The 55,645-nt window shown below is 57.7% G+C and carries 60 protein-coding genes (2 of these 60 running past the window's edge); 23 read left to right on the top strand and 37 right to left on the bottom strand.

The window, feature by feature from the left end:
- The 8 genes from KPHS_46870 to KPHS_46800 form a co-directional block, all read right to left on the bottom strand.
- Positions 1-1,040, bottom strand: the 5' portion of a protein-coding gene (locus KPHS_46870) for a PTS system galactitol-specific transporter subunit IIC (RefSeq protein ID YP_005228987.1). 343 nt of this gene lie to the left of the window's left edge; 1,040 of the gene's 1,383 nt are visible here — the first part of the coding sequence; its start codon is at positions 1,038-1,040; the stop codon falls past the left edge of the window.
- Positions 1,041-1,045: 5 nt separating this feature from the next.
- Entirely contained in the window at positions 1,046-1,330 is a 285-nt protein-coding gene (locus KPHS_46860) for a galactitol-specific PTS system component IIB (protein YP_005228986.1), read from the bottom strand.
- Between the two features lie 26 nt (positions 1,331-1,356).
- A complete protein-coding gene (locus KPHS_46850) occupies positions 1,357-1,824 on the bottom strand; it encodes a galactitol-specific PTS system component IIA (protein YP_005228985.1) in 468 nt (155 codons plus the stop codon).
- A 14-nt stretch (positions 1,825-1,838) separates the two neighbouring features.
- Positions 1,839-3,110 carry a putative tagatose 6-phosphate kinase 1 gene (locus KPHS_46840; protein ID YP_005228984.1) on the bottom strand — a complete coding sequence of 424 codons (1,272 nt, stop codon included), beginning with the start codon at positions 3,108-3,110 and terminating at the stop codon, positions 1,839-1,841.
- Between the two features lie 176 nt (positions 3,111-3,286).
- On the bottom strand, positions 3,287-4,102 hold the full coding sequence (locus KPHS_46830) for a PTS family enzyme IIA/FPr (protein ID YP_005228983.1): 816 nt from the start codon (positions 4,100-4,102) through the stop codon (positions 3,287-3,289).
- Positions 4,103-4,112: 10 nt separating this feature from the next.
- Positions 4,113-5,525, bottom strand: a complete 1,413-nt coding sequence (locus KPHS_46820; protein ID YP_005228982.1) for a PTS family enzyme IIB'BC, fructose-specific — start codon at positions 5,523-5,525, stop codon at positions 4,113-4,115.
- Between the two features lie 10 nt (positions 5,526-5,535).
- A complete protein-coding gene (locus KPHS_46810) occupies positions 5,536-6,450 on the bottom strand; it encodes a 6-phosphofructokinase (RefSeq protein ID YP_005228981.1) in 915 nt (304 codons plus the stop codon).
- A gap of 24 nt (positions 6,451-6,474) precedes the next feature.
- Positions 6,475-7,329, bottom strand: coding sequence for a tagatose-bisphosphate aldolase (locus KPHS_46800; protein YP_005228980.1), 855 nt, complete (start codon positions 7,327-7,329; stop codon positions 6,475-6,477).
- 177 nt (positions 7,330-7,506) lie between these two features.
- On the opposite strand from KPHS_46800, the gene KPHS_46790 reads away from it, so the two are divergent.
- Genes KPHS_46790 through KPHS_46770 form a run of 3 tightly spaced genes read left to right on the top strand, consistent with a single transcriptional unit; the run spans position 7,507 to position 9,432 of the window.
- Positions 7,507-7,629 (top strand): hypothetical protein, encoded by a 123-nt coding sequence (locus KPHS_46790; RefSeq protein YP_005228979.1) that lies wholly within the window; start codon positions 7,507-7,509, stop codon positions 7,627-7,629.
- A gap of 49 nt (positions 7,630-7,678) precedes the next feature.
- Entirely contained in the window at positions 7,679-8,482 is an 804-nt protein-coding gene (locus KPHS_46780) for a putative DEOR-type transcriptional regulator (RefSeq protein YP_005228978.1), read from the top strand.
- Entirely contained in the window at positions 8,482-9,432 is a 951-nt protein-coding gene (locus KPHS_46770; RefSeq protein ID YP_005228977.1) for a putative kinase, read from the top strand. Before KPHS_46780 ends, KPHS_46770 begins: the two co-directional genes overlap by 1 nt.
- Before the next feature lie 54 nt (positions 9,433-9,486).
- Here KPHS_46770 and KPHS_46760 read toward each other — a convergent pair whose 3' ends face one another.
- Positions 9,487-11,058, bottom strand: coding sequence for a (D)-galactarate dehydrogenase (locus tag KPHS_46760; protein ID YP_005228976.1), 1,572 nt, complete (start codon positions 11,056-11,058; stop codon positions 9,487-9,489).
- 206 nt (positions 11,059-11,264) lie between these two features.
- On the opposite strand from KPHS_46760, the gene KPHS_46750 reads away from it, so the two are divergent.
- From KPHS_46750 to KPHS_46710, 5 genes are all read left to right on the top strand, one after another.
- The gene (locus KPHS_46750) at positions 11,265-11,390 is read left to right on the top strand and encodes a hypothetical protein (RefSeq protein ID YP_005228975.1); all 126 of its coding nucleotides are present in this window, start codon (positions 11,265-11,267) and stop codon (positions 11,388-11,390) included.
- Positions 11,391-11,450: 60 nt separating this feature from the next.
- Complete coding sequence (locus tag KPHS_46740; protein YP_005228974.1) at positions 11,451-12,782, top strand: putative transport protein; 1,332 nt, start codon at positions 11,451-11,453, stop codon at positions 12,780-12,782.
- Positions 12,783-12,808: 26 nt separating this feature from the next.
- Positions 12,809-13,699, top strand: coding sequence for an alpha-dehydro-beta-deoxy-D-glucarate aldolase (locus KPHS_46730; RefSeq protein ID YP_005228973.1), 891 nt, complete (start codon positions 12,809-12,811; stop codon positions 13,697-13,699).
- The gene (locus KPHS_46720) at positions 13,665-14,495 is read left to right on the top strand and encodes a tartronate semialdehyde reductase (protein YP_005228972.1); all 831 of its coding nucleotides are present in this window, start codon (positions 13,665-13,667) and stop codon (positions 14,493-14,495) included. The genes KPHS_46730 and KPHS_46720 overlap by 35 nt, the downstream gene beginning before the upstream one ends.
- Before the next feature lie 64 nt (positions 14,496-14,559).
- Entirely contained in the window at positions 14,560-15,705 is a 1,146-nt protein-coding gene (locus KPHS_46710; protein YP_005228971.1) for a glycerate kinase, read from the top strand.
- 529 nt (positions 15,706-16,234) lie between these two features.
- Here KPHS_46710 and KPHS_46700 read toward each other — a convergent pair.
- Both KPHS_46700 and KPHS_46690 read right to left on the bottom strand, forming a co-directional pair.
- Complete coding sequence (locus KPHS_46700) at positions 16,235-16,699, bottom strand: OB-fold putative lipoprotein (RefSeq protein YP_005228970.1); 465 nt, start codon at positions 16,697-16,699, stop codon at positions 16,235-16,237.
- A gap of 20 nt (positions 16,700-16,719) precedes the next feature.
- Complete coding sequence (locus tag KPHS_46690) at positions 16,720-16,863, bottom strand: hypothetical protein (RefSeq protein ID YP_005228969.1); 144 nt, start codon at positions 16,861-16,863, stop codon at positions 16,720-16,722.
- A gap of 141 nt (positions 16,864-17,004) precedes the next feature.
- Between KPHS_46690 and KPHS_46680 the strand changes: the two genes are divergently transcribed.
- The gene (locus KPHS_46680) at positions 17,005-17,415 is read left to right on the top strand and encodes a Spy/CpxP family protein refolding chaperone (protein ID YP_005228968.1); all 411 of its coding nucleotides are present in this window, start codon (positions 17,005-17,007) and stop codon (positions 17,413-17,415) included.
- Between the two features lie 73 nt (positions 17,416-17,488).
- Here KPHS_46680 and KPHS_46670 read toward each other — a convergent pair whose 3' ends face one another.
- Positions 17,489-17,656 (bottom strand): hypothetical protein, encoded by a 168-nt coding sequence (locus tag KPHS_46670; protein ID YP_005228967.1) that lies wholly within the window; start codon positions 17,654-17,656, stop codon positions 17,489-17,491.
- Between the two features lie 24 nt (positions 17,657-17,680).
- Positions 17,681-18,382, bottom strand: a complete 702-nt coding sequence (locus tag KPHS_46660; protein ID YP_005228966.1) for a pirin family protein — start codon at positions 18,380-18,382, stop codon at positions 17,681-17,683.
- A 104-nt stretch (positions 18,383-18,486) separates the two neighbouring features.
- Here KPHS_46660 and KPHS_46650 point away from each other — a divergent pair, with 104 nt between their 5' ends.
- The gene (locus tag KPHS_46650; protein ID YP_005228965.1) at positions 18,487-19,383 is read left to right on the top strand and encodes a LysR family transcriptional regulator; all 897 of its coding nucleotides are present in this window, start codon (positions 18,487-18,489) and stop codon (positions 19,381-19,383) included.
- Positions 19,384-19,424: 41 nt separating this feature from the next.
- Here KPHS_46650 and KPHS_46640 read toward each other — a convergent pair whose 3' ends face one another.
- The 11 genes from KPHS_46640 to KPHS_46540 form a co-directional block, all read right to left on the bottom strand.
- Complete coding sequence (locus KPHS_46640) at positions 19,425-19,793, bottom strand: putative cytochrome (RefSeq protein YP_005228964.1); 369 nt, start codon at positions 19,791-19,793, stop codon at positions 19,425-19,427.
- A gap of 126 nt (positions 19,794-19,919) precedes the next feature.
- Complete coding sequence (locus tag KPHS_46630; RefSeq protein ID YP_005228963.1) at positions 19,920-20,906, bottom strand: S-transferase domain-containing protein; 987 nt, start codon at positions 20,904-20,906, stop codon at positions 19,920-19,922.
- 80 nt (positions 20,907-20,986) lie between these two features.
- Entirely contained in the window at positions 20,987-21,379 is a 393-nt protein-coding gene (locus tag KPHS_46620; protein ID YP_005228962.1) for a DoxX family protein, read from the bottom strand.
- Between the two features lie 344 nt (positions 21,380-21,723).
- Positions 21,724-22,020: a YqjK-like family protein gene (locus KPHS_46610; protein YP_005228961.1), complete on the bottom strand. Its 297-nt coding sequence runs from the start codon at positions 22,018-22,020 to the stop codon at positions 21,724-21,726.
- On the bottom strand, positions 22,017-22,415 hold the full coding sequence (locus KPHS_46600) for a phage holin family protein (RefSeq protein ID YP_005228960.1): 399 nt from the start codon (positions 22,413-22,415) through the stop codon (positions 22,017-22,019). The genes KPHS_46610 and KPHS_46600 overlap by 4 nt, the downstream gene beginning before the upstream one ends.
- Before the next feature lie 2 nt (positions 22,416-22,417).
- Entirely contained in the window at positions 22,418-22,723 is a 306-nt protein-coding gene (locus KPHS_46590; protein ID YP_005228959.1) for a DUF883 domain-containing protein, read from the bottom strand.
- 45 nt (positions 22,724-22,768) lie between these two features.
- Positions 22,769-23,137 carry a DUF1090 domain-containing protein gene (locus KPHS_46580; RefSeq protein ID YP_005228958.1) on the bottom strand — a complete coding sequence of 123 codons (369 nt, stop codon included), beginning with the start codon at positions 23,135-23,137 and terminating at the stop codon, positions 22,769-22,771.
- Between the two features lie 149 nt (positions 23,138-23,286).
- Positions 23,287-23,664, bottom strand: coding sequence for an EnvZ/OmpR regulon moderator MzrA (locus KPHS_46570; RefSeq protein YP_005228957.1), 378 nt, complete (start codon positions 23,662-23,664; stop codon positions 23,287-23,289).
- An 8-nt stretch (positions 23,665-23,672) separates the two neighbouring features.
- Entirely contained in the window at positions 23,673-24,335 is a 663-nt protein-coding gene (locus tag KPHS_46560) for a DedA family protein (protein YP_005228956.1), read from the bottom strand.
- Positions 24,336-24,676: 341 nt separating this feature from the next.
- Complete coding sequence (locus KPHS_46550) at positions 24,677-25,453, bottom strand: DNA-binding transcriptional repressor ExuR (RefSeq protein YP_005228955.1); 777 nt, start codon at positions 25,451-25,453, stop codon at positions 24,677-24,679.
- 127 nt (positions 25,454-25,580) lie between these two features.
- The gene (locus KPHS_46540; RefSeq protein ID YP_005228954.1) at positions 25,581-26,882 is read right to left on the bottom strand and encodes a major facilitator superfamily hexuronate transport protein; all 1,302 of its coding nucleotides are present in this window, start codon (positions 26,880-26,882) and stop codon (positions 25,581-25,583) included.
- A gap of 480 nt (positions 26,883-27,362) precedes the next feature.
- On the opposite strand from KPHS_46540, the gene KPHS_46530 reads away from it, so the two are divergent.
- The 3 genes from KPHS_46530 to KPHS_46510 all read left to right on the top strand — a co-directional run bounded on the left by KPHS_46530 (position 27,363) and on the right by KPHS_46510 (position 30,965).
- Positions 27,363-28,775 carry a uronate isomerase gene (locus KPHS_46530; protein ID YP_005228953.1) on the top strand — a complete coding sequence of 471 codons (1,413 nt, stop codon included), beginning with the start codon at positions 27,363-27,365 and terminating at the stop codon, positions 28,773-28,775.
- Positions 28,776-28,793: 18 nt separating this feature from the next.
- A complete protein-coding gene (locus tag KPHS_46520) occupies positions 28,794-30,281 on the top strand; it encodes an altronate hydrolase (protein ID YP_005228952.1) in 1,488 nt (495 codons plus the stop codon).
- A 129-nt stretch (positions 30,282-30,410) separates the two neighbouring features.
- Complete coding sequence (locus KPHS_46510; RefSeq protein ID YP_005228951.1) at positions 30,411-30,965, top strand: YgjV family protein; 555 nt, start codon at positions 30,411-30,413, stop codon at positions 30,963-30,965.
- 15 nt (positions 30,966-30,980) lie between these two features.
- Here KPHS_46510 and KPHS_46500 read toward each other — a convergent pair whose 3' ends face one another.
- The 5 genes from KPHS_46500 to KPHS_46460 form a co-directional block, all read right to left on the bottom strand.
- Positions 30,981-32,228 (bottom strand): serine/threonine transporter SstT, encoded by a 1,248-nt coding sequence (locus KPHS_46500; RefSeq protein YP_005228950.1) that lies wholly within the window; start codon positions 32,226-32,228, stop codon positions 30,981-30,983.
- 266 nt (positions 32,229-32,494) lie between these two features.
- Complete coding sequence (locus KPHS_46490; protein ID YP_005228949.1) at positions 32,495-33,466, bottom strand: putative transmembrane protein; 972 nt, start codon at positions 33,464-33,466, stop codon at positions 32,495-32,497.
- Positions 33,467-33,737: 271 nt separating this feature from the next.
- Positions 33,738-34,727 (bottom strand): putative NAD(P)-binding dehydrogenase, encoded by a 990-nt coding sequence (locus tag KPHS_46480; protein YP_005228948.1) that lies wholly within the window; start codon positions 34,725-34,727, stop codon positions 33,738-33,740.
- 73 nt (positions 34,728-34,800) lie between these two features.
- Positions 34,801-35,301, bottom strand: coding sequence for a M48 family metallopeptidase (locus tag KPHS_46470; protein ID YP_005228947.1), 501 nt, complete (start codon positions 35,299-35,301; stop codon positions 34,801-34,803).
- 19 nt (positions 35,302-35,320) lie between these two features.
- Positions 35,321-35,923 (bottom strand): helix-turn-helix motif-containing protein, encoded by a 603-nt coding sequence (locus KPHS_46460; protein ID YP_005228946.1) that lies wholly within the window; start codon positions 35,921-35,923, stop codon positions 35,321-35,323.
- Between the two features lie 43 nt (positions 35,924-35,966).
- Here KPHS_46460 and KPHS_46450 point away from each other — a divergent pair, with 43 nt between their 5' ends.
- Positions 35,967-36,674, top strand: a complete 708-nt coding sequence (locus KPHS_46450; protein YP_005228945.1) for a B3/4 domain-containing protein — start codon at positions 35,967-35,969, stop codon at positions 36,672-36,674.
- Positions 36,675-36,759: 85 nt separating this feature from the next.
- Complete coding sequence (locus tag KPHS_46440) at positions 36,760-37,890, top strand: 23S rRNA (guanine(1835)-N(2))-methyltransferase RlmG (protein ID YP_005228944.1); 1,131 nt, start codon at positions 36,760-36,762, stop codon at positions 37,888-37,890.
- Between the two features lie 108 nt (positions 37,891-37,998).
- Here the strand turns inward: KPHS_46440 and KPHS_46430 are convergent, their stop codons facing one another.
- The 3 genes from KPHS_46430 to KPHS_46410 all read right to left on the bottom strand — a co-directional run bounded on the left by KPHS_46430 (position 37,999) and on the right by KPHS_46410 (position 42,811).
- The gene (locus tag KPHS_46430; RefSeq protein ID YP_005228943.1) at positions 37,999-40,020 is read right to left on the bottom strand and encodes a 2,4-dienoyl-CoA reductase; all 2,022 of its coding nucleotides are present in this window, start codon (positions 40,018-40,020) and stop codon (positions 37,999-38,001) included.
- A 183-nt stretch (positions 40,021-40,203) separates the two neighbouring features.
- The gene (locus tag KPHS_46420) at positions 40,204-41,802 is read right to left on the bottom strand and encodes a putative kinase (RefSeq protein YP_005228942.1); all 1,599 of its coding nucleotides are present in this window, start codon (positions 41,800-41,802) and stop codon (positions 40,204-40,206) included.
- A gap of 37 nt (positions 41,803-41,839) precedes the next feature.
- On the bottom strand, positions 41,840-42,811 hold the full coding sequence (locus KPHS_46410) for a putative SorC-family transcriptional regulator (protein ID YP_005228941.1): 972 nt from the start codon (positions 42,809-42,811) through the stop codon (positions 41,840-41,842).
- Positions 42,812-43,029: 218 nt separating this feature from the next.
- Between KPHS_46410 and KPHS_46400 the strand changes: the two genes are divergently transcribed.
- From KPHS_46400 to KPHS_46350, 6 genes are read left to right on the top strand one after another with little or no spacing between them, the layout of a single operon-like run.
- Positions 43,030-44,517 carry an ATPase gene (locus KPHS_46400; protein ID YP_005228940.1) on the top strand — a complete coding sequence of 496 codons (1,488 nt, stop codon included), beginning with the start codon at positions 43,030-43,032 and terminating at the stop codon, positions 44,515-44,517.
- On the top strand, positions 44,514-45,548 hold the full coding sequence (locus tag KPHS_46390; protein ID YP_005228939.1) for a putative ABC transporter permease: 1,035 nt from the start codon (positions 44,514-44,516) through the stop codon (positions 45,546-45,548). Before KPHS_46400 ends, KPHS_46390 begins: the two co-directional genes overlap by 4 nt.
- Positions 45,549-46,547 carry a putative transport system permease component gene (locus tag KPHS_46380; RefSeq protein YP_005228938.1) on the top strand — a complete coding sequence of 333 codons (999 nt, stop codon included), beginning with the start codon at positions 45,549-45,551 and terminating at the stop codon, positions 46,545-46,547.
- A gap of 1 nt (position 46,548) precedes the next feature.
- Positions 46,549-47,550 carry an autoinducer-2 ABC superfamily ATP binding cassette transporter, binding protein gene (locus tag KPHS_46370; protein YP_005228937.1) on the top strand — a complete coding sequence of 334 codons (1,002 nt, stop codon included), beginning with the start codon at positions 46,549-46,551 and terminating at the stop codon, positions 47,548-47,550.
- An 11-nt stretch (positions 47,551-47,561) separates the two neighbouring features.
- Positions 47,562-48,449 (top strand): aldolase, encoded by an 888-nt coding sequence (locus KPHS_46360; protein YP_005228936.1) that lies wholly within the window; start codon positions 47,562-47,564, stop codon positions 48,447-48,449.
- Complete coding sequence (locus KPHS_46350) at positions 48,446-48,742, top strand: lsrG protein (RefSeq protein YP_005228935.1); 297 nt, start codon at positions 48,446-48,448, stop codon at positions 48,740-48,742. Before KPHS_46360 ends, KPHS_46350 begins: the two co-directional genes overlap by 4 nt.
- Positions 48,743-48,788: 46 nt before the next feature.
- Here the strand turns inward: KPHS_46350 and KPHS_46340 are convergent, their stop codons facing one another.
- Positions 48,789-50,168: a putrescine aminotransferase gene (locus KPHS_46340; protein YP_005228934.1), complete on the bottom strand. Its 1,380-nt coding sequence runs from the start codon at positions 50,166-50,168 to the stop codon at positions 48,789-48,791.
- Positions 50,169-50,425: 257 nt separating this feature from the next.
- Entirely contained in the window at positions 50,426-50,980 is a 555-nt protein-coding gene (locus KPHS_46330; RefSeq protein YP_005228933.1) for a PadR family transcriptional regulator, read from the bottom strand.
- Between KPHS_46330 and KPHS_46320 the strand changes: the two genes are divergently transcribed.
- Complete coding sequence (locus KPHS_46320; RefSeq protein ID YP_005228932.1) at positions 50,947-51,063, top strand: hypothetical protein; 117 nt, start codon at positions 50,947-50,949, stop codon at positions 51,061-51,063. The genes KPHS_46330 and KPHS_46320 overlap by 34 nt on opposite strands.
- A 154-nt stretch (positions 51,064-51,217) precedes the next feature.
- Positions 51,218-51,994 (top strand): putative enzyme, ferredoxin reductase-like, FAD-linked, NADP-linked, encoded by a 777-nt coding sequence (locus KPHS_46310; protein ID YP_005228931.1) that lies wholly within the window; start codon positions 51,218-51,220, stop codon positions 51,992-51,994.
- A gap of 155 nt (positions 51,995-52,149) precedes the next feature.
- Here KPHS_46310 and KPHS_46300 read toward each other — a convergent pair whose 3' ends face one another.
- The 3 genes from KPHS_46300 to KPHS_46280 form a co-directional block, all read right to left on the bottom strand.
- Positions 52,150-53,799 carry a putative dihydroxyacetone kinase gene (locus tag KPHS_46300; protein ID YP_005228930.1) on the bottom strand — a complete coding sequence of 550 codons (1,650 nt, stop codon included), beginning with the start codon at positions 53,797-53,799 and terminating at the stop codon, positions 52,150-52,152.
- Positions 53,800-53,874: 75 nt separating this feature from the next.
- Positions 53,875-55,296 carry a dihydroxyacetone kinase subunit DhaM gene (locus KPHS_46290; protein ID YP_005228929.1) on the bottom strand — a complete coding sequence of 474 codons (1,422 nt, stop codon included), beginning with the start codon at positions 55,294-55,296 and terminating at the stop codon, positions 53,875-53,877.
- A 10-nt stretch (positions 55,297-55,306) separates the two neighbouring features.
- Positions 55,307-55,645 carry the 3' portion of a dihydroxyacetone kinase ADP-binding subunit gene (locus tag KPHS_46280; RefSeq protein ID YP_005228928.1) on the bottom strand. Its footprint extends 294 nt past the window's final position, so 339 of the gene's 633 nt are visible here — the last part of the coding sequence; its start codon lies beyond the right edge, outside the window — the gene reads right to left on this strand; it ends in the stop codon at positions 55,307-55,309.

The raw sequence follows: 55,645 nt of genomic DNA, 5'->3' as shown, positions 1-55,645 counted from the left end.
GCCACTGCCATCGCTACGAAGAAGCCGATGGTGGCCAGGTCACCAAATGGCAGAACCTGGTTGCCAGGGACCACGACGGCGATAAGAATGGTCAGCGGGATGAAAATCAGGCTGGCCGAGACTACCGAGGTATGACCGAGCAGCAGCGCCGGATCGAGACCAATCAGGAATTCCTGGCCGCCGAATTTAGCCTGCAGACGTTTACGCGCCTGTTTGGCTATCGGGGTGAGGCCATCCATAATCGGTTTGATCACCCGGGGCATCAGCAGCATCACCGCTGCGGTTTTCACCGCCAGCTGAAGAATGCCCTTCAGGTCGTAACCCGCCAGCGCGCCAATCACCAGCCCCATGACGAAGCCAACGGTAACCGGTTCACCGAAGGGGCCGAAGCGTTTCTGAATGTCATCGGCGCTAAAGTGAATACGGTTAAGACCGGGGATCTTGTCGATGATGGTATCCACGAGGACGGCAACCGGCCCTAAATACGCCGAACTGCCGTGCGGGATCGCAATACCCTCGAGGCCGAAGAAATCGCGGGTATCTTTGGCAAACCAATCGCCCAGCTTATACACAAAAGCAGCATGCACCACCACGCCGAGAATACCTATCCAGTACGACCCGGTCGCGATATGCAGCATTGCGCCGGTAAAGGTCATATGCCAGATGTTCCAGATATCAACATTCACCACGCGGGTCATACGGGTAACCAGCATCACGATATTGACCGCGATGGCCACCGGGATCGCCACCAGGGCGATTTGCGACGCCCAGGTCATCGGTGATGAACCCGGCCAACCAATGTCTATCACGTGAAGATTAATCTGGAAATGCTCCGCCATCGCCTTTGCCGCCGGGCCGATGGAGTCGAGCATCAGGCCAATGACCAGCCCGATGCCGACAAACCCGATCCCGATATGTAGACCTGATTTAAAACAATCCCCGAGCTTCATCCCCAGTAATTTGGAGAAGATAATGATCACGATCGGCAGCATCACCGTCGGACCGAGATCGAGGATATAACGCATGATTTCGCTAAACATGGCATTTACTCCGCGAGGATGCCGAGGATTTTCTGTTGTAAGGCTTCAATGCCGACGCCCGAGACGAATGGCATGCCGTGCACCACCGGAATGTCGCCGAAGGTCCGCTCCACGCGCGCGGTGGTGCAGATCAGGTCCGCCCCGTCCATGTAGGTTTCGATTTCATTGACCCGGCACTGCACCAAATCCAGTTCAATATTGTGGTCTGCACACAGCTCTTTAATCTCTTCTGCCGCCATCGTGGAGGTGGCGACGGCACCGCCGCAGGCGACGATAACTTTACGTTTCATAGGGTACCCCTTTTATTATCAGTATCTTATGAAGCCACGGCGCTAAGCTCGGGCTCAAGGATTAATTGCTGGAACCGCACCGGCAGCCGATCGTCGGAAGCGGCGAGCAGTGCCTCCAGCGTGTGCGGATTTTGTAGCTCACTAAATAACCGGCGCAGCAGCTTCAGCTGTGCCGCCGGGTTTTCAACAATCAGCGCGATGATGAGCGAAACGTCGATTTCGCCGTCGTCGTCAGCGCGCTGAAAAGAGACCGGCATGTCCGGACGTATCAGGTAAATGGCCGGTGATTTCGCGTGGATCGCTTCGCAGTGCGGGATAGCGACAGCATGCTTCTCCAGGGCGATGCCGGTGGGAAAAGTCGCTTCGCGTTCGAGCAGGGCGGCGGGATAGCTGTCATGTACGACGCCTCGCGCCAGCATCTCTGCGCCAATGTGTTCCAGTGCCTGCTGACTGGAACTGAAATGAATGCCGGTACGAACAAACAGTTGACTCATATATCCTCTTAACTTCACGCGGTTTCAGAAGAACAGCCGTAGCGATAGGCACGCAGGACATCCTGGATTTTGTCGAGGATCAGCGCGTGCGGCTCGGCGTTCAGTTCATTCAGCGACAGTCGTTCAAACTGCACCGGCATATACTGGCTGATAAGCCCCAGCGGTAGCTTAGCGTCGGTCAGATTAGCGATAAGTTTCTCAACGCTTTGGCGAATACGCGGATGCGGCCAGTAATAACGGATACGGTCGGAAAGGCTGAAGTGGATATCGACCATCGCCTGGCTCCAGGTGGGGCGATAGTATTTTTTCCAGTAGCCGGGTTCGTTAAGCATCACTTCGTCGATCACCTCCATCACGCGACTGCGAGACTCCGGGGCGATCAGCTCATTTTCCATTTGGGCGAGGGCAAAGATGGCTTCACGCAGGGCAAAGGTGAGCGCCGGGCCGACTTTCAGAATGGCGAAGTGGTCGCGGACCAGCGCACGATAAGCCTGGCGGGTTTGGTAGTCGGTAGAGTGCGCTTCGTAGACCATCGGGGTGCTTTCGATCCAGGCGGAGAGCGCTTTCGCTTCCTGCGGCTGGTAATGAATGATTTGCGTATGGTCGAACTCCACGCCGGGCTGCACGACGATGGCGATAACTCGCTCCAGCGCGGCGTCGAGCCCCAGCTTACGGAAGGCGGCTTCATGGGTTTCGAGCGTCGCGGCGGCATCCTGCGCCCGGGTGACATGTACGCTGCCGATGGTGCTGGCCTCGCCGCCGGGAACCGGAACTTCGGTCCCGATGACGTAGGTCAGGTGGCGCTTTTGCTCATCGCTGGCGGTCTCCTCGGCAGCCTGACACAGGCGAGCGGCGCGCTCAGCAACCACACCAGGATCCAGCGGCACCGGATCGTCAGCACAGGACATTGATGCATCGAGATGGATTTTACTAAAGCCGGCGGCGACGTAGGCTTTGATCAGGTCGATTGATTTTTCCATCGCCACGGCGGCCGGTTCGTCTTGCCAGCAGTTCGGTCCAAGATGGTCGCCGCCAAGAATAATGCGCTCCGCCGGAAAACCGACGGTACGCGCGATGTTGTAGACGAAGTCGCGGAAATCGGCCGGCTGCATGCCGGTGTAGCCACCAAACTGATTCACCTGGTTGGACGTCGCTTCGATCAGCACCTTATTGTTGGTCGACAGGTCGAAACGTAACGCCGCTTCGATAACCAGCGGATGCGCCGAACATACTGAACAGATGCCGATATGTTCGCCTGACTTATGGCGAGTGATAATGTCTTTCATTTACAACCTCCGTTTTCTTTCGAATATATTCGTTATGTTTTGTTTTGGTCGCAAATGGCTTTGTTTTGATTTGTGATCTGCATCGATAAATAGTGTTGTAACGCAGTGAAAGGTATCGTCTTTCGAGACAAAAACGCCCTGACCAGGAAGACAGGGCGTTTTTAATTGATTGAAAATTAACTAAATATTCGGGATAGCCAGCTGCGTTTCGTTTTGACGGCTTCCTGGGAGACCTGCTGCGGCTGGGCGGCAATTTCGCCGAGACCGGCGTTAAAAGCGTCACCAATGGCTTTTAACGCCTGCTGCGCATCGTTGCCGCTGGCCATAAAGTGCAGACGATGACCCTGTTTGGCGCCCAGCGATACGACGCGCATCAGATTCTTGGCATCAACAATGGCGGAGCGCGTATCAAGGTTTTCGACCCGGATTTGCGATCGCCACTGCTTGACGGCTTTCACCAGCACCGCGCTGGGACGGGCATGTAGCCCGTGCGGATTACGCAGGGTAAAGGTGGCCTCTTCGTCAAATTGCGGCGCGGGTTGTGGTTCTTCGCCTGCTGGCAGAGGAATGTCGCCGGCGAGAATTTCCAGCACCGCCTGGGGGGTATCAGCGCGCGTCAGCGCCTCAGGTACTCGATCATCGCCCAGAGCATGGGTGAGCTGGCGCAAAATATCGAGATGCTCATTGTCCTGAGCCGCGATACCGACAATCAGATAGGCGGTTTGCTCCTCACCCCAGTCAACCCCCTGCGGACAAGCCAGCACCTTAACGCCCGTTTTAAGCACTGCGTCGCGACTGTGCGGCGTACCGTGGGGAATGGCAATGCCGTTGCCCAGATAGGTGCTGATTTGCCCCTCGCGCTCGCGCATGCCTTGTAGATAGTCTGCCCGCGTATGTCCGGCATGGGTCAGGGCTGCAACGACACGCTGTAGCGCCTCGTCTTTCGTTTTGACCTGACGATCGAAACAAATATCGGCAGAAGTTAGTTGCATAGCTTGCTCCTTATTTCATGGCGCCAGCAAGAGCTGTCGCTTTGTCAGTGCGTTTTTGCCACAGCCGCCAGCATCCCAGCATAAGTGCCCCGCAGGCGGAACCGGCGAGAATGCACAGCACCCACATCAACGGTTTACTGACCAGCGGCAGGATTAAGAAGCCGCCGTGCGGTGCCGGAACCTGAATATGCAGGCTGTAGCTGAGTACCGCAGAAATTGAGGAGGCGATCATCATCATCGGGATCACCCGCAGCGGATCCTTGGCGGCAAAGGGAATCGCACCTTCGGTAATGTGCGTACAGCCGAGGATATAGTTGACCATCCCGGCGGCGCGTTCCTCCTCGCTAAAGCCTTTCGGAAAGAACGTGGTCGCCAGAGCGATGACCAGCGGCGGCGTGATGCAGGCGGCAGATACACCGGCCATAAAAAAGTAGTTACCTTGACCCAGCAGCAACGTACCGGTGACATAGGCCGCTTTGTTGACCGGCCCGCCGAAGTCGAAGGAGCACATTGCGCCTACCACGATCCCCAGCAGGATCGGGTTGGCTTCCTGTAAAGAGCTGAGCCAGTTCATCATGCCATTGTTGATCGCTGCCACCGGCTGGCCGAGCAGGACCATCATCACGCCGATCACCAGGACGCCTATCAGCGGCATAATAAAGATCGACTTCAGCCCTTCGTACTGGCGCGGCAGACCGTCGAGCAGATGACGGATCAGCAGCATAAAATACCCGGCGGCAAAACCGGCGATGATCCCACCGAGGAATCCGGCGCCGGTGGCGTTCGCCAGCAGACCGCCGACAAAACCGGCAACCATGCCAGGGCGGCCAGATATCGACCAGGCAATGTAGGCGGTAAACACCGGCACCATGATCGAGAACGCCTGCTGACCGACTTTCATCAGCGTGGCGGCAATCACGTTATACTGCGGTGAATTCGGGTCGGCGGAGTAGATGCCCCATAAGAAAGAAACAGCGATTAAGATCCCGCCGGCGACAACGAACGGTAGCATGTTGGAAACGCCGCTCATCAGATGTTTGTAAATCTGTCGGCCGAACGATTCTCGCTCATATTTCTCGTCTGGATCCGTTGCCGCGGAGAATCCCTGACGACGCGGCGCCTGACCGTTAACGACTTTATTAATTAATTCCGCCGGATGGTGAATGGCTTCTTTAACCGGCACCTCAATAACCGGTAAACCATTAAAACGTTCGGCATTAACATCTTTATCGGCAGCAATAATCACGCCATAAATATCCTTCAGGTCTTCCGGCGTAATGGCGTTTTCTACGCCGGAAGCGCCATTGGTTTCGACTTTTATTTCAACGTTTAATTTTTTCGCTGCGGTTTTTAAGGCCTCTTCAGCCATAAATGTATGAGCAATACCTGTAGGGCAGCCGGTCACGGCAATAATCTTTTTCATAATCGGACCTTTATAATTGGACGATCTGAAGTTGTTGTAATAATTCTTGCGTACGGTTTAATTTACCCAGCCCGGCGGAGGCGGCCACATCAGCGCCGGTGGCGCTGGCCAGCGCCAGGGCCTGGGGAATATCGTCTGTGTTAAGCCAATGGCTGAGGAATGCACCCAGCGCGGCATCGCCGGCGCAGGCCGAGCTGACCAGTTCGATTTTCGGTGCCGAGCAGAACCACAGTTGCGCGCCGTTCGAAAAATAGAGCCCTTGCGCGCCAAGGGTCAGCAGAACATTGCGAGCCCCGAGCTGGTGGAGCGTTTGCATTGCTTCGCGTACCCGCCGGGGGCTGCTGACATCCAGACCAAAGATCTCTTTCAGCTCGTCGTCATTGGGTTTAATCAATAGTGGACGCCACTCTAACAGCTGGCGCAGCACCGGGTGGCTGATATCTAAGATGACTTCACACCCTTTCTGCTGGCACAGCACCAGAATCTCGCTATAGAACCGGCTCTCTATTCCCGGTGGCAGACTGCCGCTGATAACTAAATAATCACCGGGCGCGACGCACTGTAAATGGTGAAGAATTTGTTCTTTTCCTTCATCGTCAATCCGCGCGCCGGGATTTACCAGTTTGTATTCATCGCTGCCGTCGTTAATAAATATATTTATACGGGTCGGTTCAGCGACCCATGCCGGTGTGACATTAATATGCTGTTTGCGTAGTTCCTCAACGATATAGCGGCCGGTAAAACCGCCGAATATGCCCATGACATGGGTTGGCTGCTGGTAATGATGTAATACCAGCGAGACGTTAACCCCTTTACCATTCGGGCAATATTCCGTTTGCCGGGTGCGGTTGACTGCCGCCGGCTGGAGCGGATCGCAAAAGATATTCATATCGATCGCGGTATTCAGTGTCAGGGTGTGGATCACAACAAGGCTCCTTCGATCCGCTGATTACAGTTGTCCTTCGCAGCCACAAACGTGAATGACTTTGCGAACGACCTCTTTCATTGCCGCTTTCGCCGGTTTCATATAGTGACGAGGATCGTTGGCGCCCGGATTTTCCAGGAAGTAGGCTTTCAGCGCATCCGAGAAAGCGATTTTTAGTTCGGTGGCGACGTTGACTTTGCATACGCCCAGAGAAATGGCGCGACGAATATCACTATCCGGCAGGCCGGAAGCACCATGCAGAACCAGCGGAACGTCAACGCAGTCGCGAATAGCCGCCAGGCGCTCAAAATCAAGCTTCGGTTCGGCGGTGTAAAGGCCGTGCGCGGTACCGATGGCGACGGCCAGCGAATCAATACCGGTACGAGCGACAAATTCGCGGGCCTGTTCGGGGTTGGTATAGAGCGCATCTTTAGCATCGACCACCAGATCGTCTTCAACTCCGCCCAGACGGCCTAGCTCGGCTTCAACGCTGGCATCATAGCGGTGGCTCAACTCCACCACGCTTTTTACCAGTGCCACATTCTCCTCGAACGGTGAGTGAGAGCCATCGATCATGACCGAGCGGATCCCTGCCTGCACTTTGCGCGTGATATCAGCCAGATCCTCGTGATGATCGAGGTGCAGGGCGAGCGGGAGATCCCACTTTTTTGCCAGATCGCGGGCGATCGCCACTACGTTGCCGGTGCCGGCATAGCTGTAGGTACCGGGGGTGCCGGCAAGGATCAAGGGGGAGCGCAACTCAGCCGCCGTTTCAACAACGACCTGCATGGTTTCGAGGTTATGGATATTGAAAGCCGGCACGGCATAACTCTGTCGCTGAGCTTTTAATAGCATGTTTTTACTGGAAATGATGTACATTTTAGTCCTCTGTTTTCATCTTGTAAGTTATTTCTGTTTAATAACCTTCAGTTTGAAAGTAATGTAACGATCGTCTCGCCTTTAGGTGTGATCCACCGCACACAATGATGAATTGCTTTTTAAAATGAAAGTTAATAGTATTTCTAAGGTTTCTTTTTTAAAGTTTAAGTTGGTAAGGTGCCAATTTGTAACTACATGATTAATATCGATTTGCTGATTGATGGCGGGATAGGGCTACAGCCGCGGTTTGACATTGCAAGAGGGAAATTTAAAAATGAAAGTTATTCCAGGAGAAAATAATAAGGCATAAACCGTGGCAAAACCGTCAACCAGCTTGCTGAAAAGGCGCTTGGACATCGCAGAGATCGTTCGTAAGAACGGCGAGATCAAAGTCGACGATCTGGCAGAAATGCTGGCTGTTTCCGGGGTGACAATCCGTAACGATCTCAACTACCTCGAGCAGCAGGGCTACTTGAAACGCTCTTTTGGCGGGGCGATTTATACCGCCCAGGCTGGCGCGCCGGTTGCGATGACCCGAGAAGCGCCTGCCGTCAGAGATAAAGCGCTGGAGACGGAAATGGCTCGCCAGGTGGCGGCGCAGATAGAAAATGGCGAAACGCTGTTTCTAGGCCAGGGTTCCATTTTGCGTAAAGTGATCCCCTTTCTGGCCAACAGAGAAGAGCTTTGCCTGCTATTAAATGATCTGGGCCACGTCGCGCTGGCGCAGGAGTTTTTAAATGGGGAAACCGTTCTGCTTGGCGGGGTGTTGTCCGGTCAGGGGCGGATTGTGGAGGGCGAACTGGCGCTGAAGGCGTTGGGTCATTACCGCCCTTCACGTGCGCTGATAGCGGTGGATCACATTGCTGAAGACGGCACGCTAAGCGTGCGTAACGAGGTTACGGCACATTTGTTAAGCGAAGCGGTGGCCCAGAGTAAACGAGTCATTGCGATTGTCGCTTCCCGGCCGGTATATGGCGAGAAACGTTATGCTGTGGGTGAATTACAGCAGATCAGCAGCGTCGTGACCCCTCAGGTCGTCGCGGCAGAGTACCATGCCTGCTTCCTCGCCGCGGGTTTGACCAACAGCTATACCAACAATGAATGCCTGACATGGCTCAACACGGCTTTGCATAAGACAAACCAGGAGCGGTGATGAACGTAACCATTTGCACCATCGGCGAGCTGCTGGTGGAGTTTCTCGCCAAGGAAGAGAATCAGGGGTTTTCCCGTCCCGGTGAATTTTGGGGGCCCTATCCCAGCGGGGCGCCGGCAATATTTGCCGATCAGGTGGCAAAGCTGGGTTTCGGCTCCGTGTTGTTTAGCTGTGTGGGCAACGACGCATTTGGCGAGATGAATATTGCGCGGCTGGAGAAAGACGGCGTCAACGTCAACGGCATCGCTATGCTGCAGAAAGCGACTACCGGTAGCGCCTTCGTCAGCTATCGTAGCCAGGCGCAGCGCGATTTTATTTTTAATATGCCTAACAGCGCCTGCGGTCTGCTGACTGCCGACCACATTGACGAAGCGTTGCTAAATCAGTGTCAGCATTTTCATATTATGGGGTCATCGCTATTCTCGTTCCGTATTATCGATGCGATGCGTAAAGCGATTGAAAACATTAAAGGCCGCAGCGGCACAGTATCGTTCGACCCAAATATTCGCAAAGAGATGCTGAACATCCCGGAGATGTCGCAGGCCTTTGAATATATTCTCGACTACACCGATATCTTCCTGCCGAGCGATGGCGAGCTGGATTACTTTGGTCTCAATCCGGAACGCAATGAGCAGGTCCTGGTTGATAAGCTACTGAAACGCGGCGTGAAGCATGTGGTGATTAAACGCGGGCCGCGTGGCGCAAGCTACTTTAGCGCCAACGAGACGCACCATGTCGCCGGCTTCAGCGTGCCGGTGGTGGATCCGACTGGTGCCGGGGATTGCTTTGGCGCCACCTTTGTTAGTCTGTTCCTCAATGGCGCCACGCCCCGGGAGGCGCTGAGATGGGCAAACGCCAGCGGCTCGCTGGCGATTAGCCAACGCGGCCCCATGGAAGGCACCTCGACGCAGGCGGAGATCAGCGCTTTTCTTGCCGCCCAGCATCCCTAACCAACAAGCCCGGATAGATCCGGGCTAAAAGTGGTTAAATCCTTACGCTCTCGATCAGGTTACCGGCGCCGGGTTAAATACCGCCAGCTGGTTGTGCAGGCCCCATTGATCGGAGAAGGTTTTTTTGCGTCCGCTGGCGACGTCGAGAATAAATTCGAACAGCTTCCGCCCGACATCCTCAATCGTCTCTTCGCCAGTGGCGATGGTCCCGGCGTTAATGTCCATTAAGTCATACCAGCGGTTGGCCAGCTCGGTACGGGTCGCCATTTTTATCACCGGTACCGCCATCAGTCCGTACGGCGTACCGCGACCGGTGGTGAATACCTGCACCGTGATGCCAGAGGCTACCTGCTGGGTGCCGCAGACAAAATCGCTGGCGGGGGTTGCGGCGTAAATGAGGCCGCGTTTGGTCGGACGCTGCCCCGGAGAGAGCACCTCAACGATGGCGCTTTTCCCTGATTTGGCAATCGACCCCAGCGCTTTTTCCACCACGTTGGCCAGACCGCCTTTCTTGTTGCCGGGGGAGGGGTTAGCGCTGCGGTCGGTTTTGCCCATATCAAGATAGTTATCGTACCAGGCCATCTCTTCCAGCAGACGTTTACCGACCTCTTCGTTAATCGCCCGCGGGGTCAACAGATGAATGGCGTCGCGTACTTCGGTCACTTCCGAGAACATCACCGTCGCCCCGCAGCGCACCAGCAGGTCGGACGCGTAACCTACCGCCGGGTTGGCGGTCACGCCTGAAAAGGCGTCGCTGCCGCCGCACTGCATCCCGACCACCAGCTCAGAGGCCGGGCAGGTTTCCCGCTGGCGCTGGTTCAGTTTCGCCAGGTGGCGCTCGGCGACCTGCAGAATGTCATCGACCATCGATTTAAAACCAACATGCTTTTCATCCTGCAGGCTGACGATGCTGGCGCTGTCCACCGGGATACTTTTGACGTCTTCCGTGCCCTGCAGCAGGCGTTCCGGCTGCAGCTTCTCACAGCCGAGGCCAATGACCATCACCTCGCCGCCGAAGTTTGGGTTGAGGGCGATATTATGAATGGTGCGAATCGGCACTACCGCCGCCGGCGCATTAATTGCCACGCCGCAGCCGTAGAGATGATTCAGGCCCACCACGCCATCGACGTTGGGATAGTTTGGCAGCAGGTCGCGTTCAATGATTTTCACCACGTAATCGACCACGCCAGCGACGCAGTGCACGCTGGTGGTAATACCCAGCAGATTCTTGGTACCCACGCTGCCGTCAGCATTGCGGTAGCCTTCGAAGGTGTAACCTTCCAGCGGCGGTAGCGGTTCAGGCACTTTAGTGGCCAGCGGCAGGGTATTCAGCGGCGGGGCGGTGGGCAGCTCCACCAGCGACTCGTCAATCCAGCTTCCCTGCGGGATATCGCGTACGGCATAGCCAATGACTTCGCCGTAGCGGATGATTTCACCATGGGCGGGGATATCCACCAGGGCAACTTTGTGACCCTGCGGGATATGCTCGACGAGCGTCAGGCCGTCCGGGAAACGCGTTCCGGCGGTTAAGCCGCGATCGTTGACAATAATCGCCACATTATCTGTCGGGTCAACTTTAATATAAAACGCGGTCGGCGATTGTTGTCGAATTGCAATGTCAGCCATTGTCCAGTCATCTCCAAACAGGTGCTAATAATAAAATAAAACGCTAATTCATTTGCTACGTATCAGTATGATGGAATAAAGGATGTCAGCTGAGTTGATTTTAAAATGTGATCGGCATCACTCCTTTTTATGACGCTAACCTCTGCAGGGCAGGCAATCGTAAGAAGTGTGGATTAGCGCCCATGACTTATGGCATAAGCACAATTATGGATTTAAATAATAACTTTATATTGTGGGTATGCATAGTGTCTGGCGGGGGCGTGCTGATTATACTGAGTCATGTTTTTGAGGTGATCGATATGCGAATAGACAATTTCAATATCGTCTTTTAAATAAATCAGAAACCACTTAAAACAATTATAAAAGGTGTTCTGTGCCCGAGGAATGTCTAAATGATTTTGGATTCTACATTAGATGAAAAAAAAGGAATACCGACCCGCTATTTAATTCTGTTGATGATATTTGTGGTGACGGCAGTGAACTATGGCGACCGCGCGACCTTGTCTATCGCCGGTACTGAAGTCGCGAAAGAGCTGGGGCTCAGCGCGGTGTCGATGGGATACATTTTTTCCGCCTTCGGCTGGGCTTATCTGCTGATGCAGATCCCTGGCGGCTGGCTGCTGGATAAATTTGGCTCGAAAAAGGTTTATTCATACAGTCTGTTTTTCTGGTCACTGTTTACCTTCCTGCAAGGCTTTATTGATGTGTTCCCGCTCGCCTGGGCCGGGGTCTCCATGTTCTTCATGCGTTTTATGCTGGGCTTTTCCGAAGCGCCCTCGTTTCCCGCCAACGCCCGCATTGTGGCGGCCTGGTTTCCGGCCAAAGAGCGGGGTACGGCTTCAGCTATCTTTAATGCCGCTCAGTACTTCTCGCTGGCTCTGTTCTCGCCGCTGCTCGGCTGGCTGACCTTCGCGCTGGGCTGGGAACATGTCTTTACCGTGATGGGGATAATAGGGTTTGTGCTCACCATCATCTGGGTGAAGTTTGTGCATAACCCCACCGATCATCCGCGAATGTCCGCCGCGGAGCTGAAATATATCTCAGAAGGCGGCGCAGTGGTCGATATGGACCATAAAAAAGAGGCCACCCCGGCGGCCGGGCCGAAGATGGACTATATCCGCCAGTTGCTGACTAACCGAATGATGTTAGGCGTATTTTTCGGTCAGTATTTCCTGAATACCATTACATGGTTCTTCCTGACGTGGTTTCCGATCTACCTCGTGCAGGACAAGGGAATGTCGATTCTGAAAGTGGGGTTTGTGGCTTCGATTCCGGCGCTGTTTGGCTTTGCTGGCGGCGTACTGGGCGGGCTGTTTTCGGATTATCTGATTGGCCGCGGCTGCACGCTGACTTTTGCGCGTAAGCTGCCCATTGTGCTGGGAATGCTGCTGGCGTCGTCCATCATCCTGTGTAACTACACGGCCAGCACGCCGCTGGTCATTACGCTGATGGCGCTGGCGTTCTTTGGCAAAGGCTTTGGCGCGCTGGGCTGGCCGGTTATCTCGGATGTCGCGCCGAAGGAGATTGTTGGCCTGTGCGGCGGGGTATTCAACGTCTTTGGCAATGTGGCCTCGATCGCCACGCCGCTGGTTATTGGCTATATCGTGAGCGAACTGCACTCATTTAATGGCGCACTGATTTTTGTTGGCGGCTCCGCGCTGATGATGATGGTCTGCTACCTGTTTGTGGTTGGCGATATCAAACGTATGGAATTGCAGAAGTAAGCAACGATTAACGCAAGGTAAAAATCATGGATAACGCAATTTTTCCGAACAAATTTAAGGCCGCGCTGGCGGCGCATCAGGTGCAGATTGGCTGCTGGTGCGCTTTGGCTAACCCGATTAGCACCGAGGTGCTGGGTCTGGCGGGGTTCGACTGGCTGGTGCTGGACGCGGAACACGCGCCAAACGACGTCACCACGCTCATTCCGCAGCTGATGGCCCTGAAAGGTAGCTCCAGCGCGCAGGTAGTCCGTGTGCCGACCAATGAACCCATCATCATCAAGCGCATGCTGGACATCGGCTTCTATAACTTCCTGGTGCCGTTTGTCGAGACGGCTGAACAGGCGGCGCAGGCGGTGGCTTCGACCCGTTATCCGCCGGAAGGGATCCGCGGGGTCTCCGTTTCCCACCGCGGCAATATGTTTGGCACCGTGCCGGACTACTTCGCCCAGTCCAACAAGAACATTTCCATTCTGGTGCAGATTGAGAGCCAGACCGGAGTGGACAACGTCGAGGCGATTGCCGCGACCGAGGGCGTGGACGGTGTGTTTGTCGGCCCGAGCGACCTGGCCGCCGCCTTAGGCCATTTGGGCAATGCCGCCCATCCTGAGGTGCAGCGCGCTATCCAGCATATCTTCGCCAGCGCGAAGAAGCACGGTAAGCCAAGCGGCATTCTGGCGCCAGTGGAAGCCGATGCGCGCCGCTATCTGGAATGGGGCGCGACCTTCGTCGCCGTTGGCAGCGATCTGGGCGTCTTCCGTTCTGCAACCCAGAAACTTGCCGACGCGTTTAAAAATAATCACCAGGATGAAGAGAGAGAACATTATGACAATCAAAGTAGGTTTTATCGGTCTTGGCATTATGGGCAAACCGATGAGCAAAAATTTGCTGAAAGCGGGTTACTCGCTGGTGGTGTCTGACCGTAACCCGGAAGCGATTGCCGACGTGATCGCCGCTGGCGCTGAGACCGCGACGACGCCGAAAGCGATTGCCGAACAGTGCGAGGTGATCATCACCATGCTGCCGAACTCTCCGCATGTTAAAGAGGTGGCGCTGGGTGAAAACGGCATTATTGAAGGGGCGAAACCGGGCACCGTGGTGATCGATATGAGCTCCATTGCGCCGCTGGCGAGTCGGGAAATCAGCGAAGCGCTGAAAGCCAAAGGTATTGATATGCTGGATGCGCCGGTGAGCGGCGGCGAACCGAAAGCCATCGACGGCACGCTGTCGGTCATGGTCGGCGGCGATAAAGCGATCTTCGATAAATACTACGATCTGATGAAAGCGATGGCCGGCTCCGTAGTGCATACCGGCGATATTGGCGCGGGCAACGTCACCAAACTGGCTAACCAGGTAATTGTCGCGCTGAACATCGCGGCGATGTCTGAAGCGCTGACCCTGGCGACTAAAGCCGGCGTCAATCCGGATCTGGTTTATCAGGCTATTCGCGGCGGTCTGGCGGGCAGTACCGTGCTGGATGCGAAAGCCCCGATGGTGATGGACCGTAACTTCAAACCGGGTTTCCGTATCGACCTGCATATTAAAGATCTGGCCAATGCGTTGGATACCTCACACGGCGTGGGCGCCCAACTGCCGCTGACGGCGGCGGTGATGGAGATGATGCAGGCGCTGCGCGCGGACGGTCTCGGTACTGCAGACCATAGCGCGCTGGCGTGCTATTACGAAAAACTGGCGAAAGTGGAAGTCACTCGCTAACAAGAAGGGCGCCCTGCGCGCCCTGTTATGCTTGCCTTGCGCGGCGCTGTCAGGCTACAAAATTATGAAAATCGTCATTGCCCCAGACTCTTACAAAGAAAGCCTTTCTGCCAGCGAGGTAGCTCAGGCGATAGAAAAAGGATTTCGGGAAATTTTCCCTGATGCACAGTATGTTTCCCTGCCCGTCGCCGACGGCGGCGAGGGGACGGTGGAAGCCATGATTGCCGCCACGCAGGGAAAGGAACATTTCGCGTGGGTAACGGGTCCGCTGGGTGAGAGAGTGAAGGCCTGCTGGGGCATGTCCGGCGACGGCGTCACCGCGTTTATTGAGATGGCGGCAGCCAGCGGTCTGGGGCTCGTTCCGCCCGACAAACGTAACCCGCTCATCACCACTTCACGGGGTACCGGGGAGCTAATATTACAGGCGCTGGAGCATGGTGCGGAACGGATCATTATCGGCATCGGCGGTAGTGCGACCAACGACGGTGGGGCGGGTATGATGCAGGCGCTAGGCGCCCGCCTCTGTGACGCCGAGGGACAAGAGATCGGCCATGGCGGGGGCAACCTCGGCAGTCTGAGCCGGATCGATCTTTCCGCCATCGATCCGCGCTTACGTGACAGGATGATTCACGTGGCCTGCGATGTTACCAACCCGCTGGTGGGCGAGCGTGGGGCGTCGCGGATCTTTGGCCCACAGAAAGGGGCGACCGAGGCGATGATCGTCGAGCTGGATCGTAATCTGGCGCATTATGCCGACGTCATTAAGGCGTCGCTGCAGGTGGACGTGAAGTCGATCCCTGGCGCGGGAGCGGCCGGCGGCATGGGCGCGGCGCTGATGGCCTTTCTCAATGCGGAGCTGCGCAGCGGGATTGAGATCGTTACCGAGGCGCTGAAGCTGGAAGAACAAATCCATGACTGCTCACTGGTGGTCACCGGGGAAGGGCGGCTCGATAGCCAGTCTGTTCACGGTAAGGTGCCGGTGGGGGTGGCACGGGTGGCGAAGAAATACCGTAAGCCGGTGATCGGTATTGCTGGCAGCCTGACTCACGATGTCGGCGTGGTTCACCAGCACGGTATCGATGCCGTATTCAGCGTGTTAACTTCCGTTTCGACGCTGGAAGAGGCATTTCGCGGGGCGTTTGATAATATTTACCGCGCGTCGCGTAATATTGCTGCCACCCTGCAGGTTGGGATGACCACTGAGGGATGACAACGGGCGGTAAACCCTCTATACTGCGCGCCGAAGCTGACCAGACAGTCGCCGCTTCGTCGTCGTCCTCCTTCGGGGGGAGACGGGCGGAGGGGAGGAAAGTCCGGGCTCCATAGGGCAAGGTGCCAGGTAACGCCTGGGGGGTGTCACAGCCCACGACCAGTGCAACAGAGAGCAAACCGCCGATGGCCCGCGCAAGCGGGATCAGGTAAGGGTGAAAGGGTGCGGTAAGAGCGCACCGCGCGGCTGGTAACAGTCCGCGGCACGGTAAACTCCACCCGGAGCAAGGCCAAATAGGGGTTCATAAGGTACGGCCCGTACTGAACCCGGGTAGGCTGCTTGAGCCAGTGAGCGATTGCTGGCCTAGATGAATGACTGTCCACGACAGAACCCGGCTTATCGGTCAGTTTCACCTTTTTATGTCAAAACCCCGCTCCGGCGGGGTTTTTGCTATTCGAATAGCGGGGACAGGATGAATGACTGTCCACGACGCTATACCAAAAGAACGCGGCTTATCGGTCAGCTACCGTTATTTAACCACCTTAGGATTCTGTAGCGTCGGGATCGTGGAATCTTGCACCTGATGAACCTGGCCGACGATCGTAGCGACGCTGCCGTTGCTTAAAGCCTCTACGTCTGCGCTGTTATGCGAGCCAAAATTAAAGGTAAGACGTTTATCCGTTTTATTCTGTTCATCTCGCATGGTCACGATAAAATAGTAGCTGCCGGCGATACCGCTCTTCCGACGAATGTCGACAATCACCCCGCGTACCTTGACCCATTTACCCAGATAATCGCTGCTGGCCTTCGCCGGGTTGAGAGTAAACGGCTGCAGGAACTGAGCCACTGAATACGTCTGCATCGAAGCGACGGCGTCATCTCCGGGTTGAAATAATTTGTCTCCCGCGGAATAAAAGGCTTTAGAAGCCAGGCCGCAGCCGCTTAACAGCGAGATGACAAAAACCAGCGGTAATACGCGAAAACGTAATAACATCTCAATCTCCTTATCTATTTTTAAATGATATCCTTGATGCGCTGGATAACGTAATATGCGCTAATTAAATTAAAGGAAAAGTCACCGCTGTCAAATATTTTGCCTGCTGTTGAAATTAAAATAAAAACTGGTGATGTTAGGGCGTCAAATATATAAATTAACACAGCATTCATATTTTATATGTTTTAGTGAAGTATATTAGTGCTGTGGATATATAATGTTTGGCTATCATTTTTTACATTTATTCACTGCGCCCTGGGAAATAATAATCCGCTATTTCTGCCACCTTTACTTCAGGAAAAAAAATGAAATTGATAACCCGTATTGCCTTTGCCACGCTGTTGACCACCGGTTTCTCTATCACGGCTCAGGCCGCAGACGTTAAGGCGGCGCCAGCACCGGCGCAGGATCCTATTGTTCAGCACTTAAAACTTACCAACGATCAGGTCGCGAAAATTAAAAGCCTGCATCAGCAGTTGGAGAGTAATGTCCAGCAGATTTCCCAACAGGAAATTAAAGACGGGGCTCTGATAAACGTAATTCATTCCGGTAAATGGGATGAAAAAGCGGTCAACGATCAGCTGGCGGCCTTCAGCAAGATTGATCAGCAGGTGCGTTATTACCGCGTGAAGTACTATTTTGAGGTGAATAAGGTACTGACGCCGGAGCAGCGCACGCAGGTGAAAAAAGATCTTGCCGACGCGCTGAGTGAATAATGCCATCGGCCCCTCGCGGGGCCGATATCTTCTTCAGGCCATTAATGAAAATCAACCCAGCCATTTTGCCGTTTCAGGCGAGACTTTCTTCATCCCGCAGGCGGATCTCCGCTTCGGCAACAATGGCTTCCAGTTCGCTAAGCATCTCATCATAACCAAAGCTGGCGGCCCCGGCGACTTGCGGTTGCACCGGGGCTAACGGCGTTGGTGACGCCTTTTTTCTGTTTTTCTTCTTACTCACTGACAGACTCCATCACTTCCGTTGTTACACCGGTAAATCTATCAGCAAAGCGCGCAGCGGCGTATCGGCGACGAGGGTAATGTTAGCTTCGTCACGAATAAATGCGCCGTCACCGCAGGTGAGAGCCTGCTTTTGCTGTTCCTGTGCGACGGCATGGACGGAGCCGTGAATCGACTGCAGGTAGGCGCGTGGACCATGTAATTGCACGTTGATCTGCTCACCTTTCTCCAGCGCGATATGGTAGACCCAGGCCTGTTGGCGAAGCTGGAGGCTGTTATCCCCGCCCTCCGGAGAGGCCAGCAGCTGCAGCGTCGCGTCTGCGACATTGATTTTCTGCTGCAGCGGGTTTTCCCGCTGCGGGCAGGCATCAAGCCAAAGTTGCATTCGCGTTAACGACTGCTCTTTACTCAGATTATGCTCGCTATAGCTCACGCCAGGCTGGGTGGCGATCAGCAGCGCTTCACCGGCTTTGGCCTGCACGTGGTTGCCGTCGCTGTCGCGATACTCCGCTTCGCCTTCCAGAATCAGGTTCAGGATATCGACTTTTGGGTACGTTCTGGCCTGGAAGGAAGCGCCGGGCGCCAGCACTTCCTGGTTGAGGACGCGCAAGGATGCGAAGCCCAGTAATTTCGGGTCGAAGTAGTGGCCAAAGGAGAAGGTGTAGCGGGCCTGCAGCCAGCCGAAGTCTGCTTGTCCGCATTGTTTGGCTGTTCGGGTAGTAATCATGTTCTTGACCTCTCTTTACACTAAATCAATGGTAAAGGTATGGACGCTGTATTGTTAGCCAGATATTCTGCCCGGTATGTTCAAATTTCCTGAATGAGAAAGCGATGGCCAAAGAGAGAGCATTAACGCTGGAAGCGTTACGCGTGATGGATGCGATCGACCGGCGCGGAAGCTTCGCTGCCGCAGCTGATGAGCTGGGACGCGTGCCTTCCGCCCTGAGCTACACCATGCAAAAACTGGAGGAGGAACTGGACGTGGTGCTGTTTGACCGCTCAGGTCATCGCACGAAGTTCACTAACGTTGGAAGAATGCTGCTGGAGCGCGGGCGCGTGCTGCTTGAAGCGGCGGATAAACTCACCACCGATGCTGAAGCCCTGTCGCGCGGTTGGGAAACCCACCTGACGATCGTTACCGAAGCGCTGGTGCCCACCCCGGATCTGTTTCCGCTAATTGAAAAACTGGCGACCAAATCTAATACGCAGTTATCGATTATCACCGAGGTGCTGGCCGGCGCCTGGGAGCGGCTGGAGCAGGGGCGGGCGGATATCGTTGTCGCGCCGGATATGCATTTTCGTTCCTCCTCGGAGATTAACTCGCGCAAACTCTATTCGGTGCTCAATGTGTACGTCGCGGCGCCGGATCACCCAATCCACCAGGAGCCGGAACCGCTCTCGGAAGTGACCCGCGTGAAATACCGCGGCGTCGCGGTGGCGGATACCGCGCGCGAGCGGCCCGTCCTCACCGTCCAGTTGTTGGATAAACAGCCGCGCTTAACGGTGAGCACCATTGAAGACAAGCGCCAGGCCCTGTTGGCCGGGCTAGGTGTGGCGACCATGCCCTATCCGCTGGTGGAGAAGGATATTGCCGAAGGACGTTTGCGGGTTGTCAGCCCGGAATACACCAATGAAATTGACATAATTATGGCCTGGCGACGGGACAGTATGGGCGAAGCGAAGTCTTGGTGTCTGCGTGAGATCCCCAAGCTGTTTGCCGGCAGATAGTGATGAAGACGCTCCTCCCGTTAACGGGAGGAGCGGGAAGATTAATAGGAGAAGGGTTTCGGATCGGGTCCGAAGCGATTGTTGCCTTCGGTGCCGCGCTGGCAGTTAAAGATCAGGATCACCAGCCAGCCGATGACCGGGATCAACAGCAGCAATAGCCACCAGGCCGAACGATCGGTGTCATGCAGACGGCGAAATTGCACCGCCCACCACGGTAAAAAGACCAGTACGCCATAGATAGTGGTCAGAATGCCTTCGCCGCCAGCCCGCTGCCAGCCCAGCATTTTATCGATGATGCTCAATACGCCGGTCAGGATGAGGTTGACCAGAATAAACATCCAGTACTCTTTGCGCCGCGCACGGCCGCCAAATCCTATATAGTTTTTTAATACCTTGAGATACCAGTCCATTTCTACGCCTCAATTAACCGTCAATCACTTGTTTTTTAAGCGATCGCAATAAGAATAGACGTGAATGAATGGTGGGTAAATATCTGTTTTCTGAATTATTGGGCGCCATCACTGGCGCCCGACAGATCAACGGAAGCGCTGATCGCGACCGTGCGGTTCGTTGAGATCCTGCTGCGGCCCAATGGAAATAATACCGGTAGGGTTAATGGTTTTATGGCTGCGGTAATAGTGGTGACGGATATGCGGAAAACTCACCGTCTCGGCGATACCCGGCATCTGGTAGATGTCGCGCAGGAAACCGTACAGATTGAGGTAATCACTGATGCGCCGTTTATCGCATTTAAAATGGGTCACATATACCGGGTCGAAGCGTACCAGAGTGGTCCAGAGGCGAATGTCGGCTTCCGTTAGCTGATTGCCCGTCAGATAGCGATGCTGGCCGAGGATCTGCTCCAGCCGCTCCAGCGAGGTAAAGACCGCATCCACCGCTTCGTCGTAAGCTTGCTGGCTGGTGGCAAAGCCGGCTTTATACACGCCGTTGTTGACGTTGTCATAGATCCAGCCGTTCAGCTCATCGATTTGTTCCCGCAGCGCTGGCGGGTAGTAATCCCCGGCCCGGGCGCCAAGGCCATCGAAGGCGGTATTGAACATGCGGATGATTTCTGCCGACTCATTGCTGACGATGGTCTGCTGTTTTTTATCCCACAGCACCGGCACGGTCACGCGTCCGGTGTAGTGCGGGTCGGCGTGCAGATACAGCTGATAGAGAAAGTCATGCTGGTAGAGAGTATCGCCGGTGGCTTCCGGGAAGCTATCGTCAAAGGTCCAGCCGTTTTCCAGCATCAGCGGATTGACCACGGATACGGGGAGAAAAGGCTCCAGACCTTTTAATTTACGCATAATTAACGTGCGATGCGCCCACGGGCAGGCGAGAGAAACATACAAATGATAGCGATCCTTTTCCGCTGCAAAACCGCCTTCACCGCTGGGGCCAGCCGCGCCGTCGGCGGTCAGCCAGTTACGGAAGGCGGAAACGGAACGTTTAAAACGCCCACCGGTGGATTTTGTGTCATACCAGGTATCCTGCCAGACGCCGTCGACTAATTGTCCCATCTTTGCTCCTCCTTCAGACTACAGATAGCAAAAGCGAGGAGTGGTCTCCTCGCTTTTTTCATTCATTCAGTATAGTGCGCTTACCATTTCTTATTCAGTACACGGTCAATACTGAAGGCGCCCGGTCCGGTAATGGCCAGCAGCAGGTAACCGCCCGCAATGGTCAGGTTTTTCATGAACATCAGGGAGTTCACGCCTTCCGCAAAGTTGCTATGGAACAGGAACGCGGTCAGCAGCGTAAAGCCCGCAGTGAACAGCGCGGTGGTCCGGGTCAGGAAACCGAACAGAATCGCCAGACCGCCGCCGAACTCAAGGAGGATGGTCAGCGGCAGCAGCGCGCCCGGGACGCCCATGGCTTCCATATACTGCTGGGTTCCCGCATAACCGGTGATTTTGCCCCATCCTGCAGTGATAAACAGAATCGGCATCAGAATACGCGCTACCAATACACCAACATCTTCTAATTTTTTCATTTGTTACTCCAGAAAACCCAAAGGGCGGCGGTTTTGTTTTTAGTGCAATCCCGCGTAGTTACGCGGTGTTGCTGTCGATGGAGAGGATAGTAGCGAGGCGGAGAGGGAATTGTTAGCAAGGAAAACTGTAGATCTATTTCAAAGTTTCTGAGCAATCAGTACGCGGAGGCGAAAGAGTACCGAACGCGATGGGCCACCACCGGACCTGGTATGGCGTAAGGTAAAGGGCGTCGTAGAGAAGGGCGCGCTACGGAAAAGGCGCATGTTGCTGCGAACAGCGTGCAGTAAGGGACAGGGAAATGGCAGAGCGTGGGCGCCAGGGAAAGCGCCCACGCTCAGGGCCGTTAGCGAACTGCCGACTGGCGCAGGATCCCGCGCACCAGGCGCCAGGTGCTCCACAGTCCGAGTCCGCGTTTGGTCCAGCGCATTAAAAAATGCGGATGTCGTACGGACCATACGGCCATCAGACCGCTGCCAACCATCAGCCACGAACGTAAACTCAGCAGCGTATGCCAGCCGCGGTCGAGGGGCGCAGTCGCCTCGTGCCAGTGACGGCGGCAGGCGCTGAGCTCCAGCCGTTGCTGCTGGATCTGGCGCAGCAGCTGCGTCTTTTGCCGTTCACGCTCCTGTCGGCCATTCACGATTTATCCTCCTCCAGAAGGGCACGGTCGTTCTCCAGCTCTTTACGCGTTAGACGCAGCAGCGTGGAGCGGCGCGCCTTACGTAGGGTTAGGATACCCACGATCGCGGCGGCGAGGAGCAGCACAACGGTGGTGGCGATCATCACGTGCAGGCGGTACTGAGCGTCAACGGCCCAGATAACCAGCACCAGCAGACTCATGAGGCCAAACGCGGCAAACAGCAGCGTCAGTCCGGTCATGATCAGCAGCTGGAAGAGGTTGGCTTTCTCCTCCTCCAGCTCCACGACGACCAGACGCAGCCGCGTTTCCACCATTTCGACCAGCAGCGTGACGATGCGCTGACCAATGGAGAAAACGCGCTGACCCGGTCCCTGCGTGTGTTGAGTATTCGCCATAATCAGCGACGCGACAGCAGGACACCCAGCACCAGCCCGACGGCGGCGCCAATTCCTACCCCAGTCCACGGATTTTCGCGAACATAATCATCCGCTCGCGCGGCGGTCTCACGAGTTTGACGAAGAATCGCTTCGCTGGTTTCACCCAAACGAGCGCGGCTCTCTTTCAGCGCGCTCTCGGCTTTACTGCGCAGTTTACCCATCTCTTCTTTCGACTTGTCCGCCGAGGAATTTAGTACTTCCTCCAGGGTATCCGCCAGCGTTTTCAGTTCTGCACGAAGGTCGTCAGTCACATTCTCTTTAGCCATGTCGTTCTCCTGTAGCGTGGTCCGTGTTGCGAAAGTTAATGGTGATTAGTAATCCCGAGACTCCAGCGTTTTTAACTCCTGTTGCGCTTCATTGAGTTTATGCTGGCGTTTGTTAATTTTGTCCGCATCGCCTTTCTTCCGGGCTTCCTGCAGATCGCGCTGACGTTCAGCGATCTCTTCCCGCTGTTTGGCAATTTTTTGCTTATGATCGGCTTTGAGTTTACTGTCGCTACAGTTTTCCCGAACCTGACGTAGCGCGGTATTTAGCCCATCAATGCGACTTTGATTATGATGCTTTTCGGCGTAGCTGATCTCTCGTTGAATATCCTGCTCTTTTTCCTGGCAGGGAGAGGCGGCTAGGGCGCTGGCGCTAAGTGAAGTCAGGACCAGAAGCAGAGCGATGCGGTGTTTCATGGATAGTACCTTCCATTGTCTGAGGGGATACCCGGAGGATATACCCGTTCCCGTTGGTGAACGTGAATGCGTTGATTCCCGCAGGTTTAAGCATAGTAACAAATGCGGGAAACCACCAGACTGGGTTAAAAACGCAGTCTGGCGGCAGCTTACCCGAGGCGATGCGGCGCGTCGCGCAGGCGGGATAGCCAGGCGGTGGGCGAGTTATCGTCCTCCAGAAGGGCAATAATATAACCATGTGGCAGAGCGCGGCCGAGAACTTCTTTCGCCGCCGCGCCCTGGGCGGTGGAATCGAACTTAATCAGCAGACCATCCTTCTGTGGCGTGATGCTTTTAAAGCGGATGCCGTTGGCATCGAGATGATGCCAGACGGAGAAACCGTCCGGCATTCCGATACCCTGGCCAACCGGGCGTATCGCCAGCGTGGCCTCCTGCTGCTGCACCGCCAGCCAAAGCCAGAACAGGGCGCCGAGCAGAAGAGAACCACCCAGCAGCCAGCTGAACTGGCGCAGGGAAGGGCGTTTCATGACCATCATTAGCCCCGGCTTCTGTATTTTTTCTTCCACAGCACCACCAGCGAGCCGATCAGTCCGAAGACCAACAGGGCAACCGGCAGGAGCATCAGGCAGGACATCAGCTGATCTTCATACTTGAGGAATACCGGGGTTTTACCCAGCAGATAGCCAAGCGAGGTCAGGATGAGCACCCACAGCAGGCCGCTCATCCAGTTGAAAAACTGAAAACGGGCGTTATTAAGGCCGGAAAGCCCGGCGATGGTGGGCAGCAGCGTGCGTACGAAGGCGATAAAGCGGCCGATCAGCAGCGCGGAGAGCCCATGCTTATGAAACAAGTGATGCGCACGCTGGTGATGGTGCGAAGGCAGGTGTGACAGCCAGTTTTGCACGATCCGCGTATTACCCAGCCAACGCCCCTGAATATAGCTTAGCCAGCAGCCGAGGCTGGCGGCGGCGGTGAGCAGCAGCAAAGTTTCCGGAAAACCCATCGCCCCTTTGGCGATCAGCACGCCCACGAGCACGAGCAGACTATCCCCCGGTAAAAACGCGGCAGGCAATAACCCGTTCTCAAGGAACAAAATCATAAACAAGACAAAATACAGCATGCCTATCATGGAGGGATTCGCGAGCGTTTCGTAATCCTGAGCCCACAAGGCATTCAATAACTGGGTAAATAGTTCCATTCACGATTCCTGGTACATCGGTTAACGGCACGTCTGAGCGCGTGGCATATAGGGCGACAAGATTTTTATGAGATTATGGTCGCTGCTTAGGCGCTCTGAACGCTTCCCTGTATAAGACTGAAGTAAGTAAATACCTACCCCCCAGAACGACAAAATGCATCTAATTGTAACAAATCACCTGACTTTCCGTCAGAGAAATTGCAAGGTGTTGCTCGTTGATTTTGCTGATTGCGGAGATGGGAGGCGAGAGGATTTACACAGGCTGACACTATATATGACTTGCTTACTCCAGCCTCACTGTCAGACAGGCGCGCAGGGGGGCGCGCCGGAGGGATAAGGCCTTATTTCGCGCCGTTGACTGCGGTATCGAGATGAACGACTGGGTTTTCGGCAAATAAGTAGCGATCGGCATTAAATTCAAAGTCATCGCTGGTTTCGTTGAACAACATTTGCTTGGTATTTTCCAGATGCTGCCACATCGCCAGCTTGGCGGCGTTGGGATCTTTTCGCAGCAGAGCTTTCAGGATTTGATCGTGGTCGTCGCACCAGTTATCGACCGTACGCAGGTCGATATGCTCATGCAGCTTTTTCCAGTAGGGGTTATGCACGCGCTGGGTCCACATCTTTTCCACGATCGCCGCCAGCGCGCTGTTCTGCGTCGCCAGCGCCACCTGGACGTGAAACTGCAGGTCCCACTCGGAGTCGCGGAAACATTTCTCGTTACGCGCTTTCTCCTGAATCTCCATCAGCTTCATGATGTCCTGTTTGGTCACCTGAGTCGCCGCGAATTCGGCAATATTGCTTTCAATTAGCTGCCGCGCCTGCAGCAGTTCAAAGGGGCCATAGTTGGCGAACTCAAGGCTTTCATCGGCCACCTGCTGGTATTTCGGATGGTTGGAGATAACGTGGATACCCGACCCTTTGCGGACTTCGACATACCCTTCCACTTCCAGCATGATAATGGCTTCACGAACCACGGTGCGGCTGACGTTTTTTTCATCGGCGATGAAGCGCTCGGCGGGCAGCTTATCCCCTACAAGGTAGACACCTTGTTCGATGCGCGTCTTCAGCTCAGCGGCAAGCTGCTGATATAGACGGCGTGGTTCAATGATTTCCATATTCGCTCCCGGAAGATGGCGACAATATTCGATTTGTTATACCACTTTTACGCGCTTTCCACCACTGGCAGGCATGAAAAAGCCGCCTGAGAAGGCGGCTTGATCGGCGATTACCTTGCCATTCGATCTAACTCTGCGTGACCGGTTTGCGGCTGCTAAGCGGCGTCGAGTCATCGTCAGCCGGTTTGTTTTTCAGCACCGTCCAGATAACCAGCGCGCCCAGCAGGTCAAAGACGGCCAGTACCGCAAACAGCGGGCTAAAGCCGATGGTGTCAGCCAGCGCGCCGACGACCAGGGCGAACATGGTGCTCGCCAGCCAGGCGGCCATCCCGGTCAGACCGTTGGCGGTAGCGACTTCGTTACGGCCAAAGACATCGGAAGAGAGGGTAATCAGCGCCCCGGACAGCGCCTGGTGAGCGAACCCGCCGATGCACAGCAGGGCAATCGCCACGTACGGGCTGGTGAACAGGCCGATCATCCCCGGGCCAATCATCAGCAGGGCGCCCATGGTGACCACCATTTTACGCGACACGATCAGGTTGACGCCAAACCAGCGCTGGAACAGCGGCGGCAGATATCCGCCGACGATACAGCCGAGGTCGGCGAACAGCATCGGCATCCAGGCGAACATGGCGATCTCTTTCAGGTTAAAACCGTAAACTTTGAACATGAACAGCGGGATCCAGGCGTTAAAGGTCCCCCAGGCCGGCTCGGCGAGGAAGCGCGGCAGGGCGATACCCCAGAACTGACGGTTGCGCAGGATTTGCCACGGCGACATTTTCTTCGCGTTATTGGTCTGATGCTGAGACTCCTGACCGCCAATGATGTAGTCACGTTCTTCGTCAGATAATTTTTTCTGGTCGCGCGGGTGTTTGTAGAAGATAAGCCAGGCGATGGCCCAGGCGAAGCTCAATACCCCGGAGATGATGAACGCCATCTGCCAGCTGTGCATGACAATCGCCCACACCACCAACGGCGGCGCGATCATGGCGCCAATAGAGGAACCCACGTTGAAGTAGCCCACTGCGATAGAGCGCTCTTTTGCCGGGAACCACTCTGAGCTGGCCTTCAGGCCGGCGGGGATCATTGCGGCCTCCGCTGCGCCGACTGCGCCACGGGCCAGCGCCAGTCCACCCCAGCTGCCGGCCAGCGCCGTTGAGCCGCAGAATACCGCCCAGGCGATGGCGAAGAAGGCATAGCCAATTTTGGTCCCCAGAATATCAAGGACATACCCCGCGACGGGCTGCATAACGGTATAGGCAGCGGAATAGGCTGCAATGATATAGGAGTACTGTTGGGTCGAAATGTGTAACTCTTCCATCAGCGTCGGCGCGGCCGCCGCTACGGTGTTACGGGTCAGGTAGCCCAGCACGGTGCCCAGCGTCACCAGCGCGATCATGTACCAACGTAACCCTTTAATTTTACGCATGTAAACCTCATCGTCTGTTATCTTTCCGCATCAGGTGCGGCCTTTACCGAGCGCAATAAGCGGCCGGGAAAGCGAAACGGAGGATTCAGGAGGGTAGTCCCCTCTGGCCTGAACCTTACCATCAGTTGTTATGTTGAAAGTCGGTATCCATTCCGTATAAGCCGATGCCATAAGCACCGGTAATGCATTCCGTCGGTTTATATGTTGCGACGGCAGAAAGATAACTTGTCATACAACTTTAAAAGTTGAGAGCTGTCACAAAAGTGGGAAAGTTAGTGTGGTCTTTATCCCTTGCCTGGAAAGCCAGAGATGGCGCGCTCTGGCGAGGTGTTTTGCTCCAGGGCGGTCATTTTTTTATCGACGTTTATTGATCTAACTCACGAAAAACAGTTCGGTCTGTAGAAATTGGTGTGATAACTTTGTCAGCATTGTAGTCAATCATCTGAAAGGCTCCCGCACTGGAGCGAAGAGGACACGCGAATGACATCGTTTATGACTGAAGATTTTCTACTTGATACCGAGTTTGCCCGCCGTCTGTACCATGATTACGCCAAAGATCAGCCGATTTTCGACTACCACTGCCACCTTCCGCCGCAGCAGGTTGCCGAAAACTATCGCTTTAAAAACCTGTATGACATCTGGCTGAAAGGCGATCACTATAAATGGCGCGCAATGCGCACTAACGGCGTGCCGGAGCGTCTGTGTACCGGTGATGCGTCCGATCGCGAGAAATTTGACGCCTGGGCGGCCACGGTTCCACACACTATTGGCAACCCGTTATACCACTGGACCCATTTAGAGCTGCGTCGACCTTTTGGTATTACAGGTAAGCTGTTGTCGCCATCCACCGCCGATGAGATCTGGGACCAGTGTAATGATTTGCTGGCTCAGGATGCCTTCTCCGCCCGCGGAATCATGAAGCAGATGAATGTGAAGATGGTCGGTACCACCGACGATCCGATTGATTCTCTTGAGCACCACGCGGCTGTCGCCAAAGACAACTCCTTTGACATCAAAGTGCTGCCGAGCTGGCGCCCGGATAAAGCCTTCAACATCGAGTTGGCGACCTTCAATGATTATATGGCTAAGCTGGGCGAGGTATCCGATACCGATATTCGCCGCTTCGCTGACCTGCAAAGCGCCCTGACCAAACGTCTGGATCATTTTGCCGCACACGGCTGCAAAGTCTCCGATCATGCGCTGGACGTGGTGCTGTTTGCCGAAGCGACCGACGCCGAGCTGGATGACATTCTGGCGCGCCGCCTGGCTGGCGAGACCCTTAGCGAACACGAAGTGGCGCAGTTCAAAACCGCGGTGCTGGTGTTCCTCGGCGCAGAGTATGCCCGTCGCGGCTGGGTCCAGCAGTACCACATTGGCGCGCTGCGTAACAACAACCTCCGTCAGTTCAAACTGTTAGGGCCAGACGTCGGCTTCGACTCGATCAACGATCGTCCGATGGCGGAAGAGCTGTCTAAGCTGCTGAGCAAGCAGAACGAAGAAAACCTGCTGCCGAAAACGATTCTCTACTGCCTGAACCCGCGTGATAACGAAGTGCTGGGCACCATGATCGGTAACTTCCAGGGTGAAGGCATGCCAGGCAAGATGCAGTTCGGCTCCGGCTGGTGGTTCAACGATCAGAAAGACGGTATGGAGCGGCAGATGACCCAGCTGGCGCAGCTCGGGCTGCTGAGCCGCTTCGTCGGGATGTTGACCGACAGTCGCAGCTTCCTCTCCTACACGCGCCACGAATACTTCCGCCGCATTCTGTGCCAGATGATCGGCCGTTGGGTGGCTGCCGGCGAAGCGCCTGCGGATATCGCGCTGCTGGGCGAGATGGTGAAAAACATTTGCTTTAACAATGCGCGTGACTATTTCGCCATTGAACTGAACTAAGGCCAGAGGTCGGTTGATATGCAATACATCAAAATCCATTCGCAGGATAACGTCGCGGTCGCGCTGACGGATATCGCTGCCGGTAGCGTGGTGACGATTGATAATGACTCGGTCACCCTCGGCCAGGATATCGTTCGCGGCCACAAGTTTGCACTGCGCGCTATCGCGAAAGGGGAAAACGTCGTTAAGTACGGGTTGCCGATTGGCCATGCGCTGGCGGATATCGCGCCGGGCGAGCATGTTCATGCGCACAATACGCGCACCAATCTCAGCGACCTTGACGCGTATCGCTATCAACCGGACCTGGTTGCCCAACCGCCACAGCCTGCGGATCGCGAAGTACAGATTTATCGTCGCGCCAACGGTGACGTCGGCGTGCGCAATGAGCTGTGGATCCTGCCGACCGTCGGCTGCGTCAACGCGATGGCCAGACAAATGCAGAACCGTTTCCTGAAAGAGACGTATGGCGCTGAGGATATCGATGGGGTACATCTCTTCAGCCACACCTATGGCTGCTCGCAGCTTGGGGACGATCACATCAACACTCGCACCATGCTGCAAAATATGGTTCGTCACCCGAACGCCGGGGCGGTGCTGGTGGTTGGCCTTGGCTGTGAAAACAACCAGGTGGAGGCCTTTCGCGAGACGCTGGGCGAGTTTGACCCGCAGCGCGTGCACTTTATGGTTTGCCAGCATCAGGACGATGAAGTGGAGGCGGGGGTTGAGCATCTGCATCAGCTGTATGAAGTGATGCGTCAGGATAAACGCCAGCCGGGCAAGCTCAGCGAGCTGAAGTTTGGCCTCGAGTGCGGGGGATCGGACGGCCTGTCGGGCATTACCGCTAATCCGATGCTGGGCCGCTTCTCAGACTATGTGATCGCCAACGGCGGCACTACCGTGCTGACCGAAGTGCCGGAGATGTTCGGCGCTGAACAGTTGTTGATGAGCCACTGCCGCGACGAAGCGACCTTCGACAAGCTGGTGACCATGGTCAATGACTTTAAGCAGTACTTTATTGCTCACGACCAGCCTATTTACGAAAACCCCTCGCCGGGTAATAAGGCCGGAGGGATCACTACCCTCGAAGATAAGTCGCTGGGCTGTACTCAGAAAGCGGGCTCCAGCCAGGTGGTGGATGTTCTGCGCTACGGCGAGCGCCTGAAGGTTCATGGTCTGAATTTACTGAGCGCGCCGGGCAACGACGCGGTCGCCACCAGCGCGCTGGCCGGCGCCGGCTGCCATATGGTGCTGTTCAGCACCGGTCGCGGCACGCCGTACGGCGGCTTTGTGCCAACGGTGAAGATCGCCACCAACAGCGAGCTGGCGGCGAAGAAAAAGCACTGGATCGACTTTGATGCCGGGCAGCTGCTCCACGGCAAAACGATGCCGCAGCTGCTGGAAGAGTTTGTGGATGCCATTGTAGCCTTCGCCAACGGTAAACCGACCTGTAATGAGCAGAATGACTTCCGCGAGCTGGCCATCTTTAAAAGCGGTGTTACCCTGTAAAGGCGTATTTGCGTTGGCGCCCAGAGGCTTGGTTTGTGTATCGGCCTGATAGCGTAGCGCCATCGGGCTCGTAACAGCGGCGTTTCAGCCAGTGAAGCGCCGTTTGTTTTTTTCAGTCAGGGAGCTTACATGACCGCGTATTGGCTGGCCCAGGGGGTCGGCGTCATCGCCTTTCTTATCGGCATTACCACCTTTATCAACCGCGATGAACGCCGTTTCAGGCTACAGCTGGCGGTCTATAGCGCTATTATCGGCGTTCATTTTTTCCTGATGGGCGCCGGGCCGGCTGGAATGAGCGCCGGGCTCAATGCGCTTCGCACGGTCATTTCCTTACGCACCCGTAGCCTGTGGGTGATGACAGTCTTTATCCTCCTGACGTTGATTCTCGGCCTGGGTAAACTGCAGCATGCCATGGAGCTGCTGCCGATCATTGGCACCGTCGCCAGCACCTGGGCGCTGTTTCGCTGCAAAGGGCTAACCGTCCGCTGCGTGATGTGGTGCTCCACCGCCTGCTGGGTCACGCATAATCTGTGGTTGGGTTCCATTGGCGGGACGCTGATAGAAGGCAGTTTCCTGATCGTCAACGGGCTGAACATCATTCGCTTCCGCCGGATGCAAAAGCGCGGTATCGATCCGTTTAAGGTTGAAAACGCAGTACAGGAAGAGAGCCCCTCCGCCCGATAGCGGAGGGGAAAGGCGTTATCCGCGCAGGGCGTTTTTCGCCAGCTGGTCGTCTTCCGCCATGCAGGCCGCGGCGGTAAACAGGGCGTCGGTGGAGGAGTTCAGCGCGGTTTCGCAGGAGTCCTGCAGCACGCCGATAATAAAGCCAACGGCAACCACTTGCATCGCCACATCGTTCGGGATCCCAAACATATTACAGGCCAGCGGGATCAGCAGCAGCGAGCCGCCCGCCACGCCGGAGGCGCCGCAGGCGCACAGCGAAGCGACCACGCTCAGCAGCAGCGCCGTCGGCAGATCCACCGGAATATTCAGCGTATGCACCGCCGCCAGCGTCAGCACGGTGATGGTGATTGCCGCGCCTGCCATATTGATGGTCGCCCCCAGTGGAATAGAGACCGAATAGGTGTCGCGATCCAGATTCAGCTTCTCGCACAGCGCCATATTCACTGGAATGTTGGCGGCGGAACTGCGGGTGAAGAACGCGTAAACGCCGCTTTCGCGCAGGCAGGTGAGCACCAGCGGATAGGGGTTGCGGCGGATCTTCCAGAACACCAGCAGCGGGTTAATCACCAGCGCTACCAGCAGCATACAGCCCACCAGCACCAGCAGCAGCTGGGCATAGCCCCACAGGGTCTCGAAACCGGTGGTCGCCAGGGTGGAAGATACCAGGCCGAAGATCCCCAGCGGCGCAAAGCGGATCACCACTTTAACGATAAAGGTCACCGCGTGGGAGACGTCGTTGATCAGGTTTTTGGTGGTGTCGTTACCATGACGCAGGGCGAAGCCAAGCCCCACCGCCCACACCAGAATGCCGATATAGTTGGCGTTCAGCAGAGCGTCGATCGGGTTGGACACCATGCTCATCAGCAGGCCGCGCAGCACCTCAACAATCCCCGACGGCGGCGTGATGCTGTCGGCGGCGGTGGTTAAGTGCAGGGTCGAGGGAAAGAGAAAGCTGAACAACACCGCGGTCAGCGCCGCGCTAAAGGTGCCCAGCAGATAGAGAAACAGAATGGGGCGTATACTGGTTTTTTGTCCGTGCTGATGGTTGGCGATCGAGGCCATGACAAGCATCAATACCAGCACCGGCGCTACCGCTTTTAACGCGCCGACGAACAGGGTCCCCAGCAGACCGACGGCGATAGCCGCAGGCTTAGAGACCAGCGCCAACAGTACGCCAAGCACCAGGCCGATTAAAATTTGTTTCACCAGGCTGCCTTGCGCCAGGCGGGAGAGCCACCCTGATGAGGGAGTGCGTGTTGTCATAATTCATTCCTTCCAGTGATGTAGCAAGCCATCCCAGCCACGTATTATTTTTTACGTTTATGTCAGGATGTAAGTAGATGTTTGCATAGTCGAGTATACGGAAAGAAAGACTGGCGGGAAGCGTAAAATACTGTGATTTTAATATGGATCTTATTTTTTAACTGCGTAGTAACATAATTGTGACATGAGCAGGTATTCTCGTTACGAGAACGTCTGCTATAGCTGATTACCGCGCCGCCAGCGAGGGCCGACGGCGCGGTAGCAGATTACTCTGGCAGTTTGCGCTGCTTGTCGTGCTGCCTGTTGACCCAGGCGTTAATCAGCAGCGTGGCGGCCAGGATGCCGCCCACCACGCCCAGCGAGATGGCAACCGGGATATGGTAGAAGTCGACGATCAGCATCTTCACGCCAATAAACACCAGAATCACCGACAGACCGTATTTGAGCATCGAGAAGCGCTCAGCGACCCCCGCCAGCAGGAAGTACATGGCGCGCAGGCCGAGGATGGCGAACAGGTTCGAGGTCAGCACGATAAACGGATCGGTGGTGACCGCGAAGATTGCCGGGATACTGTCGACGGCGAAAATCACGTCGCTCAGTTCCACCAGAATCAGCACCAGCAGCAGCGGGGTGGCGAACAGCACCCCGTTTTTACGGGTGAAGAAGCGCTCGCTCTCGATTTTATCGGTCATCCGCAGATGGCTGCGGATCCAGCGCACCAGCGGTTTATCGCCGATGCCGGAGTCGTCCTCTTTCGCCAGCGCCATCTTCACGCCGGTAAACAGCAGGAAGGCGCCAAAGACGTACAGCAGCCAGTCGAACTGCGAAATCAGCCAGCTGCCGGCGAAGATCATAATGGTACGCAGAACGATCGCGCCCAGTACGCCATACACCAACACCCGGCGCTGCAGAGCAGGCGGTACGGCGAAATAGCTGAACAGCATCAACCAGACGAAGACGTTATCGACCGCCAGCGCTTTTTCAATCAGATAACCGGTGAGGAAGGCTAAGGCCTGCGGATCGGCGACGGCCCGGCCCTGGGTTTGCACCAGATACCACCAGAAGGCGGCGTTGAACAGCAGAGAAAGCGTGACCCAGAGGATTGACCAGCCAGCGGCCTGCTTCATGGTCATGCTATGCGAACCGCGTCGTCCCTGAAGCAGCAGGTCGATTGCCAACATGATCGCGACAACGACAGCGAATCCACCCCATAGCAACGGCGTGCCGACAGTATTCATTTGATATTCCTTACATAAAAACAAAACGGCTGACGTCGGAAGACGGCAGCCGCTGCGCTTTTATGCATAGACCTCGCCTTCCGGCAAGGTCTCACTTACAACAACCAAAGTACATCGCGATGGGCTTTGGTTATTGCCCGGCGACCGGATGCGGTATTGCACGCATCGTAATGACGATCAACCGGCAAGGAAGTTACTCCCCTTTGCACGTAACAAAATATGTCACAGGGCGGTTTTCGTCAATGGCGGCCGGTCAGGCCTTTACACTCTTTTACGCCAGCGGCTGCGTATCGGCCGGGAAGATCACCCCGGTCTGGCGACGAATTTCGCTGGACAGTTTGGCGGTGATCCGGCTCACCGCCAGGCCCGGGTGATCCACATCCTGTGTCTCCACCAGGCGCGCAAAGGTCTCCGCTTCATACAGCATGGTATTAATGTGCTGGGGCTGCGTCAGGTCCTGGGCTTTACCGCCGCGCGGCACAAACGCCAGCTTCTGACATTCGGAGATTTTTTCGATCACTAACGCGCCGTCTTCGCCCTGAATTTCACTGGGGATCGCGGAATCGCTAACTTTGGAGTGATGCAGCGTCACGTCGAAGTCGCCATAGCTCAGCACCACGGTGCCCTGGGCGTCTACGCCGCTGTCCAGCAGGCTGGCGGTGGCAAGAACGGCCCGCGGCTCGCCCCACAGCGCCACAGCGGACGCCAGGCAATAGAAGCCGATATCCATAATCGAACCGTTAGAGAACGCCGGGTTAAAGGTGTTGGGGTTTTCGCCGTCAAGGTAGCGCTGATAGCGTGAGGAGTACTGACAGTAGTTGATGAAGGCTTTGCGTAGTTTGCCCACTTTAGCGAGCGTTTCTTTCAGTAGGAGAAAGTTAGGCAGACTGGCGGTTTTAAAGGCTTCAAACAGCACCACGTTATTTTCTTTCGCCAGCGCTATCGCCGCCTCGACTTCCTGCAGGTTCGACGCCAGCGGCTTTTCGCAAATGACGTGCTTCTTATGGCTCAGGAACAGCCGGGTCTGCGGAAAGTGCAGCGAGTTCGGGCTGGCAATATAGACCGCGTCAACGTCAGGGCTCTGTGCCAGTTCATCGAGCGAGGTAAACAGATGCTCGACCGGATAGTCTTTGGCGAAGGCTTGCGCCTGTTCGAGGCTGCGGGAGTAGATGGCGGTAAGTTTATATTTGCCGGTTTCATGGGCGGCATCGACAAACTGCTTGGTGATCCAGTTTGTGCCAACAACTGCGAAACGTATCATAAACGTTGACGAACTCCGTTAAAGGGAACCTGCCGCCACTCTATCATGCCGTCATGACAAAACCAGTGCGTCACTACGCAGAACGATTTAACGAAAGGTGCGTCAGCCACAGGCGGGTGTCGAACTCCAGCTGGTGGTACTGCGGCTCCATATGGCAGCACAGCTGATAAAAAGCCTTGTTGTGATCCTTCTCTTTCAGATGCGCCAGTTCATGAACCACGATCATCCGCAGAAAGGCTTCCGGCGCGTCGCGAAATACCGTCGCCACGCGAATTTCCGCTTTAGCTTTCAGCTTACCGCCCTGCACGCGGGAAATGGCGGTATGCAGGCCGAGCGCATTGTTCAGCACGTGGATCTTACTGTCATACATCACTTTGTTGATCGGCGCCGCGCCGCGCAGAAAGCGGTTTTTCAAGTCCTGGGTGTACTGATACAGCGCTTTATCGCTGTTAACGTCGTGCCCTTGCGGATAGCGCTTTTGCAGCACCTCGCCGAGGCGGTCTTGCTCGATTAACGTGGTCACCTGCGCCAGCAGCGATTCAGGATAGCCCTGTAAATAAATGAGTTTTGTCATCGTCTTATCATTATGTCTGTCAGGAGGGCAGTTCAGCCACGGTCATGGTAAAGACCAGCGGCGCGGTACCCTCATTGCGGTAACCGTGCTCTATTTCGGTGCGGGCCACCGCCGATTCCCCGGCCGCCACCGTGCGGCAGGTCTCGCCAAGCGTCAGCGTCAGCGCGCCGGCTTCCACGTGCAGCAGCTCGAAGGTTGTTGCCGGGTGGCCAGGCGAGGCAAAGGCTTCGCCGGGCTGCATCTCCCAGCGCCACAGCTCAATCATATTCGGCCCGGCGGTGCCGGCGAGGAGCCTGGCGCTGCCCCCCAGCGGGCCTTGCCAGAGGGTGGGGATCTGCTCGGCGGGAATAATATGCAACGCGGGTTCGCTTGACACATTGACAATATCCGCCACCGAGACGCCCAGCGCGGCGGCGAGTTTGCAGAGGATCGCAATGCTGGGATTGGCGGCCTCTTTTTCCATCTCGACCAGCATACCTTTGCTGATGCTGGCCCGGCGCGACAGCTCGTCCAGCGACATTTTTTTCGCTTTACGGTAGGCCTTCAGCCGCGTGGCGACGGCGCGACTTACCTGGTCGACATCAGATCCTGAATCGGTCGTTATATTGACTTTTACGTTCATTGGTCACTATGATGAAACAAATTGGTCATTACAGGATTATCGAATGCGTAGCGTAACGCCGTCAATCGAATCTGCGGTCAGCCGCCTGGCGCCGGGCTTTCGGGCATTAAGTATTGTGGTGGAGAGCGCGCCGGTGGCCGATCCCGCCGTCGCGGAGCAGGCGCTGGCCGAGGCCTGCCTGGCGGTGCAGCAGGATGATGTGCCCTGGGCGCAAGCGCACCTGGCGGCATGGGATGAAGCGTTCAGCGCCTTCGGCGCGAAGGCGAAACGTACCCCCTGTTCGGCGCAGGCGCTGCGCAAGCGGGTGCTGAAAGAGGGGAGCCTGCCGGCCATCGATCCGGTGGTGGATATCTACAACGCGATCAGCATTCGCTATGCCGTCCCGGTCGGTGGGGAAAATCTGGCCGCCTACCGTGGCGAACCGCGGCTGGCCATTGCCCGCGGCGATGAGCCATTCGATACGCTAAAATCGGCAGAGCCGGTAGTGGAATATCCGGAGCCGGGCGAAGTCATCTGGCGGGATGATATAGGCGTAACCTGCCGACGCTGGAACTGGCGACAGGGCGTGCGCACCCGGCTGGACAGCGGCGCGCAGACGATGTGGTTTATTCTCGAAAGCCTGCCGGCGATGCCGTTGTCGGCCCTGCATGAGGCGGGAGAGCGGCTGGTAGGTTATCTGCAGCAGCTGATGCCCGGCGCTCGCGCGTCGATAACGCTGCTGCGAGCCGATGACGAGGGCGATCTACGCTGAGCGGCGATGATCAGCGATCTCTCTTCAACTGGACAGGATTTGCGTATAAACTCGCGGGTTTTACTATTCCGGAGGCGGAGAGGCGATGAGCCAGGCAGAGTTAAACGGTGAGTTATTCACATTAGAGCGGTTCCCACCTAACGCTGAAGAAGAAGCGCTTCAGGCATGGGAAGCGGCGGATGAATATCTGCTGCAACAGGTGAATGACGTCGACGGCCTGACGCTCATCTTCAACGACGGCTTCGGCGCGCTCGCCTGCGCGCTGGCGGAGCGCAACCCGGTCAGTATCAACGACTCCTTTATTTCCGAGCTGGCGACCCGCCACAACCTGCGGATGAACGGTATCGATGAAGAGAGCGTGCGCTTTCAGGATAGCCTGAGCCCGCTACCGGCCGCGCCGGCGCTGGTGCTGATTAAGGTGCCAAAACAGCTGGCGCTGCTGGAACAGCAGCTGCGCGCCCTGCGCGAAGTAGTTACGCCGGAAACCCGCATCATCGCCGCGGCGAAAGCCCGTGATGTGCACAACTCGACGCTGGCGCTGTTTGAAAAAATCCTCGGCACCACCACCACCTCGCTGGCGTGGAAAAAAGCGCGTCTGATCCACTGCGTTTTCACCGCTCCTGAGCTTGCCGATGCGCCGCAAACCTACAGCTGGAAGCTGGACGGCACGCCGTGGACCATCCATAACCACGCCAACGTTTTTGCCCGCAGCGGGCTGGATATCGGCGCGCGTTTCTTCCTGCAGCATTTACCGTCTGATCTAGAAGGCGAGATCGCCGATCTCGGCTGCGGCAATGGGGTGATTGGCCTGCAGGCGCTGGCGCAGAACCCGAACGCGCGGGTCATGTTTACCGATGAGTCGCACATGGCGGTGGCTTCCAGCCGGTTGAACGTCGAGCGCAATCTGCCGGACGATATCGCACGCTGTGAATTCATGGTCAACAACTCGCTCTCCGGCATTGAGCCTGACCGCTTTACGGCGATTCTGTGTAATCCGCCGTTCCATCAGCAACACGCTATTACCGACCATATCGCCTGGCAGATGTTTAACGATGCCCGCCGCAGCCTGAAATACGGCGGCGAGCTGTACGTCGTCGGCAACCGCCACCTCGATTACTTCCGTAAGCTGAAGCGCGCGTTTGGTAATTGCACGACGATTGCGACGAACAATAAGTTTGTCATTTTGAAAGCAACCAAGGTGCGTAAGCAGCGCTGATTCTTGTCGCGGTTTCCCCCGGCTCGCGGCTGTCGCCTTAGCCGGGCTAGCGTGCGGGATTATCGTGGTAGCCCGGGGAAGGCGCATCGCGCCGCCCCCGGGACAGGGCTAAATCGCCAGCGCCAGTTTAGTGCCCTGGGCAATCGCCCGACGCGCATCCAGCTCCGCCGCCACGTCGCAACCGCCGATGAGATGCACCGTTTTCCCCGCCGCGCGCAGCGGATCCGCCAGCTCGCGGCGCGGCTCCTGACCGGCGCAGATCACCACCTGATCGACCGCCAACAGCTGGCGCTCGCCGCCGATAGTGACATGTAACCCTTCATCATCGATCTTTTCATAGCTGACCGCCGGGATCATTTTCACCCCGCGCGCCAGCAGCGTCGCGCGGTGGATCCAGCCGGTGGTTTTGCCGAGCCCTTCGCCCGGTTTGCTGGCTTTGCGCTGCAGCATCACAATCTGTCGCGGGCTTTTACTCAGTTGCGGGCCTTCAGCACTCAGCCCTCCCGCCGTTTGCAGGCTGGTATCGATACCCCATTCGCGGCAGAACTCGCCGATATCCTGGCTGGTGGCCGCGCCCGACTGGCTTAAAAACATCGCGGTGTCGAAGCCGATGCCGCCGCAGCCGATAATCGCCACCTTCGCGCCAACCGGCGCTTTATCGCGCAAGACATCAAGGTAGCTCAGCACTTTTGGATGATCGATCCCATCGATCGCCGGCAGGCGCGGGGCGATACCGGTGGCGAGGATCGTCTCATCGAACGCCAGCAGATCGTCTGTCGTGACGCGGGTGTTCAGGCGTAGATCGACACCATGAAGATCGAGCATGGTGCGGTAGTAACGCAGCGTCTCGTGAAACTCCTCTTTGCCGGGGATCTGTTTGGCGATATTAAACTGACCGCCGATCTCCGGGAGCGCATCAAACAACGTGACGTGATGACCGCGGGCGGCAGCGTTTACGGCGAAGGCCAGACCGGCAGGCCCGGCGCCGACCACCGCCAGCCGTTTAGGCGCGTTGGCAGGCAGGACCGGCATCAGGGTTTCATGACACGCGCGCGGGTTGACCAGACAGGAGGTGACTTTGCCGACGAAGATCCGATCGAGACACGCCTGATTGCAGCCGATGCAGGTGTTGATCTGATCGGCGCGATCGTCCTGCGCTTTTGATATAAATTCGGCGTCGGCAAGGAACGGGCGGGCCATCGATACCATATCGGCATCGCCGCGGGCGAGAATATCCTCCGCGACCTGCGGATCGTTAATGCGGTTGGTGGTGATCAACGGGATCGACACCGCGCCCTTCAGCTTGCGGGTGACCCAGCTGAAAGCTCCGCGCGGTACCGGCGTGGCGATGGTCGGAATGCGCGCTTCGTGCCAGCCAATCCCGGTGTTGATGATGGTCGCTCCCGCCGCTTCAATCGCTTTGGCCAGTTCGGTGACTTCCGCCAGCGTGCTGCCGTCGTTGACCAGATCGAGCATCGACAGACGGTAAATGATAATGAAATCGTGGCCGGCGCGCTGGCGCACCGCCTTAACCACCTCTACGGCGAAACGCATGCGCCTGGCATAATCGCCGCCCCATTGGTCGTCGCGCTGGTTGGTGCGCGCGGCGAGAAATTCGTTAATCAGATAGCCCTCAGAGCCCATCACCTCGACGCCGTCATAGCCCGCTTCGCGCGCCAGCTGGGCGCAGTGGGCAAAATCATCGATCAGCGTCAGGATCTCATCGTGGCTCAGTTCATGGGGGGTAAAACGGTTGATCGGCGCCTGTAGCGCCGAGGGGGCCACCAGCGCGGGCTGGTAGCTGTAACGGCCGGTGTGCAGGATCTGCAGAGCGATTTTGCCGCCTTCCTGATGTACCGCGTCGGTAATATGGCGATGATGCGCCAGATGGCTGGCGTCGTTGAGTACCGCGCCGCCGGCCATGGTGACGCCAGAGGGCGCCGGAGCGATGCCGCCGGTGACGATCAGCGCCACGCCGTGACGGGCGCGCTCGGCGTAAAAGGCCGCCAGCCGCTGCGCGCCGTCCGGCAGCTCTTCCAGCCCGGTGTGCATTGAGCCCATCAACACGCGGTTTTTGAGCGTTGTGAAGCCCAGCTCAAGCGGGGCGAAAAGCGACGGATAGCGGCTCATAGTGGCTTCCAATGTAAAATTATTGTTATGTGGTCGGATGAGTTACTAATTTAGCCATCGTGGAGAAAAAGGGAAAAGGGGAGTGCGGTGATTGTGATGGGATTCAAAGAACGGCGAAGCGTTGCCCCACACCCCGGCCCTCTCCCAAAGGGAGAGGGGGGAAAGGCGGAGCGGCACCGGTAGTTAGGGTGAGGGGGAGGACACAACGCGCTGGCGGCGTTCCAGACCCGGCGCCTGCCACATCGACGTTGTCAGCCCGCTATCGACAAGGCCAAGCTGATCGGCGTACACCGTCTGCCACTTGCTCATCATCTCCTGATACAGCTCGCGATGCTGCGGATTTGGGGTGAACTCGCGGTGCCAGCTCACTAACCGTTCTCCGGTGCTGGCCATATCGCCATACAATCCGGCGCCGGTTCCGGCGGCGATGGCGCAGCCCAGAGCGGTGGCTTCGCGGACGACCGGCACCCGCACCGGCAGGCCGGTGACGTCGCTGAGGATCTGGCTCCACAGCGCGCCTTTAGAGCCGCCGCCGGCAAACACCAGGCTCTCGAATGTTACCCCGGAGAACTGCGAAATCTGGGCCAGGTTGCAGGCGGAGACAATCGCCGCGTTCTCCTCCAGCGCGCGGAACAGGGTCGCTTTGTTGCACTTCTCCGGATCGATGGAGAGGTTAATAAACGACGGCGCGGCGTGGTACCACTGCTTAAAGTGCATGGCGTCGGAAAAAATAGGCATCACGCCGTGGGAACCGGCGGGCACGCGGCTGGCCATCTCCTCCAGCAGCGAATAGGCATCGACGCCGAGACGCTCGGCAATCAGTTTTTCTTCAGCGCAGAAGGCGTCGCGAAACCAGCGCATGGTCAGGCCGGTAAAGAAGCTGATCGATTCCGCCTGCGCCATGCCGGGAATGACATGAGGATTAACGCGAATATTCATCTGCGGATCGGTACGCACCTGCGGCAGGTTGACCACCTGCTGCCAGAAAGTGCCGCCGAGTACCGCGGTTTGCCCGGCGTGCACCACCCCAAGGCCCAGGCAGCCGAGCTGGACGTCGCCGCCGCCCATCACCACCGGCGTCCCGGCGCGCAGGCCGCTCTGCTGCGCCGCCGCTTCGGTGACGGCGCCCAGCAGGGTGCCGGTCTCTTTGACCGGCGACAGCATATCGGCGCGCAGCCCGGCCATATCCAGCAGCGCCGGACGCCAGTCGCGGCTGAACAGATCGAGCATGCCGGTGGTGCCGGCGTTTGACGGGTCGACCGCCAGCTCGCCGGATAGCTTCGCCGCCAGCCAGTCGCTGATCATGGTGATGGTTGCCGCTTTGCGGTAGATATCGGGGCGGTGGTGCGCCAGCCACAGCAGGCGCGGCATGGCGCTAAGCGCCAGGGTTTGTCCCGAGACCTCGTACACCTCGGATTCAAAACGATAGTCGTGGATCTCCTTAAGCTCCGCCACTTCGCGGCTGGCGCGGGCATCGACGTTGGCGCAGGCCCAGATGGCTTCGCCGTCGCGGTCATAGAGGACGATCCCTTCGCGCATCGAACAGCAGGCGACGGACTGAATATCGGCGGCAGAGAGCCGGGCGGCATCGAGCGCCTGGCGAATGCACTGGCAGGCCAGCTGCCAGTTGGTGGTAAGGTCGAACTCCATCGAGCCGGGGACGTTATCAACGCTCAGGTGTTTCCATTCGGCCTGGCCTACCGCCAGCTGGCGGCCATTAAGATCGAAAATGACCGCCCGAATGCTGCCGGTCCCGGCATCTAACGCTAACAGGTAACTCATGACATGCGCCTCGCTGTGGTCGCGCGGCGCCTGGCCGTCAGGAGGCCAGCGCGAGTACCGCGCGTGCTGTTGTCTCTTCCGTTACCAGGCCATTAATGCGCTTGCCAATCAGAGCGGCATAAATCGCCTGCGCTTTTTCTTCTCCCCCGGCGACGCCAACGATGGTCGGCAGCTGCGCCAGCTCATCAAGGGTCACGCCGAGCAGTTCCCGATGGATCTCCAGTCCTTCTACCGGCCTGCCGTCGGCCTGCAGGAAATAACCTAAAATGTCGCCGACCGCGCCTTTGCGGGCGTACATCAGCTGTTCGCCCTCGCTGATATAGCCGGAGCGCAGAATGGTCGCGTCGCGCCGCTGATCGATGGCGCCAATGCCGACTACCGCCGCGTCCGCCGCCGTCGCCGCGAGGATCACGTCGCGCACGCTCGACTCGCGGCGCAGGATCTCGGCGACCTCCGCCGAAGAGACCCGCAGCGGCGCCGGGATAATGCTGACGCTGCAGGCGGCATCAAGCTGGCCGATACCGGTCATATACGGGCCGACGCCGCCGGAGAGGGTCACCAGCCGCACCTGCTGCGAGCCGATAAAGCCGCTGAGATGCTGCAGGCAGCTCATGGTGGCTTCGCCGAAGCCGACCGCCAGCAGCTGTCCCGGCTGCAGAATGCCCATCAGCGATTGCGCCGCGCCGATCCCCAGCCGGGTATTCATCGGCGGGGTGTTGAGCGCCGGCAGCACACGGGCAATCTTGAGGCCAAAGCGCTGCTGGAGTTCACTTTCCAGCGCCAGACAGCCCTCATAGCGCGAGTTGATCTGCACGCGGATCACCCCGGACTGGCGGCCTTTCTCCAGCAGACGGGAAATCTTCAGCCGCGGCAGCCCCAAACGCTCGCCGATGTCATTTTGCGTCAGGCCGTCGTGGTAGTAGCACCACGCCACCCGCGCCACCAGCTCTTCCTCGGCTAACGCCAGCCCGGCGTAGCGGTTCTCTTCCGTAATGCGTTTTTCGCTCATAAATTGAACTCTTATAAAAATTTAGATCATATGTTCGCTATTGCGCGGTCGGAAAGTGTGAGCCGACTGGCAAAACGGATCTTTCATCGCTGGCCTATTTTTTCCTGACGATCTAAAGCACCAAAGTGTGATCTTCGCACGGTTGTAAATATAGTTCACCGTCTACGCTTTTGAACATTATTAAATTTAAAAATCATTTGTTCAATCGAGGCGCGATGATGAAGCCACTGCTTGAAGCTCGCCAGATCCGCAAACAGTTCTCCGGCGTTGCCGTGCTGAAGGGCATCGACTTTACGCTATGCGCGGGCCAGGTGCATGCCCTGATGGGAGGCAATGGCGCGGGTAAATCGACGCTGATGAAGATCATCGCCGGCGTCGAAACCCCGGATAACGGTGAACTGACGATCGGCGACCGCGCGTTTGCGCGCCTCAATCCGGCGCTGGCTCATCAGTTAGGCATCTATCTGGTGCCGCAGGAGCCGATGCTGTTTCCCAACCTCAGCGTGCGCGAGAACATTCTCTTTCGTTTGCCGAAGCGGGCGGATACCGTCGCGCGGTTGCAGGACAAACTGCAGAAGTTGAACTGCCAGATCAACCTCGACGCCAGCGCCAGCACGCTCGAGGTAGCCGATCAACAGATGGTCGAGATCCTGCGCGGGCTGATGCGCGAGGCCAGGATCCTGATCCTGGATGAACCCACCGCCTCTTTAACGCCGGGTGAAACCGAGAGGCTCTTTAGCCAGATCCGTGCGTTACAGGCGCTGGACGTTGGGATCGTCTTTATCTCACACAAATTGCCCGAAATCCGCCAGCTTGCCAGCCATATTTCGGTGATGCGCGACGGCGCGGTGGTGCTGAGCGGCGAGACCGCGGCATACCGCGACGAACAACTGATTAACGCGATGACGCCGGTCAGCCGCGACCATGCGCTGAGCGACACGCAAAAGCTGTGGCTGTCGCTACCGGGCAACCGCCGTACGCAACCGCAGGACTTTCCCGTGCTGCGGGTGGAAGATCTTACCGGCGAAGGCTTTATCGATCTCAATCTGGAGATCCGCGCCGGAGAGATCGTCGGTCTGGCCGGGCTGGTGGGATCCGGGCGCACCGAATTTGCCGAAACCTTATACGGCCTGCGTCCACCGCGCGCCGGGCGAATCTGGCTGGAGAACCGCGAGATTAGCTGCGACAGCACCCGCGCCAGGTTGGCCAGCGGGCTGGTCTATCTGCCGGAAGACCGCCAGGTCTCGGGGCTGTTTCTCGATGCGCCGGTGCGCTGGAACACGGTGATGTTCAATCAGCCGTCGTGGTGGCAGCAGGGGAAACGGGAGGCGGCGGTGGTTGAACGCTATCACCGGGCACTGGGGATCAAGCTGGCCGATGGCGATCAGCCGGTGCGCACTCTCTCTGGCGGTAACCAGCAGAAGGTGCTGCTGGCGCGCTGTCTGGAAGCTAATCCGTTACTGCTGATTGTCGATGAGCCGACGCGCGGCGTGGATGTCTCCGCCCGCGCCGATATCTATCAGCTGCTGAAAAGCGTTGCCGCGCAAAACGTGGCGGTGCTGATGATCTCCAGCGATCTGGATGAGTTCGTTGGCCTTGCCGACCGGGTGCTGGTGATGCATCAGGGCCGCTACAGCGGCGAGCTGGCGCGGCAGGCGGTGACCGTCGATCGCATGATGACCCTGGCCTTTGGAGGGCAGGCATGAAAACGTTACTCAAGAATCGCGAACTGAGCGCCTTCTTTGCCATCGTGGCGCTCTTTGTTGTGCTGGTGGCGCTCAATCCAGCCTATTTCAGCCTGCAGACCCTGGCGATGATTTTCTCCAGCTCGCAAATCCTCTGCCTGCTGGCATTGGGCGCGACCCTGGTGATGCTGACCCGCAATATTGACGTGTCGGTAGGTTCGACCGTTGGGCTATGCGCCATCGCCGTCGGCGTGGCGCTGAACAACGGCTATGGGTTGGCGACGGCTATCGCCTTCGCGCTGGCGATTGGCGCGCTGGCCGGAGCTTTTAACGGCCTGCTGGTCGTGGGGCTGCGCATCCCGGCGATCGTCGCGACGCTCGGTACGCTGGGGTTGTATCGCGGGGTGATGTTGCTGTGGACCGGCGGGAAATGGATCGAAGGCTTGCCCGACAGCCTGAAATCGCTCTCGGAGCCCGCGTTTATCGGCGTGTCGCCGCTGGGCTGGCTGGTGCTGGCGCTGCTGCTGGCGGGCGGCTGGCTGCTGTCGCGCACCGCCTTTGGTCGTGATTTTTACGCCGCTGGCGATAACCTCGCCGCCGCGCGCCAACTGGGCGTGGCGGTCAACCGCACGCGGATGCTGGCCTTTACCCTCAACGGTATGCTGGCGGCCTGCGCCGGGATCGTCTTCGCCGCGCAGATTGGTTTTGTGCCTAATCAGACCGGCAGCGGCCTGGAGATGAAAGCCATCGCCGCCTGCGTGCTGGGCGGGATCTCGCTGCTCGGCGGTACCGGCACGCTGCTTGGCGCGTTTCTCGGCGCCTTTTTCCTCACCCAAATCGACACCGTACTGGTGCTGTTCCGCCTTCCCGCCTGGTGGAACGACTTTATCGCCGGCCTGGTGCTGCTCGGCGTGCTGGTGCTCGATGGCCGTCTGCGTCAGGCGCTGGCCCGCCATCAGCGGGCGCTAAAGTACAGCCGTTTCCAGCCCGGTAACAAAGGGGGGAAACAGGTTGCCCGCTTTCCCGAACGCAAAAGCAAAGAGGTGGCTTAAATGAAGCTGAAGCTTAACTGGGAAAGCGCGCTGCTGGCGTTGCTGATCGTGGAGATCCTGCTGTTCGGCGCGCTGAATCCGCGCATGCTGGATCTCAATATGCTGCTCTTTAGCACCAGCGACTTTATCTGCATCGGCATCGTCGCGCTGCCGCTGACGCTGGTGATCATCAGCGGCGGGATCGATATTTCGCTGGGCTCGACCATCGGCCTGTGCGCCATCGCCCTCGGGGTGATGACCCAGGCGGGCTGGCCGCTGTGGCTCGCGGTATCGCTGACGTTGCTCTTGGGACTGCTGTGCGGGTTATTCAACGCCGCGCTGATCCACTACACCGGCATCAGCCCGCTGGTGATCACGCTTGGTACGCTGTATCTGTACGGCGGCGGCGCGCTGCTGCTTTCCGGGATGGCCGGCGCGACCGGTTACGAGGGGATTGGCGGTTTTCCCGATAGCTTCACCGCCTTCGCCAATTTAACCCTCGCCGGACTGCCGCTGCCGCTGGTGCTGTTCGCGATTATCACCTTTTTCTTCTGGCTGCTGACCCATCGCGGGCGCTTTGGCCGCCACCTCTTTTTACTCGGGCAAAACCCGCGCGCCGCGCGCTATGCCGCGCTGTCGGTGAACGGCATCCCGTACGTGCTGTATGGCCTGGTGGGCGTCGCCTCGGCGGTCGCGGCGCTGGTGATGGTCTCCTATTTCGGCTCGGCACGTTCGGATTTAGGCCGCGACCTGCTGATGCCGGCGCTGACCGCGGCGGTGCTCGGCGGGGCCAATATTTACGGCGGCTCGGGATCGATACTGGGTACCGCGCTGGCGGCATTGCTGGTGGGGTATCTGCAACAGGGTTTACAGATGGTCGGCATCCCCAACCAGGTGTCGAGCGCGCTGTCAGGGGCGCTGTTGGTTGTGGTGGTGATGGGGCGTTCGCTGAGCCTGCACCGTGAATGGGTGCGCGCGACCTGGCGGCGTCTTTTCTCGCATAAAACAATCGGAGCATAAAATGAAATTAAAACTGATCGTGCTGGCGCTGGCGATGAGCGTGGTTACCGCGCAGGCGGCGGACCGCATCGCCTTTATTCCTAAGCTGGTCGGCGTCGGCTTCTTTACCAGCGGCGGCAACGGCGCGAAAGAGGCGGGGAAAGCGCTGGGCGTGGATGTCACCTATGACGGCCCCACCGAGCCCAGCGTCTCCGGCCAGGTGCAGCTTATCAACAACTTCGTCAACCAGGGCTACAACGCGATTATCGTTTCCGCCGTCTCGCCGGACGGCCTGTGTCCGGCGCTGAAGCGGGCGATGCAGCGCGGGGTGAAAGTCCTGACCTGGGATTCCGATACCAGGCCGGAGTGCCGCAGCATCTATATCAATCAGGGCACGCCGCAGCAGCTTGGCGGCCTGCTGGTCGAGATGGCGGAAAAGCAGGTGACGAAGCCTACTGCCAAGGTAGCGTTTTTCTACTCCAGCCCGACGGTGACCGACCAGAACCAGTGGGTGAAGGAAGCCAAAGCCAAAATCGAAAAAGAGCATCCGCAGTGGCAAATCGTCACCACTCAGTTCGGCTATAACGATGCCACCAAATCGCTGCAAACCGCCGAGGGGATCTTAAAAGCCTATCCGGATCTCGACGCCATTATCGCGCCGGATGCCAATGCGCTGCCGGCGGCGGCGCAGGCGGCGGAGAACCTCAAGCGTCAGGGCGTGGCGATCGTCGGCTTTAGTACGCCGAACGTGATGCGCCCGTACGTTGAGCGCGGCACGGTGAAAGCGTTCGGCCTGTGGGATGTGGTTCAGCAGGGCAAAATTGCGGTTAACGTCGCCGATCGATTGCTGAAAAAGGGCGATCTTAACGTAGGCGACAGCGTTGAGGTGAAAGATATCGGCTCGCTGAAGGTCGAACCGAATAGCGTGCAGGGCTACCAGTATGAGGCGAAGGGCAACGGTATCGTGCTGCTGCCGGAGCGCGTGGTGTTCAGCAAAGAGAACATCAACAACTACGACTTCTGACGGAGGATGAGATGGCAGATTTAGACGATATCAAAGAGGGGAAAGACTTCGGTATTGACCGCCCGCAGCAGAATACGCTGTATACCCTGAAAGGCTGCGGCTCGCTGGACTGGGGCATGCAGTCGCGGCTGGCGCGCATTTTTAATCCGCACAGCAACCGCACGGTGATGCTGGCCTTCGATCACGGTTACTTCCAGGGGCCAACCACCGGGCTGGAGCGTATCGACCTGTCGATTGCGCCGCTGTTTGCCGACACCGACGTGCTGATGTGTACCCGCGGCGTACTGCGCAGCCAGGTACCGGCGGCCACCAATAAGCCGGTGGTGCTCCGCGCCTCCGGCGGCAATTCGATTTTAAGCGAACTCTCCAACGAATGTGTGGCGGTGGCGATGGAAGACGCGCTGCGGCTCAACGTATGCGCGGTGGCGGCGCAGGTCTATATCGGCAGCGAATACGAACATCAGTCGATCAATAACATCATCAAACTGGTGGACGCCGGCAATCGCTACGGTATGCCGGTCCTGGCGGTTACCGGCGTCGGCAAAGAGATGACCCGCGACGCGCGCTACTTCTCGCTGGCCAGCCGGATTGCCGCCGAAATGGGGGCGCAGTTTGTGAAGACCTATTTCGTTGAGGAAGGCTTTGAAAAAGTGACCGCCAGCTGTCCGGTGCCGATCGTTATCGCCGGCGGTAAAAAACTGCCGGAGCATGAGGCGCTGGAGATGTGCTGGCGGGCGATCGACCAGGGCGCGTCCGGGGTGGATATGGGGCGCAACATCTTCCAGTCCAGCGCCCCGCGCGCGATGCTTAAGGCGGTGAAAAAGGTGGTGCATGAGAATCTGAACGCGCGCGAAGCGTATCAGTTCTGGCAGGAAGAAAAACAGGGAGAGCTGAAATGAACGTCACGCTAGTGGAGATCAATATTAAACCCGAGCGGGTGGATGAGTTTCTCGAGGTGTTTCGCGCCAACCACGAGGGCGCGCTGCAGGAGCCAGGCAACCTGCGCTTTGATGTCCTGCAGGATCCCGAGGTGAAAACCCGCTTTTTTATCTACGAAGCCTATAAAGACGATGAGGCGGTGCTGGCGCATAAGAAGACGCCGCACTATTTAGCCTGCGTCGAAAAGCTGGAGGAGATGATGTCGCAGCCGCGGCAGAAGCGCAGCTTTATCGGCCTGTTACCGCAGGTGTGAGGGTTATCCTTCACCCTCTCAGAGGGAGAGGGTGAAGGACACTTTATTACGCTTCTTCGACCGAAACGCGCAGGGCCGCCAGCGCCTTGCGCGCCGCCTTCAGCACCTGTTCGCACTGCTCAAGGGTGAGGGTCAGCGGCGGTTCAATGCGGATCGTCTTGGCGTTGTTTAACGTCCCGGCGACCAGCACCCGCTGTCTGAACATCTCGCTGGCAAAGTCGTAGCCAATCTCGTTATCAACAAACTCGATAGCCATCAGCATGCCTTTCCCGCGCACTTCATTCACCAGGTCCGGATACTCCTGCGCCAGCAGGCGGAAACCGTCCAGCAGCATATCGCCTTTCTGCGCCGCCTGCGCCGGCAGGTTTTGCGTCAGCAGCACGTTGATCGTCGCCAGCGCCGCCGCACAGGCCAACGGGTTGCCGCCGAAGGTGGTGGTGTGCAGGAACGGGTTATCGAAGAGCACCGAGAAGACCTCTTCCGTCGCCACCGTCGCGCCGATCGGCATCACACCGCCGCCGAGCGCTTTCGCCAGACACAGAATGTCCGGCTGGACGTTCTCATGCTCGCAGGCGAACATCTTGCCGGTGCGGCCCATGCCGGTCTGCACTTCGTCGAGGATCAGCAATGCGCCAAACTCGTCGCACAGTTTACGCACCGCCGGCAAATACCCCGTTGGCGGGAGGATCACGCCCCCTTCGCCCTGAATCGGCTCAAGGATCACCGCCGCGACGTCGTCGCCGGTTTTCTTGCACTCGCTCAGCATGGTGCGCATGGCGTTGATATCGCCGAACGGCACGTGGCGGAAGCCCGGCAGCAGCGGCATAAAGGGTTTGCGGAAGGTCGACTTGGCGGTGGCCGACAGCGCGCCCAGCGATTTACCGTGGAAGGCGCCGCTGGTGGCGATGAAGGTAAATTTACCGCGCGGCGACTGATAGGCTTTCGCCAGCTTGATGGCCGCCTCTACCGATTCGGTACCGCTGTTGCAGAAGAAACTGTACTTTAGTTTCCCGGGCGTTAAGGCTGCCAGCGTTTTCGCCAGCATCGCGCGTAGCGGGTCCAGCAGCTCCTGACTGTGAAGCGGTTGTTTCGCGAGTTGATTCTCGACGGCGGATACCACAACTGGATTACGGTGCCCTACATTGAAGATGCCAAACCCACCAAGGCAGTCGATAAACTCCTGTCCCTGGGTGTCGACAAGCGTATTTAACCCTCCCGCTTGCCACTCTACGGCTCCGTAATCCCCGCCGGCTGTGACCGATTTTCGATACTCTAAAAACCCCGGATTCACATGCTCTTTAAAGTATTCCCTGACCTCCTGGTTAAGTGCTTTCATTTCCTCATGATCAAGCGTGCGCTTTTCAATGAGATTCAGTGCGTGTGCGCTGCAGGCCAGAGCCGATGCGCTGGAAGGTAACCTGTTCAAAATGTGCTCCTGGGGCGGACGTATCACACGATACTGGATTAAGTATTGCAGGGATTACGCCAGTTCGGCAGAAGCGGTGAAAATCGGGATAAATGCAAAGCAAAAGACGAATTGTGTAAAATTTAATCTCATTGCGCCACTATTGGCACGTTTTATTCCTGAGCTGACGAGATTTTCTGCCTGGCGGCAATAGACGGGGCGATCCGCCGTGGTGCGGGCTGCCCCAGCGCGGGGCAGCCGGTGGTGAAAAAAGAGGCTTAGTCGAGCTGAGAGATCTCCATCGCCGCCCGGTCAATAATGCCGATGATCTGCTTGAGCTGGGCGGCACTGCTGGCCTGCTGGTTCACTTTCAGGTCGAGGACCGCTTTGAAGTTTTCCAGCGCGCGCTTCATCTGCGGATCCCGGCGCAGCTCGCAGCCGACCATCCGCGCCTGCAGGCGCTCCTGGATATGGGCCAGGTGCTCCTGGTTCTCGGCGTGCAGCTGTTTTCCTTCCTCGCTGATAAGGATTTTCTTGCGTCCGTTGTCGTCTTCCACGCTGATAAGGCCCTGGTCCTGGAGCAGATCCAGCGTCGGATAGATCACCCCCGGGCTGGGGCTGTAGTTCCCCTGGGTAAGCGTTTCGATCTCTTTGATCAGCTCATAGCCATGGCTGGCGCTGCGGCTGAGGATATCCAGAATGATCAGCCGCAGTTCGCCGTGGCCAAAGAAACGCTGGCGACGTCCGCCGCCGCGGCGGCCATGGTCGCCGTGTTCGCTGGGATCACCGTGGCGCCCGCGTGGCCCACGCCCTTCTTCATGATGATGTCGCATGGTTACCTCCTGCTGTTTTTGATATATCTAATTTATATCTAAAAAATGAATGTTCGCAATGCTGGTTGCTATTTATTTTTTAAGGTGTTGATATATATGTGATTGTTTTCTGGATGTGGATTTTGATGCGGTTTGTTTTGACTATATCAAAAAAAGACTTGCATTCTTTTTAGTTGGCAATCATTATCATTTGCATCAAGTTTAGATATATCTATTTACCGTTCACGAAGGCAATCGATGATGACAAAAACCAAAGCAGACAAGTACCCGCAGCGTGTCCGCAATGAGCTGCGTTTCCGTGAGCTGACGGTGCTGCGCGTGGAGCGCGCAGGCGCGGCGTTCCAGCGTATCGTGCTGGGAGGCGAGGCGCTGGAAGGCTTCGCCTCTCACGGCTTTGACGACCATACCAAGCTTTTTTTCCCCGAGCCGGGCGCGGCATTTACCCCGCCGCAGGTGACCGAGGAGGGGATTGACTGGGGGGAAGGCGTGCGGCCTGCCACCCGCGACTATACGCCGCTGTACGATGCCGAACGTCACGAGCTGGCTTACGATTTCTATATCCACGATGGCGGTATCGCCAGCCGTTGGGCGCTGGAAGCAAAAGTGGGCGATAAGCTGGTGATCGGCGGCCCGCGCGGCTCGCTGGTGGTGCCGGAAGATTATGCCTGGCAGCTGTATGTTTGCGATGAGTCCGGCATGCCGGCGCTGCGCCGTCGTCTGCTGGGATTACGCCAGCTGCCGGCGAGGCCGCAGGTGACGGCCATCGTTACTATCGCCGATGCGTCGTATAAAGATTATCTGGCGGATCTCGACGGCTTTAACATCGAGTGGGTGGTGGGCCACAATCCGGCCTTCGTCGCCGAGCGTCTGGCGCAGGTGAAGGTGCCGGCGGAGGATTATTTTATCTGGCTGACCGGCGAAGGCGCGGTGGTGAAATCGCTGCTGGCGCGCTTTGAAGACGAGAGCATCGATCAGCAGCTGGTGCGTTCCCAGGCGTACTGGCACAGCAAGTAAAAAGCCATCGTGGTAAAACCCGGATAGCGGCGCGTCGCGCCTTATCCGGGCTACCGGCGGTGCCGTTTTTTGTCGGGTGGCGGCTTACGCCTTACCCGACCTGCTATTCGGCGGTGTTACATCGCCCCGGTAAGCGCAGCGCCACCGGGGAAGGCTTAGCGTTCCGCCAGCGCCTTAAACACCATCGCCACCGCGTGGGCGCCGGGGTCCATGTTGCCGAGCAGGCTATCGCTGTTGAGATAGGACGCGCGTCCGGCGCCGGCTTTGCTTGACTGGCAGGTGCGATCCGCCCCGGCCTGCGCCGCGGCGAAAGCGGCCTGCAGATTCTCCGGTTCGGCCAGCAGCGCCGCCAGGGCCGGCTGCAGAGCGTCGATCATCGTCCGGTCTCCCTCATCGGCGCCGCCGTAAAACTTCATCTGTTCCAGACCGGCGTTCAGCGCCTCGGCCACGCTGGCGCCTTGCCCCAGCTTCTGCCCGGCAGCGGTGAAGAAGATAGACATCAATACCCCGCTGGAGCCGCCCATCACCACCGTCAGGCGTTCGCCGATCAGCGCGAAGAGCGTTGGCAGATCGTTCAGGGGCAGCTGCTGACGCTCGAGCCGCTCGGCAATTTCGCGCGCCCCGGCGGCGAAGGTGGAGCCGGTATCGCCGTCGCCTACTTTGGCATCCAGCGCGTTGAGATGTTCTTCAAGATCGATGAGGGCGCCGGTCACCTGCGCCACGTAATCGCCCACCTGTGGGTTGGCCGAGGGCGTAAAATCCACCCGGGCGCTGTCGAGGGTGGACGGCACGACGTTGATAGTCCGCGGCTGCACCGGCTTCTGCCAGCTGGCGGTTTCCACATCCGAAAGCAGCGCTTTCTCAATACTCTCCTCCAGCACGATGGTGGTCAGCGAGAAGCCTTTCATATCCAGCGCCGTCACCAGCGAGGCCGGGCCTATTAACCAGTCAATGCGCGCCTGCAGCGGGGTGTTGGCCAGCTCGCGGGTCAGAATCGCCATCTCAGCCACCGACACGCCGCCGAGGTTATTGAGCATCACCGCCAGGCGGCCGGTTTCCGGTAGGGCGGCGGTCAGTTTTTCCACCATCAGGTTAACGATTTCTGCACTGTTTTGCGTGGCGATCGTCGAGGCGCCCGGCTCACCGTGGATGCCCATTCCCAGCTCGGCGTGACCGGCCTGATGGCGCGGCGCGCTGTCGGCTTCCTGCGGCAGGTGGCAGCTGGCCAGCGCCACCCCGATGCTGGCGGTATGGCTGGCGGCGTATTGCGCTTCACGCAGGACGGTGGCGAGGTTGAAGCCGCGCTCGGCGAAATAGCCCGCCACTTTATGCACCAGAATGGTCCCGGCGATGCCGCGCGGCTGTTTGTTATCCGGCAGCGAAATATCGTCGCCGACGATCAGCATCTCCACGTTGTAGCCGAGTCGGCGCGCTTTCTCCGCCGCCAGACCGAAGTTAAGCCGATCGCCGGTGTAGTTTTTGACGATCAGCAGGCAGCCCGCCTCGCCGGTCACTGCCTGAATGGCGGTGAGCACCGCGTCGACGCTCGGCGAGGCGAACAGATCGCCGCAGACCGCGGCGGTCAGCATGCCTTTACCAATAAAGCCGACGTGCGCCGGTTCATGGCCGGCGCCGCCGCCGGAGATCACCGCCACGTTGTTTTTATTCAGATCGCGACGGACCACCACCCGGATCGCCGGGTCGCTCTCCAGACGGGCGAGGTTATTCCACGGGCTGGCGATAATGGTACCCTCAATCACATCGTTGACGAGGCTGGCGCGCTGGTTAAAAAAGAATTGAGACATAGTGGTTCCTGAAGAGTAAGCGAAAACTCACCCTCCGGAGGCAGGCCCCCGGAGCGGTAACGGTCAACGTGAATTTTAGTCACGGATAAGGCGCTGGTGGCGCATATCGAGCACGATAGTCTCGCCGGGCTGCACGCTGTTCAGCGCCTCGCCCTGCTGGCTCAGCCAGGCGATCCCCGCCGCGCGGGCGATAATCGCGCCGTGAGCCTGTTCGCTGCCATCGCGCAGGCACAGGCCTTTAACGAAGCTGGCATCCAGCTGTAAGACGGTTGAGGGATAAATGTTGTCGGCAATAATAATTGTTGGCTCGCCGGGCGTCGGCACTCTCTCCTGAACGCCCTGCAGATGGCGCAGGGTGCGCTGCAAAATATCTTCGATATCGATATAGCGCGCCTGCAGGTAGGGGTCATCCAGCTGGCGATACTGCTGGCTGAGCTCCATCAACACCTGATGCCATGCCCATTCCGCCGTGCATTGTTCGGTGAGCAGGCGATCGTTGGCGGCATCAAACAGATCGTCATCGTCGAGCAGGGTGTGGTGCCCGGCGAAGATCGCCGCGATATCGGCGTGAAATTTATTTTCCGCCAGCTCGGTCAGGGCGATAAGATCCGCCAGCGTCTGGTCAATGGCCTGGCGCAGGCGCTGCTGCTCGCGGGCGGCATCGGCGGCAGCCGGGCGGAGCGGCTGGATCAGGGCCAGCGGATAGCGCAGGGCAGCGCCTTCGACGCGCTCGGGCGTTGCCGGAGCCGCTGCCGGTTGCGCCGCAGGCGATTCACCGAAGTTATCGGCGGCCAGCGCCTGAAACGCCGCCAGCGCCGCGTCGGCATCCGGACCGCGGGCCAGCAGGCGCAGCTTATCGTTGCGGCGGACCTGCAATAGCGCGATTTGGTTGAGGCTGTCCGGTTTGACGCACTTCCCGTTTTTCTCCAGCAGCAGATCGGCGTTAAAGCCCGCCAGCGCGGCGACCAGCTTCGACGCCGGACGCACGTGCAGGCCGTTGTGATTGTTAATAATGACTGACACCGATTTTGTGTCGCCGTCGTCGGCAAGCATCGGCTCCGGCGCGGCGTCAGAAGTTGGCGAAGGTAAACCCAGCTGAACCCGCTTGGCCTCCAGGGCGCTCATGGCGTCGGCGATCACCTTGTCGATCCCGGCGCCGGAGGCAGCGCTGACGGTGGCCGCCAGCGTCCCTTCCACCAGCGGCGCGGCGCACAGTCGCACCTTCGCGGCAATCGCCGGATCGAGCAGATCGAGGGCGGTTTCGGCGCTGAGCAACGCGCTGCCGATATCCATCATCACCAGCACGTGATCGGTATCGGCCACGGATTCGATCGCCTCCATGACTTTAAGCGGATCGGTGCCGATCGGGCTGTCGGGATCGTCGATCCCGGCGGCGATCGCCAGTTTGCAGCCATCGTTGATTAACATCTGCCGGGCCAGTTCTCCGACACCTTCGCCCAGCCGGGCGCTATGAGAAACAATAACCAGGTTTACCATCGCGATTTCCTTACTCTTTGGCGGCGGCGGCCAGCATCTGAACCATAAACAGCACCGAGGTCGCGCCGGGATCCTGATGTCCGATGCTGCGCTCGCCGAGATAGCTGGCGCGGCCTTTACGCGCCTGCATAGTGATGGTGGCGTGGGCCGCACGCTCGGCCACTTCGCAGGCGGCATCCATCGCGGCGGCGATCGACAGGTGCTGCTCGCTGGACTGGCGCAGGGAGTCCACCACCGGCAGCCAGACGTCGCACATGGTTTTATCCCCTGGCTCCGCTTTGCCGCGATTGACGACACCGTCCGCACCTTCGCGGATCATCAGGTACAGCTCGTCGAGCGTCAGGCTCTG

Origin of the sequence: Klebsiella pneumoniae subsp. pneumoniae HS11286 (assembly GCF_000240185.1) — a bacterium.
Classification (GTDB): domain Bacteria; phylum Pseudomonadota; class Gammaproteobacteria; order Enterobacterales; family Enterobacteriaceae; genus Klebsiella; species Klebsiella pneumoniae.
The sequence above is the reverse complement of the archived record's forward strand: the minus strand, read 5'-3'. Positions and strand labels throughout refer to the sequence as shown.

Bases quoted from the DNA above. Each gene is read 5' to 3' on its own strand.
- KPHS_46860 (YP_005228986.1), bottom strand. From the start codon at position 1,330: ATGAAACGTAAAGTTATCGTCGCCTGCGGCGGTGCCGTCGCCACCTCC.
- KPHS_46850 (YP_005228985.1), bottom strand. From the start codon at position 1,824: ATGAGTCAACTGTTTGTTCGTACCGGCATTCATTTCAGTTCCAGTCAG.
- KPHS_46840 (YP_005228984.1), bottom strand. From the start codon at position 3,110: ATGAAAGACATTATCACTCGCCATAAGTCAGGCGAACATATCGGCATC.
- KPHS_46830 (YP_005228983.1), bottom strand. From the start codon at position 4,102: ATGCAACTAACTTCTGCCGATATTTGTTTCGATCGTCAGGTCAAAACG.
- KPHS_46820 (YP_005228982.1), bottom strand. From the start codon at position 5,525: ATGAAAAAGATTATTGCCGTGACCGGCTGCCCTACAGGTATTGCTCAT.
- KPHS_46800 (YP_005228980.1), bottom strand. From the start codon at position 7,329: ATGTACATCATTTCCAGTAAAAACATGCTATTAAAAGCTCAGCGACAG.
- KPHS_46770 (YP_005228977.1), top strand. From the start codon at position 8,482: ATGAACGTAACCATTTGCACCATCGGCGAGCTGCTGGTGGAGTTTCTC.
- KPHS_46760 (YP_005228976.1), bottom strand. From the start codon at position 11,058: ATGGCTGACATTGCAATTCGACAACAATCGCCGACCGCGTTTTATATT.
- KPHS_46750 (YP_005228975.1), top strand. From the start codon at position 11,265: ATGGATTTAAATAATAACTTTATATTGTGGGTATGCATAGTGTCTGGC.
- KPHS_46740 (YP_005228974.1), top strand. From the start codon at position 11,451: ATGATTTTGGATTCTACATTAGATGAAAAAAAAGGAATACCGACCCGC.
- KPHS_46730 (YP_005228973.1), top strand. From the start codon at position 12,809: ATGGATAACGCAATTTTTCCGAACAAATTTAAGGCCGCGCTGGCGGCG.
- KPHS_46710 (YP_005228971.1), top strand. From the start codon at position 14,560: ATGAAAATCGTCATTGCCCCAGACTCTTACAAAGAAAGCCTTTCTGCC.
- KPHS_46700 (YP_005228970.1), bottom strand. From the start codon at position 16,699: ATGTTATTACGTTTTCGCGTATTACCGCTGGTTTTTGTCATCTCGCTG.
- KPHS_46680 (YP_005228968.1), top strand. From the start codon at position 17,005: ATGAAATTGATAACCCGTATTGCCTTTGCCACGCTGTTGACCACCGGT.
- KPHS_46660 (YP_005228966.1), bottom strand. From the start codon at position 18,382: ATGATTACTACCCGAACAGCCAAACAATGCGGACAAGCAGACTTCGGC.
- KPHS_46650 (YP_005228965.1), top strand. From the start codon at position 18,487: ATGGCCAAAGAGAGAGCATTAACGCTGGAAGCGTTACGCGTGATGGAT.
- KPHS_46640 (YP_005228964.1), bottom strand. From the start codon at position 19,793: ATGGACTGGTATCTCAAGGTATTAAAAAACTATATAGGATTTGGCGGC.
- KPHS_46630 (YP_005228963.1), bottom strand. From the start codon at position 20,906: ATGGGACAATTAGTCGACGGCGTCTGGCAGGATACCTGGTATGACACA.
- KPHS_46620 (YP_005228962.1), bottom strand. From the start codon at position 21,379: ATGAAAAAATTAGAAGATGTTGGTGTATTGGTAGCGCGTATTCTGATG.
- KPHS_46600 (YP_005228960.1), bottom strand. From the start codon at position 22,415: ATGGCGAATACTCAACACACGCAGGGACCGGGTCAGCGCGTTTTCTCC.
- KPHS_46590 (YP_005228959.1), bottom strand. From the start codon at position 22,723: ATGGCTAAAGAGAATGTGACTGACGACCTTCGTGCAGAACTGAAAACG.
- KPHS_46580 (YP_005228958.1), bottom strand. From the start codon at position 23,137: ATGAAACACCGCATCGCTCTGCTTCTGGTCCTGACTTCACTTAGCGCC.
- KPHS_46570 (YP_005228957.1), bottom strand. From the start codon at position 23,664: ATGAAACGCCCTTCCCTGCGCCAGTTCAGCTGGCTGCTGGGTGGTTCT.
- KPHS_46560 (YP_005228956.1), bottom strand. From the start codon at position 24,335: ATGGAACTATTTACCCAGTTATTGAATGCCTTGTGGGCTCAGGATTAC.
- KPHS_46550 (YP_005228955.1), bottom strand. From the start codon at position 25,453: ATGGAAATCATTGAACCACGCCGTCTATATCAGCAGCTTGCCGCTGAG.
- KPHS_46540 (YP_005228954.1), bottom strand. From the start codon at position 26,882: ATGCGTAAAATTAAAGGGTTACGTTGGTACATGATCGCGCTGGTGACG.
- KPHS_46530 (YP_005228953.1), top strand. From the start codon at position 27,363: ATGACATCGTTTATGACTGAAGATTTTCTACTTGATACCGAGTTTGCC.
- KPHS_46520 (YP_005228952.1), top strand. From the start codon at position 28,794: ATGCAATACATCAAAATCCATTCGCAGGATAACGTCGCGGTCGCGCTG.
- KPHS_46510 (YP_005228951.1), top strand. From the start codon at position 30,411: ATGACCGCGTATTGGCTGGCCCAGGGGGTCGGCGTCATCGCCTTTCTT.
- KPHS_46500 (YP_005228950.1), bottom strand. From the start codon at position 32,228: ATGACAACACGCACTCCCTCATCAGGGTGGCTCTCCCGCCTGGCGCAA.
- KPHS_46490 (YP_005228949.1), bottom strand. From the start codon at position 33,466: ATGAATACTGTCGGCACGCCGTTGCTATGGGGTGGATTCGCTGTCGTT.
- KPHS_46480 (YP_005228948.1), bottom strand. From the start codon at position 34,727: ATGATACGTTTCGCAGTTGTTGGCACAAACTGGATCACCAAGCAGTTT.
- KPHS_46470 (YP_005228947.1), bottom strand. From the start codon at position 35,301: ATGACAAAACTCATTTATTTACAGGGCTATCCTGAATCGCTGCTGGCG.
- KPHS_46460 (YP_005228946.1), bottom strand. From the start codon at position 35,923: ATGAACGTAAAAGTCAATATAACGACCGATTCAGGATCTGATGTCGAC.
- KPHS_46450 (YP_005228945.1), top strand. From the start codon at position 35,967: ATGCGTAGCGTAACGCCGTCAATCGAATCTGCGGTCAGCCGCCTGGCG.
- KPHS_46440 (YP_005228944.1), top strand. From the start codon at position 36,760: ATGAGCCAGGCAGAGTTAAACGGTGAGTTATTCACATTAGAGCGGTTC.
- KPHS_46430 (YP_005228943.1), bottom strand. From the start codon at position 40,020: ATGAGCCGCTATCCGTCGCTTTTCGCCCCGCTTGAGCTGGGCTTCACA.
- KPHS_46420 (YP_005228942.1), bottom strand. From the start codon at position 41,802: ATGAGTTACCTGTTAGCGTTAGATGCCGGGACCGGCAGCATTCGGGCG.
- KPHS_46410 (YP_005228941.1), bottom strand. From the start codon at position 42,811: ATGAGCGAAAAACGCATTACGGAAGAGAACCGCTACGCCGGGCTGGCG.
- KPHS_46400 (YP_005228940.1), top strand. From the start codon at position 43,030: ATGAAGCCACTGCTTGAAGCTCGCCAGATCCGCAAACAGTTCTCCGGC.
- KPHS_46390 (YP_005228939.1), top strand. From the start codon at position 44,514: ATGAAAACGTTACTCAAGAATCGCGAACTGAGCGCCTTCTTTGCCATC.
- KPHS_46380 (YP_005228938.1), top strand. From the start codon at position 45,549: ATGAAGCTGAAGCTTAACTGGGAAAGCGCGCTGCTGGCGTTGCTGATC.
- KPHS_46370 (YP_005228937.1), top strand. From the start codon at position 46,549: ATGAAATTAAAACTGATCGTGCTGGCGCTGGCGATGAGCGTGGTTACC.
- KPHS_46360 (YP_005228936.1), top strand. From the start codon at position 47,562: ATGGCAGATTTAGACGATATCAAAGAGGGGAAAGACTTCGGTATTGAC.
- KPHS_46350 (YP_005228935.1), top strand. From the start codon at position 48,446: ATGAACGTCACGCTAGTGGAGATCAATATTAAACCCGAGCGGGTGGAT.
- KPHS_46330 (YP_005228933.1), bottom strand. From the start codon at position 50,980: ATGCGACATCATCATGAAGAAGGGCGTGGGCCACGCGGGCGCCACGGT.
- KPHS_46310 (YP_005228931.1), top strand. From the start codon at position 51,218: ATGATGACAAAAACCAAAGCAGACAAGTACCCGCAGCGTGTCCGCAAT.
- KPHS_46300 (YP_005228930.1), bottom strand. From the start codon at position 53,799: ATGTCTCAATTCTTTTTTAACCAGCGCGCCAGCCTCGTCAACGATGTG.
- KPHS_46290 (YP_005228929.1), bottom strand. From the start codon at position 55,296: ATGGTAAACCTGGTTATTGTTTCTCATAGCGCCCGGCTGGGCGAAGGT.